Origin of the sequence: Marinobacter sp. SS21 (genome assembly GCF_028369065.1) — a bacterium.
Lineage (GTDB): Bacteria > Pseudomonadota > Gammaproteobacteria > Pseudomonadales > Oleiphilaceae > Marinobacter.
The window spans coordinates 1-57,671 of sequence record NZ_JAQNDA010000007.1; the positions used below are offsets into that span (position 1 = coordinate 1).

51 protein-coding genes (1 of these 51 running past the window's edge) are annotated in these 57,671 nt (G+C 60.1%); 12 read left to right on the forward strand and 39 right to left on the reverse strand.

Features of this window, described 5'->3' with window-relative positions; all coding sequences use genetic code 11:
* Positions 1-308 precede the first annotated feature (308 nt).
* The 4 genes from pssA to N6L25_RS10595 all read right to left on the reverse strand — a co-directional run bounded on the left by pssA (position 309) and on the right by N6L25_RS10595 (position 4,575).
* The gene (gene pssA / locus N6L25_RS10580; protein WP_271980015.1) at positions 309-1,139 is read right to left on the reverse strand and encodes a CDP-diacylglycerol--serine O-phosphatidyltransferase; all 831 of its coding nucleotides are present in this window, start codon (positions 1,137-1,139) and stop codon (positions 309-311) included.
* 139 nt (positions 1,140-1,278) lie between these two features.
* A complete protein-coding gene (ilvC, locus tag N6L25_RS10585; RefSeq protein ID WP_271980017.1) occupies positions 1,279-2,295 on the reverse strand; it encodes a ketol-acid reductoisomerase in 1,017 nt (338 codons plus the stop codon).
* A 64-nt stretch (positions 2,296-2,359) separates the two neighbouring features.
* On the reverse strand, positions 2,360-2,851 hold the full coding sequence (gene ilvN, locus N6L25_RS10590) for an acetolactate synthase small subunit (RefSeq protein WP_271980019.1): 492 nt from the start codon (positions 2,849-2,851) through the stop codon (positions 2,360-2,362).
* A gap of 5 nt (positions 2,852-2,856) precedes the next feature.
* On the reverse strand, positions 2,857-4,575 hold the full coding sequence (locus tag N6L25_RS10595) for an acetolactate synthase 3 large subunit (RefSeq protein WP_271980021.1): 1,719 nt from the start codon (positions 4,573-4,575) through the stop codon (positions 2,857-2,859).
* A 523-nt stretch (positions 4,576-5,098) separates the two neighbouring features.
* Between N6L25_RS10595 and N6L25_RS10600 the strand changes: the two genes are divergently transcribed.
* Positions 5,099-5,560, forward strand: a complete 462-nt coding sequence (locus N6L25_RS10600) for a DUF4124 domain-containing protein (protein WP_271980023.1) — start codon at positions 5,099-5,101, stop codon at positions 5,558-5,560.
* 82 nt (positions 5,561-5,642) lie between these two features.
* Here N6L25_RS10600 and clpB read toward each other — a convergent pair whose 3' ends face one another.
* The 3 genes from clpB to rluD form a co-directional block, all read right to left on the reverse strand.
* Entirely contained in the window at positions 5,643-8,219 is a 2,577-nt protein-coding gene (gene clpB, locus N6L25_RS10605) for an ATP-dependent chaperone ClpB (RefSeq protein ID WP_271980025.1), read from the reverse strand.
* A 167-nt stretch (positions 8,220-8,386) separates the two neighbouring features.
* A complete protein-coding gene (pgeF, locus tag N6L25_RS10610) occupies positions 8,387-9,154 on the reverse strand; it encodes a peptidoglycan editing factor PgeF (protein WP_271980027.1) in 768 nt (255 codons plus the stop codon).
* Positions 9,129-10,106, reverse strand: coding sequence for a 23S rRNA pseudouridine(1911/1915/1917) synthase RluD (rluD, locus tag N6L25_RS10615; protein WP_271980029.1), 978 nt, complete (start codon positions 10,104-10,106; stop codon positions 9,129-9,131). Before rluD ends, pgeF begins: the two co-directional genes overlap by 26 nt.
* 151 nt (positions 10,107-10,257) lie before the next feature.
* On the opposite strand from rluD, the gene N6L25_RS10620 reads away from it, so the two are divergent.
* Positions 10,258-11,097 (forward strand): outer membrane protein assembly factor BamD, encoded by an 840-nt coding sequence (locus tag N6L25_RS10620; protein ID WP_271980031.1) that lies wholly within the window; start codon positions 10,258-10,260, stop codon positions 11,095-11,097.
* 125 nt (positions 11,098-11,222) lie between these two features.
* On the opposite strand, the gene N6L25_RS10625 is transcribed toward N6L25_RS10620, so the two are convergent.
* Positions 11,223-12,887, reverse strand: a complete 1,665-nt coding sequence (locus N6L25_RS10625; protein WP_271980033.1) for an NAD+ synthase — start codon at positions 12,885-12,887, stop codon at positions 11,223-11,225.
* Positions 12,888-12,980: 93 nt separating this feature from the next.
* Between N6L25_RS10625 and N6L25_RS10630 the strand changes: the two genes are divergently transcribed.
* The 3 genes from N6L25_RS10630 (at position 12,981) to N6L25_RS10640 (ending at position 16,814) form a co-directional block, all read left to right on the forward strand.
* Positions 12,981-14,630 carry a sensor histidine kinase gene (locus N6L25_RS10630; RefSeq protein WP_271980035.1) on the forward strand — a complete coding sequence of 550 codons (1,650 nt, stop codon included), beginning with the start codon at positions 12,981-12,983 and terminating at the stop codon, positions 14,628-14,630.
* 99 nt (positions 14,631-14,729) lie between these two features.
* Positions 14,730-16,106 carry a sigma-54-dependent transcriptional regulator gene (locus tag N6L25_RS10635; protein WP_271980037.1) on the forward strand — a complete coding sequence of 459 codons (1,377 nt, stop codon included), beginning with the start codon at positions 14,730-14,732 and terminating at the stop codon, positions 16,104-16,106.
* A gap of 141 nt (positions 16,107-16,247) precedes the next feature.
* On the forward strand, positions 16,248-16,814 hold the full coding sequence (locus tag N6L25_RS10640) for a GspH/FimT family pseudopilin (RefSeq protein ID WP_271980039.1): 567 nt from the start codon (positions 16,248-16,250) through the stop codon (positions 16,812-16,814).
* A 153-nt stretch (positions 16,815-16,967) separates the two neighbouring features.
* Here N6L25_RS10640 and N6L25_RS10645 read toward each other — a convergent pair whose 3' ends face one another.
* The 13 genes from N6L25_RS10645 to murJ form a co-directional block, all read right to left on the reverse strand.
* Positions 16,968-17,414 (reverse strand): type IV pilin protein, encoded by a 447-nt coding sequence (locus N6L25_RS10645; RefSeq protein ID WP_271980041.1) that lies wholly within the window; start codon positions 17,412-17,414, stop codon positions 16,968-16,970.
* A gap of 15 nt (positions 17,415-17,429) precedes the next feature.
* The gene (locus tag N6L25_RS10650) at positions 17,430-20,717 is read right to left on the reverse strand and encodes a pilus assembly protein (RefSeq protein ID WP_271980043.1); all 3,288 of its coding nucleotides are present in this window, start codon (positions 20,715-20,717) and stop codon (positions 17,430-17,432) included.
* Entirely contained in the window at positions 20,710-21,108 is a 399-nt protein-coding gene (locus tag N6L25_RS10655; RefSeq protein ID WP_271980045.1) for a hypothetical protein, read from the reverse strand. Before N6L25_RS10655 ends, N6L25_RS10650 begins: the two co-directional genes overlap by 8 nt.
* A gap of 74 nt (positions 21,109-21,182) precedes the next feature.
* Positions 21,183-21,656 (reverse strand): pilus assembly PilX family protein, encoded by a 474-nt coding sequence (locus N6L25_RS10660; protein WP_271980047.1) that lies wholly within the window; start codon positions 21,654-21,656, stop codon positions 21,183-21,185.
* A 4-nt stretch (positions 21,657-21,660) separates the two neighbouring features.
* On the reverse strand, positions 21,661-22,695 hold the full coding sequence (locus N6L25_RS10665) for a PilW family protein (protein WP_271980049.1): 1,035 nt from the start codon (positions 22,693-22,695) through the stop codon (positions 21,661-21,663).
* A gap of 75 nt (positions 22,696-22,770) precedes the next feature.
* Complete coding sequence (gene pilV / locus N6L25_RS10670) at positions 22,771-23,334, reverse strand: type IV pilus modification protein PilV (protein ID WP_442915230.1); 564 nt, start codon at positions 23,332-23,334, stop codon at positions 22,771-22,773.
* Positions 23,318-23,902 (reverse strand): GspH/FimT family pseudopilin, encoded by a 585-nt coding sequence (locus N6L25_RS10675; protein ID WP_271980051.1) that lies wholly within the window; start codon positions 23,900-23,902, stop codon positions 23,318-23,320. The genes pilV and N6L25_RS10675 overlap by 17 nt, the downstream gene beginning before the upstream one ends.
* Before the next feature lie 647 nt (positions 23,903-24,549).
* Positions 24,550-25,503: a 4-hydroxy-3-methylbut-2-enyl diphosphate reductase gene (ispH, locus tag N6L25_RS10680; protein ID WP_271980053.1), complete on the reverse strand. Its 954-nt coding sequence runs from the start codon at positions 25,501-25,503 to the stop codon at positions 24,550-24,552.
* Positions 25,504-25,535: 32 nt separating this feature from the next.
* Entirely contained in the window at positions 25,536-25,988 is a 453-nt protein-coding gene (gene fkpB, locus N6L25_RS10685) for an FKBP-type peptidyl-prolyl cis-trans isomerase (protein ID WP_271980055.1), read from the reverse strand.
* The gene (gene lspA / locus N6L25_RS10690) at positions 25,985-26,500 is read right to left on the reverse strand and encodes a signal peptidase II (RefSeq protein ID WP_271980057.1); all 516 of its coding nucleotides are present in this window, start codon (positions 26,498-26,500) and stop codon (positions 25,985-25,987) included. The genes fkpB and lspA overlap by 4 nt, the downstream gene beginning before the upstream one ends.
* A gap of 11 nt (positions 26,501-26,511) precedes the next feature.
* Entirely contained in the window at positions 26,512-29,331 is a 2,820-nt protein-coding gene (ileS, locus tag N6L25_RS10695) for an isoleucine--tRNA ligase (RefSeq protein WP_271980059.1), read from the reverse strand.
* 102 nt (positions 29,332-29,433) lie between these two features.
* The gene (ribF, locus tag N6L25_RS10700) at positions 29,434-30,384 is read right to left on the reverse strand and encodes a bifunctional riboflavin kinase/FAD synthetase (protein ID WP_271980061.1); all 951 of its coding nucleotides are present in this window, start codon (positions 30,382-30,384) and stop codon (positions 29,434-29,436) included.
* Between the two features lie 146 nt (positions 30,385-30,530).
* Positions 30,531-32,111 (reverse strand): murein biosynthesis integral membrane protein MurJ, encoded by a 1,581-nt coding sequence (gene murJ / locus N6L25_RS10705; RefSeq protein WP_271980063.1) that lies wholly within the window; start codon positions 32,109-32,111, stop codon positions 30,531-30,533.
* Positions 32,112-32,452: 341 nt separating this feature from the next.
* Here murJ and rpsT point away from each other — a divergent pair, with 341 nt between their 5' ends.
* Entirely contained in the window at positions 32,453-32,719 is a 267-nt protein-coding gene (rpsT, locus tag N6L25_RS10710; RefSeq protein WP_271980065.1) for a 30S ribosomal protein S20, read from the forward strand.
* Positions 32,720-32,814: 95 nt separating this feature from the next.
* Here rpsT and proB read toward each other — a convergent pair whose 3' ends face one another.
* The 4 genes from proB to rplU form a co-directional block, all read right to left on the reverse strand.
* Positions 32,815-33,939, reverse strand: a complete 1,125-nt coding sequence (gene proB / locus N6L25_RS10715; RefSeq protein WP_271980067.1) for a glutamate 5-kinase — start codon at positions 33,937-33,939, stop codon at positions 32,815-32,817.
* Positions 33,940-33,950: 11 nt separating this feature from the next.
* Positions 33,951-35,150, reverse strand: coding sequence for an Obg family GTPase CgtA (gene cgtA / locus N6L25_RS10720; RefSeq protein ID WP_271980069.1), 1,200 nt, complete (start codon positions 35,148-35,150; stop codon positions 33,951-33,953).
* Positions 35,151-35,284: 134 nt separating this feature from the next.
* Positions 35,285-35,545 carry a 50S ribosomal protein L27 gene (gene rpmA, locus N6L25_RS10725; protein WP_271980071.1) on the reverse strand — a complete coding sequence of 87 codons (261 nt, stop codon included), beginning with the start codon at positions 35,543-35,545 and terminating at the stop codon, positions 35,285-35,287.
* A 36-nt stretch (positions 35,546-35,581) separates the two neighbouring features.
* Positions 35,582-35,893: a 50S ribosomal protein L21 gene (gene rplU / locus N6L25_RS10730; RefSeq protein ID WP_271980073.1), complete on the reverse strand. Its 312-nt coding sequence runs from the start codon at positions 35,891-35,893 to the stop codon at positions 35,582-35,584.
* Between the two features lie 217 nt (positions 35,894-36,110).
* Here rplU and ispB point away from each other — a divergent pair, with 217 nt between their 5' ends.
* Positions 36,111-37,079: an octaprenyl diphosphate synthase gene (ispB, locus tag N6L25_RS10735; protein ID WP_271980075.1), complete on the forward strand. Its 969-nt coding sequence runs from the start codon at positions 36,111-36,113 to the stop codon at positions 37,077-37,079.
* Positions 37,080-37,416: 337 nt separating this feature from the next.
* On the opposite strand, the gene N6L25_RS10740 is transcribed toward ispB, so the two are convergent.
* On the reverse strand, positions 37,417-38,424 hold the full coding sequence (locus N6L25_RS10740) for a glutathione S-transferase family protein (RefSeq protein WP_271980077.1): 1,008 nt from the start codon (positions 38,422-38,424) through the stop codon (positions 37,417-37,419).
* Positions 38,425-38,533: 109 nt separating this feature from the next.
* On the opposite strand from N6L25_RS10740, the gene N6L25_RS10745 reads away from it, so the two are divergent.
* Complete coding sequence (locus tag N6L25_RS10745) at positions 38,534-39,445, forward strand: LysR family transcriptional regulator (protein ID WP_271980079.1); 912 nt, start codon at positions 38,534-38,536, stop codon at positions 39,443-39,445.
* Positions 39,446-39,552: 107 nt separating this feature from the next.
* Positions 39,553-41,082, forward strand: a complete 1,530-nt coding sequence (locus N6L25_RS10750) for a WS/DGAT/MGAT family O-acyltransferase (protein ID WP_271980080.1) — start codon at positions 39,553-39,555, stop codon at positions 41,080-41,082.
* Positions 41,083-41,119: 37 nt separating this feature from the next.
* Here N6L25_RS10750 and N6L25_RS10755 read toward each other — a convergent pair whose 3' ends face one another.
* Positions 41,120-41,800, reverse strand: coding sequence for a DUF2057 domain-containing protein (locus N6L25_RS10755; RefSeq protein ID WP_271980082.1), 681 nt, complete (start codon positions 41,798-41,800; stop codon positions 41,120-41,122).
* Positions 41,801-42,065: 265 nt separating this feature from the next.
* On the opposite strand from N6L25_RS10755, the gene N6L25_RS10760 reads away from it, so the two are divergent.
* Positions 42,066-42,269 carry a DUF6316 family protein gene (locus tag N6L25_RS10760; RefSeq protein WP_271980084.1) on the forward strand — a complete coding sequence of 68 codons (204 nt, stop codon included), beginning with the start codon at positions 42,066-42,068 and terminating at the stop codon, positions 42,267-42,269.
* Positions 42,270-42,317: 48 nt separating this feature from the next.
* Here the strand turns inward: N6L25_RS10760 and N6L25_RS10765 are convergent, their stop codons facing one another.
* From N6L25_RS10765 to glyA, 8 genes are all read right to left on the reverse strand, one after another.
* Positions 42,318-42,845, reverse strand: coding sequence for a phosphatidylglycerophosphatase A family protein (locus N6L25_RS10765; RefSeq protein ID WP_271980086.1), 528 nt, complete (start codon positions 42,843-42,845; stop codon positions 42,318-42,320).
* Entirely contained in the window at positions 42,842-43,795 is a 954-nt protein-coding gene (gene thiL / locus N6L25_RS10770) for a thiamine-phosphate kinase (protein WP_271980088.1), read from the reverse strand. The genes N6L25_RS10765 and thiL overlap by 4 nt, the downstream gene beginning before the upstream one ends.
* 3 nt (positions 43,796-43,798) lie before the next feature.
* Positions 43,799-44,269, reverse strand: coding sequence for a transcription antitermination factor NusB (gene nusB, locus N6L25_RS10775; protein ID WP_271980090.1), 471 nt, complete (start codon positions 44,267-44,269; stop codon positions 43,799-43,801).
* Entirely contained in the window at positions 44,269-44,745 is a 477-nt protein-coding gene (ribH, locus tag N6L25_RS10780; protein WP_271980092.1) for a 6,7-dimethyl-8-ribityllumazine synthase, read from the reverse strand. Before ribH ends, nusB begins: the two co-directional genes overlap by 1 nt.
* Positions 44,746-44,791: 46 nt before the next feature.
* Positions 44,792-45,907: a bifunctional 3,4-dihydroxy-2-butanone-4-phosphate synthase/GTP cyclohydrolase II gene (gene ribBA / locus N6L25_RS10785; protein ID WP_271980095.1), complete on the reverse strand. Its 1,116-nt coding sequence runs from the start codon at positions 45,905-45,907 to the stop codon at positions 44,792-44,794.
* Positions 45,908-45,981: 74 nt separating this feature from the next.
* Positions 45,982-47,097 carry a bifunctional diaminohydroxyphosphoribosylaminopyrimidine deaminase/5-amino-6-(5-phosphoribosylamino)uracil reductase RibD gene (gene ribD, locus N6L25_RS10790; protein WP_271980097.1) on the reverse strand — a complete coding sequence of 372 codons (1,116 nt, stop codon included), beginning with the start codon at positions 47,095-47,097 and terminating at the stop codon, positions 45,982-45,984.
* Entirely contained in the window at positions 47,094-47,618 is a 525-nt protein-coding gene (nrdR, locus tag N6L25_RS10795) for a transcriptional regulator NrdR (protein WP_271980099.1), read from the reverse strand. Before nrdR ends, ribD begins: the two co-directional genes overlap by 4 nt.
* A gap of 63 nt (positions 47,619-47,681) precedes the next feature.
* Positions 47,682-48,938 carry a serine hydroxymethyltransferase gene (gene glyA / locus N6L25_RS10800; RefSeq protein WP_271980101.1) on the reverse strand — a complete coding sequence of 419 codons (1,257 nt, stop codon included), beginning with the start codon at positions 48,936-48,938 and terminating at the stop codon, positions 47,682-47,684.
* Positions 48,939-49,266: 328 nt separating this feature from the next.
* On the opposite strand from glyA, the gene ettA reads away from it, so the two are divergent.
* Both ettA and radA read left to right on the forward strand, forming a co-directional pair.
* Positions 49,267-50,928: an energy-dependent translational throttle protein EttA gene (ettA, locus tag N6L25_RS10805; protein ID WP_271980103.1), complete on the forward strand. Its 1,662-nt coding sequence runs from the start codon at positions 49,267-49,269 to the stop codon at positions 50,926-50,928.
* 165 nt (positions 50,929-51,093) lie between these two features.
* A complete protein-coding gene (gene radA, locus N6L25_RS10810) occupies positions 51,094-52,470 on the forward strand; it encodes a DNA repair protein RadA (protein ID WP_271980105.1) in 1,377 nt (458 codons plus the stop codon).
* On the opposite strand, the gene N6L25_RS10815 is transcribed toward radA, so the two are convergent.
* From N6L25_RS10815 to gltB, 4 genes are all read right to left on the reverse strand, one after another.
* Complete coding sequence (locus N6L25_RS10815; RefSeq protein WP_271980107.1) at positions 52,467-52,850, reverse strand: PilZ domain-containing protein; 384 nt, start codon at positions 52,848-52,850, stop codon at positions 52,467-52,469. The genes radA and N6L25_RS10815 overlap by 4 nt on opposite strands.
* An 86-nt stretch (positions 52,851-52,936) precedes the next feature.
* Positions 52,937-54,001: a uroporphyrinogen decarboxylase gene (gene hemE / locus N6L25_RS10820; protein WP_271980110.1), complete on the reverse strand. Its 1,065-nt coding sequence runs from the start codon at positions 53,999-54,001 to the stop codon at positions 52,937-52,939.
* A gap of 142 nt (positions 54,002-54,143) precedes the next feature.
* On the reverse strand, positions 54,144-55,562 hold the full coding sequence (locus N6L25_RS10825) for an FAD-dependent oxidoreductase (protein ID WP_271980112.1): 1,419 nt from the start codon (positions 55,560-55,562) through the stop codon (positions 54,144-54,146).
* A 120-nt stretch (positions 55,563-55,682) separates the two neighbouring features.
* Positions 55,683-57,671: the 3' portion of a glutamate synthase large subunit gene (gltB, locus tag N6L25_RS10830; protein ID WP_271980113.1), read on the reverse strand. 2,460 nt of this gene lie beyond the right edge of the window; 1,989 of the gene's 4,449 nt are visible here — the last part of the coding sequence; the start codon falls outside the window, past its right edge; it ends in the stop codon at positions 55,683-55,685.

Genomic DNA, 57,671 nt, shown 5'->3' on the forward strand with positions numbered 1-57,671 from the left:
ACCGCCGAAACCTCCCGGCTACCTCGTTCAAGGTGGCGCGCATTTTACCGTGCTGAGCCACCTTGTCAACCGCTATTTTGAAGAAAGTTGAAACTCAAAATCTTCAATAAAACCAAGCGGTTGTCTTTCGATTTCCGGCCCGCTTAAGTGGCGTGCCCCTCGAAAGAGATGCGCATTCTACAGACCTCAGCGGAGGTGTCAACGAGGTTTCGAAAATATTTCCATATTATTTCAATCCCCGTAAAAACCGCCGCTTTCACTGCCATATCCGGCCAATCCTTAGCCACCATTCTTAGTATAGCCCAGACCTAACGGGACGACCGCCGAGCACGACGAAGCAAAACCCGAACCGGGCCAGACAGAGCATAGACCAAGAACCCGCTGAACAGCACAGTGCCCGGGTCGAGCGCCACCACAACAAAGATCAGCACCACCAGCAGAATGGCCGCGAACGGTACCCGACCACGCAGATCGAGATCCTTAAAGCTGCGGTAAAGTACGTTACTCACCATCAACACCCCAGTACCGCCAACCACCACAATAGTGAGCGCCGTCAACCACCCCGCCGGCTCATAGGCATGAAAGCACCAAACCAGACCGGCCACACAGGCCGCTGCAGAGGGACTGGGCAAGCCAACGAAAAACTTCTTGTCCACGGAGCCGATCTGCGTGTTAAAGCGCGCCAATCGCAAGGCCGCGCCAGCAACATAGATAAACGTCACCGCCCAGCCAAACTGATCCAGGCTGTTAAGCGACCAGAAAAAGGCCACCAGGCCTGGCGCTACGCCAAAAGCCACCATATCGGCCAGACTGTCGTATTCCTCGCCAAACTTGCTTTGCGTGTTGGTCATTCTCGCCACACGCCCGTCCAGCCCATCAAGGATCATCGAAACAAAGATAGCAATAGCAGCGTTTTCAAACATGCCATTGGCCGCCGATACGATGGCGTAGAAACCCGAAAACAGGGAGGCGGTGGTCAACGCATTGGGCAGCAGGTAGATCCCCTTCCGCCGTACCGGCGCCCCGCCCACCAACTCTTCTTCGACCACTTCACCATCGGCATGCTCGTGTACCGGCTCATCGCACCCAGAGGCATCGGGCTTCAGTTCATGTTCAGACTTGTCGTTCTTGGTTGTCATTCCAGCCATCCTGAATGTATTTGGAGGGAAGTATAGCAGCCACTCCAGGCCACCCAACCCCTCATCCCAGAAGGAAATTTCCCCGCCCAACGAAAAACGCGGCCATCAAGGGCCGCGCTTTCCTGAACCGCCGTGAGGCTTAGTTCTTTTCCTTGTCCACGATCTTGTTGGACGCGATCCAAGGCATCATTGCACGCAGATTCTCACCAACCTGCTCGATCGGATGGGCCGCATTGTTACGACGGGCCGCCGTCATGGACGGGTAGTTGTGAGCGCCTTCGGAGATGAACATCTTGGCGTACTCACCACTCTGGATACGCTTCAGCGCATTCCGCATGGCAGCGCGTGACTCGTCGTTGATGACTTCAGGACCAGTGACGTACTCGCCATACTCCGCGTTGTTGGAGATGGAGTAGTTCATGTTGGCAATACCGCCCTCGTACATCAGGTCAACGATCAGCTTGAGCTCATGCAGACACTCGAAGTACGCCATTTCCGGCGCGTAACCCGCTTCGGTCAGGGTTTCGAATCCAGCCTTGACCAGTTCAACAGCACCGCCACACAGCACCGCCTGCTCGCCGAACAGGTCGGTTTCGGTCTCGTCTTTGAACGTAGTTTCGATGATACCGGTACGACCGCCACCAACACCGCTGGCATAAGACAGAGCGACGTTCTTGGCATTGCCGGACGCGTCCTGGAAGATGGCAATCAGATCAGGAATACCTCCACCCTTCACAAACTCAGAGCGCACGGTATGACCAGGCGCTTTCGGAGCGATCATGATGACGTCCAGATCCTTACGCGGCACGATCTGGTTGTAGTGGATGGCAAAACCGTGGGCGAAGGCCAGAGTGGCGCCTTCCTTCAGGTTCGGCTCGATCTCTTCCTTGTACAGCTGCGCCTGAAACTCATCCGGCGTCAGGATCATAATCACATCGGCAGCGGCAACAGCAGCGGGAACTTCGCTGACGTTCAGGCCATGGGCCTCAGCCTTGGCGATAGAAGACGAACCCGGGCGCAGACCCACAGTGACATCGACACCGGAATCTTTCAGGTTGCACGCGTGCGCGTGCCCCTGGGAACCGTAACCGATGACGGCTACTTTCTTACCCTGGATGATGGAAAGATCACAATCCTTATCGTAATAAACCTGCATGATAAACCTCTACTTTGTGTTGGCAATGCTGCCATGTTTCAACACTGAATCCTAAACCGGGAAGTCAGATGCTCAGAATTTTCTCGCCTCGGGCGATCCCGGACACCCCGGAGCGCACCACTTCCAGCACGCCCGCCGTACCGACCGCCTGGATAAAGCCATCCAGCTTGTCGCTATCCCCGGCCAACTGAACGGTGTACACCGAGCTGGTGACATCAACGATCTGACCACGGAAGATGTCCACGGTGCGCTTGATCTCCGCCCGCTGGGACCCGGTCGCCTTGAGCTTAATGAGCATCAGCTCACGCTCGATGTGAGAACCCTCGGTCAGATCCACCAGTTTAACCACCTCGATCAGCTTGTTGAGCTGCTTGGTAATCTGCTCGATGACTTTGTCCGATCCCGTCGTGGTGACGGTCAAGCGCGACAGGGTCTCATCCTCGGTGGGGGCAACCGTGAGGGTCTCAATGTTGTAGTTGCGCTGAGAAAACAGGCCGACCACCCGCGACAACGCGCCGGGTTCGTTCTCCAGCAGTACTGAAATAATACGACGCATGGTGATCAGACCCTCTCCGTTTTGCTGAGCCACATATCCTTCATCGAACCACGGGCCACCTGCATGGGGTAGACGTGCTCGAAGCGGTCAACGTAGATGTCCAGGAACACCAGCTTGTCCTTCATGGCCAAAGCCTCTTTCAGCTTGGGCTCCAGATCTTCTTTCTTGTCAATGCGAATCCCTACATGGCCGTAGGATTCAGCCAGCTTGATGAAGTCCGGCAGGGATTCCATGTAGGACTGGGAATGGCGCGACTCGTAGTTCATGTCCTGCCACTGCTTGACCATGCCCAACGCCTGATTGTTCAGATTGATGATCTTGACCGGAAGATCGTACTGCTTACAGGTAGACAGCTCCTGGATGTTCATCTGGATACTGCCCTCGCCGGTAATGCACAGCACTTCGTCATCCGGGAAGCTCAACTTGACGCCCATGGCCGCCGGCAGACCAAAGCCCATGGTGCCCAGACCTCCGGAGTTAATCCAGCGATTGGGTTTGTCAAACTTGTAATATTGGGCGGCGAACATCTGGTGCTGCCCTACATCAGAGGTCACGAAAGCTTTGCCGTCGGTGAGCCGCCACAACGCCTCGATCACCTCTTGCGGCTTGATGACGTCCGGATTGGTTTCGTAACGCATGCCGTGGAAGGCCCGCCACTCATCGATCTGCTTCCACCAGGCCGCCAGCGCCTCGGCATCCGGCGTTTCCTTGGCCTCTTTGACCAGGCTCAGCATTTCCTTCAGCACCGCGTCCACCGGACCAACAATGGGCACGTCGGCCTCTATGGTCTTGGAAATGGAGGCAGGGTCGATATCGATGTGAATAATCCGCGCCCCGGGACAGAATTTTTCGGTGGCGTTGGTGACCCGGTCGTCAAAGCGTGCACCGACACAGAGAATCAGGTCAGAGTGGTGCATCGCCATGTTGGACTCATAGGTGCCGTGCATGCCCAACCAGCCCAGGTGCTGCTTGTCGGTTGCCGGATAACAGCCAATTCCCATCAGCGTGTTGGTGATGGGGTAGCCCAACGTCCGCACCAGCTCGATCAGCTGTTCTGAAGCCTTACCCAGAATCACGCCGCCGCCCGCATAGATCATCGGCCGCTTGGCCGCCAGCAGCATATCGACTGCTTTTTTGATCTGGCCGGCATGGCCACGCACTGCTGGATTGTAGGAACGCAGCTTGACCTTCTTGGGGTACGAATATTCGTAACGCTCGTTCGGCGTGGTCATATCCTTGGGAATATCCACAACCACCGGTCCGGGACGGCCGGTCGAGGCGATGTAGTAGGCCTTGCGAATGACTTCGGGAATTTCTTCCGGGTGGCGAACACTCAGGTTGTGTTTCACAACCGGGCGGGAGACACCGATCATATCGGTCTCCTGAAAGGCATCTTCGCCGATCAGGCTCGATGCCACCTGGCCACACAACACCACCATGGGGATGGAATCCATAAATGCGGTGGCGATGCCAGTAATCGTGTTGGTGGCTCCAGGACCCGAGGTCACCAGTACGGTACCTGGTTTTCCGGTGGCACGGGCGTAACCATCGGCCATATGGACCGCAGCCTGCTCGTGTCGAACCAGAATATGCTTGACTTTGTCCTGCCTAAACAGCGCATCATAAATATGCAGCGCTGCACCACCTGGATAGCCGTAAATGTACTCGATCCCTTCATCCTGCAGGGAACGGATCAGCATGTCGGCGCCAGACAATAACTCCACGTTTTCTACCCTCTGCTACGAGTGAATGTTCCGGGGTTCGGCCCCGGTTGCCCGGATCTCCGGCATCTGAGCTTCTTGTGGAAGCCGAACCGGATGTTCCGCCACACCATTAGACGAGAGGTTGTCTCCTGGCCAACCGCGCTCCTGAGGGTTGCGGAGAGCGGCCAATCAACGGGTTGCACGAATGCAACAACCATTTGCGTCCACGACGCAAAGTGTTCAGTGTGGTAATTAACGGGGGATACTTGCTCGGGATTGCCTGCCGTATTGACCCCTGCCTTCAGGCAATCGGTAATTGTGACAGCGCGAAACTCCCTGTCAATAGCGCCAGCCAAGAGATTCCACCAGCAAGCGGAGCAAAGCTTTGCCATACTGTGTGTAATCTGTGAAGCAGGAAATTGCACAGCGCTCTGCAAAACCCGCACAATAGTCGGGCAATCATTATAAGGAGTCGCTTAAGACTCCAATACAAAGCGGGTTCCCTCAACTACCTGCGATCAATCAATAGATCACGAGTATAGGCATGAACAGCAGATCACTACTTCTGGCAGTTGTTGTTGCTATTGCGCCCGGCGCCGTCATCGGCGAATCCGTATACAAATGGACCGATGAAGACGGTATTACCCATTTTGGTGACCGCCAGCCTACCGGCACCCGAGCAGAAACCGTGAACATCCGAACCGGTGGCTCGACCAGCAGGGTTGAAAGTCAGAACCCTCAGGATCAGGTCGAAGAACTGGAAGGACGGCAGCAGGATGCTGCGGAACGCCGTCGCCTGGAGGCGGTTGAAGAGGCCCGCCAAAAACAGCGCATCGCCAACTGCGAAGCCGCCCAAAGTAACCTGAGAATCCTGAATTCCACCAGCCGGATTCGAGTCGATGAAGATGGCGAACAGCGCTACCTGGCGCCGGACGAGATCATCGAAAAGCGCAAATCCTTTGAGCAGATTGCGCAAGAAAATTGCGGTCCGGAATCAGGCGAATAACGCTCGCTGGCATAGCCGCACACCGCTATCCACCAAGCTACGCTTGCGCAACAAAGGGGGCTCCTGCCCCCTTCGAGCGGGCTTAAGCTTTGGTAAACTCCAGCTCATGCCCTGCCACGGATGCCTGAATGCTGTCGCCAGGGATAAACTCGCCCTTAAGCAGCTGCTGCGCCAGGGGGTTCTCGATCATTCTCTGGATGGCTCGCTTTAGCGGCCGCGCGCCGTACACCGGGTCGTAGCCCACTTCGGCCAGCAGATTCATCGCATCGTCCGACAGCCGCAGCGACATGTCCTGATCCTTCAGGCGCCGGTTGAGAAGATCGATCTGTACCTTTGCGATGCCATGAATCTGCTCGCTGCCCAAAGGATGGAACACCACCACCTCATCAACCCGATTGATGAACTCAGGCCGAAAATGGGTTCCGACCACCTCCATCACGGCCGACTTCATCGCCTCGTATTGCGCCTCCCCAGCCTTTTGCTGGATGATGTCGGAGCCCAGATTGGAGGTCATGACAATCACCGTGTTGCGGAAATCCACGGTGCGGCCCTGGCCATCGGTCAAGCGACCATCCTCAAGCACCTGCAACAGTATGTTGAACACGTCGGGATGGGCCTTCTCTACCTCATCGAGCAATAACACCGAATAGGGACGGCGGCGCACCGCCTCGGTTAGGTAACCGCCTTCCTCGTAGCCCACATAGCCGGGCGGAGCACCAATCAACCGGGCTACCGAATGCCTCTCCATGAACTCCGACATATCGATGCGCACCATGGCCTCTTCGGTATCAAACAGGAATGAGGCCAATGACTTACACAACTCGGTTTTGCCCACCCCGGTCGGCCCCAGAAACAGGAAGGAGCCGTTGGGGCGATTCGGATCGGACAGACCGGCGCGGGAACGCCGCACCGCGTTGGCTACCGCCTCCACCGCCTCGTCCTGACCAATCACCCGTGCGTGCAGCGCGTCTTCCATCCGCATCAACTTGTCGCGTTCACCTTCGAGCATCTTAGACACCGGAATGCCGGTCCACTTGGACACCACCTCGGCAATTTCCTCGTCCGTCACCCGGTTACGCAGCAACTTCATCTCCATCATTTCGGCCTGGCTCGCCATATCCAGCTGGCGCTCCAGCTCCGGAATGCGGCCGTACTGCAGCTCGGACATCTCCGCCAGGTTGCCGGCTCGGCGAGCATTCTCCAGATCGATTCGAGCCTGCTCCAGCTGGCTCTTGATCTTCTGGGAGCCTTGCAGCGCCGCCTTCTCGGTGTTCCACACCTCTTCCAGATCGGCGTACTCGCGCTCAATAGTGCCGATGACGCTCTTGAGTTCGTCCAGCCGTTTCTTGGACGCGGCGTCGGTTTCCTTCTTCAGCGCCTCCCGCTCGATTTTCAGCTGAATCAGGCGGCGCTCCAGTCGATCGAGGGCTTCCGGCTTGGAATCCATCTCCATGCGAATCTGGCTGGCGGCCTCGTCCACCAGATCGATGGCTTTGTCCGGCAATTGGCGGTCGGTGATGTAGCGATGGGACAGTTTGGCCGCAGCGATAATAGCGCCGTCGGTCACTTCGACCCCGTGATGCACCTCGTAACGCTCTTTGAGCCCCCGCAGAATCGCAATGGTGTCTTCCTCGTTAGGCTCGGACACCAGCACCTTCTGGAAACGCCGTTCCAGTGCGGCATCCTTCTCGATGTGTTCCCGGTATTCATCCAGAGTGGTGGCCCCAACGCAGTGCAATTCCCCCCGCGCCAGCGCCGGCTTGAGCATGTTACCGGCATCCATGGAGCCTTCGGCCTTACCTGCCCCGACCATGGTGTGCAGCTCGTCAATGAACAGGATAATCTGGCCCTCCTGCTTGGCCAGCTCATTCAACACCGCCTTGAGGCGCTCCTCGAACTCACCGCGGAACTTGGCACCGGCAATCAACGCACCCATGTCCAGCGACAGCACCTGCTTGCCCCGCAGGCCTTCCGGCACCTCACCGTTGACTATGCGCTGCGCCAACCCCTCAACGATGGCGGTTTTCCCCACCCCCGGCTCGCCAATCAGCACCGGGTTATTTTTACGTCGACGCTGCAACACCTGAATGGTGCGACGAATCTCGTCGTCGCGACCAATCACCGGATCCAGCTTGCCAGCCTCTGCCCGCTCGGTGAGATCAATGGTGTACTTGCCTAAGGCCTGGCGATTCTCCTCCGCAGACGCGTCGCTGACTGCCTCGCCGCCACGCACCTGCTTGATGGCGGCCTGCAGTGCCGCCTTATCGACACCCTGGGTTCGCAACAACTGGCCCAGCACGCCGCGATCTTCCAACGCTGCCAACAGCACTAACTCACTGGAGATAAATTGGTCGCCGTGCTGTTGCGCCAACTTGTCGGCAATGTTGAACAACCGACCAAGGTCATTGGACATGGACACGTCGCCGGCCGAGCCCTGAATCTCCGGCAGCTTGTCGATTTCCGTCACCACGGCCTGGCGAAGTCGCCCCGGCTCCACTCCGATCTGCTTCAGCAAGGGCTTGATCGAGCTGTTGTCCTGATCCAGCAGGGCCAGCATCAGGTGGAGCGGTTCGATGAAATTGTGATCCTTGCCGACCGCAAGAGACTGGGCATCAGCCAGTGCCATTTGCAACCGACTGGTGAGTTTGTCGATTCTCATGTTGTAGGAGTCCCCGATGTCTTCAATGCAGTCTGGTTAATGGAGGCGCCACGATTACCGGAGCCGAGCAAACTGCAGATGGCTTTGAAAGTATATGTAAGGACTGTGCCAAGGACTTCAAGCGGGAACCGAAGTAAAGCATCGGTGGATAGATCGGGGTCAACGATTCAGCGGCGGTCGAGCCAGATAAAGCTGGCCATCCGGCCCGTCACCCCGTCCCGTCGGTAGGAATAGAAACGGCTGGCATCGGCCACCGTACAGTCATTGCCGCCATACACCTGCACCACCCCCATTCGCTGCAGGCGCTGGCGAGCCAACTGGTAGATATTGGCCAGATAATGCCCTGGCCGGTCCGGGCTCGGCCGGAAAGCCAATTCAGCCTCACTGGCCTGCCGAGCAAAGGCGTCGCGAACCTCACCGCCAACCTCAAAATGCGCAGGGCCAATGGCGGGCCCCAGCCAAGCCAACAACCGCTCCGGCGGGCACGCCAGCGCGGTGATCGTGCGTTCCAGCACCCCCGCGCACAGCCCCCGCCAACCGGCATGGGCCGCCGCCACCCGGGTTCCACCCTGGTCACAGAACAACACCGGCAGGCAGTCGGCGGTCAGCACCGTGCAGGCCAGCCCAGGCTCGGAGGTTAGGCTGGCATCGGCATCGGGCACACCGTTGACTGGCAGGTGGACCACCTCGGTGCCATGGACCTGGTTCAGCCAGTAGAAGCGATCCGCGCCGATTCCCGCCCAGTGCGCCAGACGCCGACGATTTTCCTGTACGTGGGCAGCCTCATCCTGGACATGACTGCCCAAATTCAGGGACGCCCAGACAGTCTCGCTGACACCGCCCAGACGGGTGCTGCAGCCGGCCCGCACCCACTCCGGCGCGGGCCAGTCGGGCAGCAGCACCGTCAGCTCAGAAGTCACGTTGTTCCAACTCATCCCGGTGCACTCGCAACGCCGCCAGCAGCGCCACTATGTCCTCCGGTAGGGGCGTTTCCCAGCTCATGAGCTCGCCCGTGGCCGGGTGCTCCAGGGTCAGTTTACGGGCGTGCAGCGCCTGACGGTGGAATCCGCCAAGCCGGTCCCGCAGCTCCTCGGTGGTTCCTTTGGGGAGGCGGATGCGTCCGCTGTAGGCAGGATCACCCACCAGCGGATGCTTGATATGGCTCATATGAACCCGGATCTGGTGGGTACGACCGCTCTCGAGCTGGCACCGGACATGGGTATGGGCCACGAACCGCTCGATCAGGCGATAGTGGGTCACCGCTGGCTTGCCGGTCGCGACCACCGCCATTTTCTTGCGATCCCGGGGATGACGACCGATAGGCGCATCCACCGTGCCTCCGCCGGTCAACGTGCCCACGATAACCGCTTCGTACTCTCGCCCCATGGTGCGGGTTTGCAGCTGATCCACCAACGAGGTATGGGCAATCAGGCTGCGGGCCACCACCATGATGCCGGAGGTGTCCTTATCGAGGCGGTGGACGATCCCAGCCCGGGGTAATTTGTCCACTTCCGGTGCATGATGCAGCAAGGCGTTGACCAGGGTACCATCGGCATGGCCGGCGGCCGGATGAACCACCAGCCCCGCGGGCTTGTTGATCACCAGCAGATGCTCATCCTCGTAGACCACATCCAGCTCGATCGATTCCGCCTGCCAGGTGACCTGGGCTTCCGGCTCGGCATCCAGTTCGAGGCGGTCATTCAACATGACCTTGTCCCGCGGTTTGCAGGACGTCCCGTTCACCGTCAGCTCCCCGCTCTTGATCCAGCTTTGCAGCCGCGATCGCGAGTGCTCAGGCATCAACGCCGCCGCCGCTTGATCGAGACGGCGATCGCTGAGCTCGGGAGGAATTACATAGGATTCGGTGATGCGATTGTCAGAGGTCATTAAGGGCCCGGTCGGTTGAGTAAAAATTACGTTTCGGTCAGTTTTTTAAACGCCAGCGCAGCCAATACTGCACAAGCCGGGTCAACCCCGCTACAATGGCCGATCATTAATGGCCGATCACTCGGCTCCGATCATTATACGGGATTCCGGCATGAGATCAGTTTTTCGCGTCATTCTTCTCGCCAGCCTGGCCCTGGTGCTTAGCGGCTGCGCCAGCAAGTCACAGGAGGAAGTCCTGCCGGAGAAGAGCTACTACGAGAGTGCCCGGGAGGCGATGAATTCCGGCAACTTCAGCGAGGCGGAACGCAATCTCGACTTCCTGGAAACCTACTACCCGTTCGGTCGCTATGCCGAACAGGCACAGCTCGATTTGATCTATGCCCGCTACCAGAACCTGGATCTCGAGGGCGCCCGCGCTGCCGCCGACCGCTTTTTGCGCCTCAACCCCCAGAGCGAACACGCGGACTATGCCCTGTACCTGAGGGGCGTGGCCTCTTACAACCTGGACATCAGTCTGGCCGGGCGTTACTTCCCCATTGACGTCAGCGCCCGGGACCCCGGTGAGCAGCGCCAGGCCTTTCAGGATTTTTCGACCCTGCTTAACCGCTACCCTGACAGCGAGTACGCCGCCGATGCTCGCCAGCGCATGATCGCCATCCGCAACCGCATGGCCGATCTGGAACTGCAGTCCGCGCGCTATTACATCAAACGGGAAGCCTACCTGGCCGCCAACAACCGTGCGCGCTATGTGTTCGAAAACTTTTCCACGACGCCCGCCGCCGAAGAGGCGCTGATCATCCTGGCGGAGACCTATCAGTTCATGGGACTTGAGGGCGCGGCCAACGACGCCATCCAGCTGCTGGCCATCAATTTCCCGAAGAGCGAGGCCTTCACCGCGGACATGCAGTTCCAGCCCAGCCGGCTGAAGCCGCAAAATCGGTCGCTGCTGAACGTGGTGACTTTCGGGTTGTTTGGCGATGAGGAAGACTGAGGGCTGCCTGTAGGATGCGATGAGGCTGGGCCAAATCGCATCACATTCGTTCCCGTCGTGATGCGGTTCGCTGCGCTTACCGGCATCCTACACCGGGACAACAATACCGCACCTAAGACGAAGCCTTACTTGCCGATTTTCCATTTGTTGGTGATGGGGTAGCGCCGATCCTTGCCAAAGCCCCGCTCGGTGATTCTAACCCCAATCGGAGCCTGACGGCGCTTGTACTCGTTCAGGTCCACCAACCGCACCACCCGCTCCACGTCCGCACGACCATAGCCCTCGGCAATGATCGCCTCCGCGCTGTAGTCGCGCTCCACATAGAGATTGAGGATACGATCCAAAACATCGTACTCCGGCAGGCTGTCTTCATCTTTCTGGTCCGGCGCCAGCTCCGCGGACGGCGGCCGGGTGATCACCCGTTCCGGGATCACGGGAGATTGGGCATTGCGGTAATTGGCGAGCCGGTACACCAGTGTTTTCGGCACGTCCTTGAGCACATCGAAACCGCCGGCCATGTCGCCATAGAGCGTGGAGTAGCCCACCGCCATTTCGCTTTTATTGCCGGTCGTCAGCACCAGGGCGCCAAACTTGTTGGACAGCGACATCAACAGCACGCCCCGCAACCGGGCCTGGAGATTCTCTTCGGTGGTATCGGGCCGGGTTCCTTCGAACGGCTCGGCCAGGGCGGCCATGAAGGCATCGTACATCGGCTCGATCGAAAACACATCGTATTGCACGCCAAGGGCCCTGGCCTCGGCTTCGGCGTCTTCCAGGCTCATGCCCGAGGTGTAGCGGAACGGCATCATCACCGCTCGTACCCGGTCCGCGCCCAGCGCATCCACCGCCACCGCCAGCGTCACCGCCGAATCAATACCACCGGACAAGCCGAGCACCACCGATTTGAAACCGTTCTTGTTGACGTAATCCCTTACCCCCAGCACCAGCGCGCGATAGACGTTTTCCTCCAGCGAGGGCTCGGCGATAGCCGGCTGGGACACCGGCTGACAGTGGTGTTCGACCAGAAAATCCACCGGATACAGGCCTTCGACAAACTGCGGCGCCTCGACGGCCAGCTCGCCCGAGTGGTCGTACACCATGGAACCGCCGTCGAACACCAGCTCATCCTGACCGCCCACCAGATTGGTGTACACGATGCTGACCTGATTTTCCCGCGACTTACGTTCCAGCAACGCCTTACGACGGGCTTGTTTGTCGATATCGTACGGCGAGGCGTTCAGATTGAGGATCAATTTGGCACCAGCGGCAGCGGCATCCTCAACCGGCCCCTCGCTCCAGATGTCCTCACACACGGTAATCCCTACCGGTACCCCGCACAGCTGAACAACGCCAGTGTCCGAGCCGGCTGCAAAATAGCGCTTCTCGTCGAACACCTGATAGTTAGGGGGGAACCGCTTATGGTAGCGGTGGGTGATCTTGCCCTGTTCGATGACCAGGGCGGCGTTGTACAGCAGCCCTTGCAGGCGTAGGGGCGCACCGATGACAATGGCGGTGGGCAGATTGGCCTCCACCAGGGTGTCCAGCGCCTCCTGGATGCGAAGGTCCAGACTGGGGCGCAACAACAAGTCCTCCGGCGGGTAGCCGGTAAGGCACAACTCGGGGAAGACCACCACGTCGGCACGGTATTCGGCAGCGCCCTTAACAGCAGCTTCGATCACCAGCTGCGTATTACCCGGAATGTCCCCCACCAGAAAGTCCACTTGGGCCATTACCACCCGCAAATTAGGGACTGTGGAATCCGTGGAAACCGGATTGGAGGACGTTGCCATAGGTTGCTCCTGTAACTCATTGCCGCTAAAAGGCTATTATAAACCCGACCTGCTTCGGATTTCCTGCTTTTGGGTATAGGATCGCGCCACAACATGACTACCACTGTCGCGTCGCCAGCAGCGGCCACTACTGAGCCATACCAATGGGATCAGCGCCGCAAGCTGTTCCGTATCTACAACCACTACCGCGTTGCCATCAGCCTGTTGCTGGCCGGGCTGGTGTTTCTCGACCCGGCAGAGTTTGGCGCCGACTTCTACCTGCGAGACTATTATCAGGTGGGCGTGTTCAGCTACCTGTCGCTGAATGTCTTCATCGCCTTGCTGCTACTGGCCGGTTTCAAACCCCAAGCCCGCCATATCAGTTTGTCGATATTGATGGACATCCTGATCCTTCACGGCTTTCTGCTGTTTACATCGGGTATCGCCAGCGGATTGGCCAACCTGATTATCGTATCCGTGGCCGCCGGCAACATCCTCTCCCCTACGCGAATTGGCACGCTCTATGCAGCTCTGGCAGCGATTTGTTCGCTCGGTTTGGCCAGCTGGACCATTCTGGCCATGGACCTTCGGGTCGACGTGATCGTGCGCGCAGGCACCCTGGGCATACTGTATTTCGCCGCGGCGTTCCTGCTGCAGAACATTACCCGGCGAATGGCGCGGAGTGAAGCGCTGGCCAGCGATCGCGCCCAGAGCATTCAGGAACTGGAGCAGATCAACCAGCAGATCATTCAGCGCATGCGCACTGGCATCGTGGTGGTGGACCCTCAGGGCCACATCCGCCTGGCCAATGCCGCAGCCGAGGAACTGCTGTTCGGCCAGCCCAGCTCCGAGCACCCACCAAAGTCGTCCAAAGGCCGCACCCTGCCGGGACCGTTGCGGCAGCGGCTGGCGGATTGGCAGCAACACCCCCAGCAGCGCTGGGAACCGTTCCAGGCCACCGACACCTCTCCCATGCTGCAGGCGAACTTCACGCGACTGGATCACGAAGGGGGTGAACATATCCTGGTGTTCGTGGAAGACATCAGCAAGGTCACCCAACAGGCACAACAGATGAAACTGGCGTCCCTGGGACGCCTCACCGCCGGCATTGCCCATGAAATCCGCAACCCGTTGGGTGCCATCAGCCACGCCTCCCAGCTCATGGCCGAGTCCCACCACCTCGACGTCGGCGACCATAAAATGCTGGACATTATCCAACGCCACTCCCGGCGGGTGAACAGCATCATCGAAAACGTGCTGGAACTGTCTCGCCGACGGGCCGCCAACACCGACCTGGTGGCTGTCGACAGTTGGCTGGGGGAGATTCTGGAAGATTACCAACAGACCCGGGAGACTCAATTCGACGAGCGTGTCGACATTGAGCTTCAGCTCGAGCCGGATCTGCCACCGGCTCGCTTTGATCGCAGCCAGCTGGAGCAGGTTTTGGTTAATCTGTTCGACAACGGCTTGCGGTACAGTAAACAACACACCGGGCGGTCTACCCTCACCGTGCGTGCCGGCATCACCGACGACGGAGAACGCAGCTACATTGACATTCGCGATGCCGGTCCCGGCATTGCGGACGAAAATCGCAACTCAATCTTTGAGCCGTTCTTCACAACCGACAAAAGCGGAACGGGGCTGGGGCTTTATCTGGCCCGGGAACTGTGCGAGGCTAATCAGGCCCACCTGTCACTGCTGGAAGATGATCAACCGGGCTGTTGCTTTCGAATCACTTTCGCGCACCATGGCCGACTGATTTAGCCGCCCTTTGCCCAATCCAGCCAGCGACGCCAGCGTAATAGCATTAATCGTTACCATGAGTAGTAAATCGCAGTAACAAGAACGAAACGACAGGACCCCATGGCCAACCACACCGCACTGATCGTGGACGACGAACCCGACATCCGGGATTTGCTGGAAATCACCCTGACTCGGATGGGGATCACCACCTTGACTGCCGAAAATGTCGGCGCTGCCCGCAAGCTGCTTGGCGAGCATCAGCCCGAGCTTTGCCTTACCGATATGAACCTGCCCGATGGCAACGGCATCGAACTGGTGCAATGGATCCAGAGCAACTGCCCGCACACCCCGGTCGCCGTCATCACCGCCTATGGCAGCATGGATACCGCCATTGAGGCTCTCAAGGCTGGCGCCTTCGACTTCGTCTCCAAGCCGGTGGAGCTGCCCCGCTTACGGGAACTGGTCAGCAGTGCCCTCAAGCTCGCCGCGGTGGCCGAGGAACCCGACAAGCCTGTCGACGACCCCGGACTGCTGCTTGGCAACTCCAGCGAAATCAAACGGCTTCGTGGCCAGATCCGCAAGATGGCCCGCAGCCAAGCACCGGTGTTCATCAGCGGTGAATCCGGCAGCGGCAAGGAACTGGTTGCCCGCATGATTCACCTTCAGGGCCCCCGCAGCGAAGGTCCCTTTGTCGCGGTCAACTGCGGCGCCATCCCCGCCGAGCTGATGGAAAGCGAGTTTTTCGGTCACAAGAAGGGCAGTTTCACCGGCGCCGTGGATAACAAGGACGGGCTGTTCCGATCAGCGAACGGCGGCACTTTGTTTCTTGATGAAGTGGCGGACCTGCCATTGACCATGCAAGTCAAGCTGTTGCGAGCCATCCAGGAAAAGGCTGTCAGACCCGTCGGGGACACCCGGGAAGTCCCGGTGGACATCCGAATCCTGAGCGCCACCCACAAGGACCTGCCGGACATGCTCGCAGAAGGCATCTTTCGACAGGATCTGTTCTACCGTATCAACGTGATTGAATTGTCGGTACCGCCACTGAGACAGCGTAAAGATGACGTTGCCCTGCTGGCCGAGCATATCCTTGCGCGAATTTCGCGGGAGTATGAATGTCCTGCGGCCTGCCTGACCGACGACGCCCTGGCCAAACTGCAGGACTACGATTTTCCCGGTAACGTTCGGGAGCTGGAAAACATCCTCGAGCGCGCCTATACCCTGTGTGACAATGACCGCATCGGCCCGACCGATTTGCACCTCGGGCATTCGCCCCAATTCAGTAACATGACACCCGATCACGCCCTCGGCGAGGGCGACACTCCGGCCATTCCAGAGGGAGAGCTGGATCTGGAGCAATTCCTGGAGGAGGTGGAGAAACAGGCCATCGAGAAGGCACTGGCCGCGACGCGCTGGAACAAGACGGCAGCGGCCAAACGCTTGGGTATCAGCTTCCGGGCGTTACGGTACAAGCTGAAGAAACTCGGCATGGAGTGAGCAAATGCTCACGCCGAACAGCGGCAGGATCGCCTGGATGCCCCCCTGGCCACCGCCTATGCTAACCGCTTCGTGGCGAATGGATACGCCCGAACCCTGAGCCGTCACCTGTTCTACAATTAGCCCCCGAAGGATTCAAGGATGAAGAATTCGATTGCCCACACCGGCTTCACGCTGGTGGAATTACTGCTCGCACTCACCATACTGTCACTGGTTAGCACCGTCGCACTCGGCCATTGGTCTGGCTGGATGAACGACGTCCGTCATCGCACCCAAATCAATGCCTACGCCGAGCTGTTCAACTACGCTCGCTGGATGGCCGCCAGCCGGCGTCAACGGGTAACCTTATGCCCCCTGGACACAGACAACCGCTGTCGGGATGACTGGAACCTGCCAGTGTCGGTGTTCCCGGACCAAGACAACAACAAGGAACCCGACGGCAACCTAGTCTGGCGAGTATTCCCCGCTCCCATGGTGCCTTTTTCGGTACGCTCCCGCACCGGTGGTCGCGGCTATTTGCAGTTCTCGGCATCCGGCATGGTTTATGGCGCTTCGGGTGGATTGGTTCTGTGCCCTGATCGTGACATTGAAGGAGGCAAGATGAGCTACATGGCAGTCAATCGTGGGGGGCGCTTTCGCAGTGAACACGACGAGGATGACGACCGACACATCCGGTTGTCTTGGGGCGCGGATATCCATTGTGCGTGAGCCGGCAGGCATAACGTGACGATTGGTCAAAGTGACTTGCAGGATGCCGGTGAGCGGAGCGAACCGCATCAACAAACCGCTTGGCGATGCGGTTCGCTCCGTTCACCGGCATCCTACGTTGTTCGAATCTCCGGGAAACATCCCGCTCAGGCACTACCTCTCCCAGTTGGTTTCGTTAGCATCCGCAGTATCGCCATCGTTATTGCGGTCCCAACGCCGCACGCCGGTGGAGGTCAACTCCAGAATACCGTCACCGGCCTGCGCGTTTTTGGGGGTAGCTCGTACCGTGTAGGAGGTGGCATCCGCAGCCTGGATAGTCAGGTCATAGTACTTCTGTGAACCATCCAGCGGCGCCTCGTCTGGATAATTTGCGGGAGAACCGGTATCGGCCCCACCATCGGCCGCCCCGGCATAGGTGTTGTTGGTGGTGAAGTACCGTTCCATGGCGCTGGCCATTCCCATCAGTGCGCCCTGGGCATCCGAGCGGCGGGTGCGCTCCACCTGATCCTGATAGCTGGGGTAGGCCACGAAGGCCAGGATGCCGACAATCGCGACCACGATCATCAACTCGATCAGTGTAATCCCCGCACTTCTCGCCATTGATACCGTCACTCGTTATTCCTCATACCAGTAGGTTTCAACCACGCCAGTCAGGGTATCGACCGGGCGACACTCGGCGCCGACGCAAATCACGTCCTGGCCGTCCACACGCATCCGTTGGGGATCAGGCGGCAGGCCCAGAGTCCAGAGCTCAACTTCGCGATCGGTTGTGGTTAATGCGTCATCTTCGCCAACTCCGTCGTAATTCACCACTGGTTGGCCATCCTTGACATAAATATGATACAGGCGGGACTGCCCCGCTGCCGGCTGGCAGGCGTTGTTGTTGCCGGACGGCTCGTAGGTGGTAATGAACGTCTGGCCGTTGACTGTCTGGCTTGTGGACAGTACTTTTTCGCCGGCCCGAGTCAAGCGAACGTACCAACCATCGGCTGTGGCCAATGCAGTCTGGGAATCGGAGACCTCCTGGTCCGTTCCCTGTCCGATCAGATTCGCTGTCGTGTCGAACAGATCCGACTCGGTCAGCTTGGTATATGTAACCACTGCGTCTGCGCCTTCCCCTTCCATCGGAGCTTCGGTGACGTCGGCGATACGCAGCATGTAGATACGGTCATCGACAATGTTGTCCAGCGGGTGCGCCTGCCAACCGGAGCCGATCACCAGCCCCAGGTAGCGAGTTCCACCCAGCTTGAGTCCGAACAGATCCGGGGCATGGTAGAAACGCCGGTTGTCATCGGCGGTATCGCCGGCCAGGTCCGCAATCACACCCGCGGTCACCAGGCTGGATGCGGCGTTGCCATTGGTGATGTCAAATCGCCAGATTTGCCCCCCCATGTCGCCGACATAGACCTGATCGGCGAGCCGGTCGCCATTGATGTCCAATACCTTGGGTGCCGATGGAATGCTGTAATCCATATCCGCCAGCTCCAGGTTGGCGCCGCTATCGGTCGGTCCGGCCCACCACAGCAAGCCGCCAGTACTGGCATCGACCATGTAGAGGGCACGGCCAACGGAGTCGGCGCTACGAACGCCCGCAGTGTCCTGCTGGGTGTCGTAACCGCCCGCAAAGATCAAAACATCTTTTACCGCATTACCGATCTTGGCTTGGGTTTTGACCGGTTTGGACCAGGTTTCGCCCAGCTCGGTGAAATCGCCGGCCCCGCCCTCAATCTTCCACAACAGCGAGGGACTGGTTCGGGTGGTGACATCCAGGGCATAGTAGTTTCGACCACCCCGGCGCATGCCGCCATAGATGTATACGTGGTCGCCGTCATCCGCGACGATCTGGTTATCGAAATTATCGTCGTGGCTCCAACTGATGACGGAGCCGTCCATACCATATACGCGAGTGGTCTCGTCATCACTGTTGGTCAGCAGCGTGGCCTGGTTGCTCAGCAGCTCCGAAGGTATGAAGGAAAAGTAACTGCTGCCGTCACTCCCATTAATGGCATGGAGGTAGCCCTGGTTGTCGCCAAAAAACACGGTGGTATCCGGGCTCGCGGACGTGCCACCGAAGATCACCAGATGGGGAATCGAGTGCAGCGGATCGGCGATGTATTTGCGGGCGTCGGTGGTGGAAGTGTCTTCATCTTCATCCTCCACATCCACACCGCGGGTCCAGTTAATCAGTTTTTCGTGATCGGCGTCGCTCATGGTGGCATCACCGAACATGGTTTTGGTGAGGTTCGCCTTGTTCGCAACGTCGACCGCGTTTGCCGAGGCGGTAAGATCGGTGCTGGCGCCCGAATAGTAGGTGTAAACTTTCCGGGTGGTGTTATTGTCCGGCTGTTCATTGGCGGCGCCGCCCTGGGCCACGTTTGAGCCATCGGCGCTGTCGCTCCAGAAGCTCTGAGCGGTGGACCGGAAGAAACCGGTGCTGGGGTCGACGGCGCTGGCATCGTTGACGTCATAAACAATGCCATCGGAACCCAGGCGATAACGCTTCAGGTTGCCTTCCCAGCGCGGGGAGATGTCCGGTTGAAACACCGAAAAGTACAGAGCGTCCAGGTGATTCAGGCGGTTGAAGGTGTTCACCGCGACCCCGGGCGCAACGAAGGTGGTGTTGACCGCCAGGACAGCACGAACGATGTCCTTGAAAGCGGTTTCCAGCGACTCGGTGTCATCGGCCAGATAGTAGGAGCCGCCACCATTGGACGCGGTGTTGGAAAGCAGGGTCTGATCGGTCTGGAAACCCACTGTATAGGTGGACACCGGCACGTTGTTGTCGAAACCGGCATCCAGCCCGGTGTCGTAGAAATAATCGGCGATTTCATCCAGGCAGTTGTCCGAACAGTTGCCCACTACCGATTGCATTGCGGTCCGGGTAGCACTGTCTTCCGCCTCATCGTAATCATCCCCACTTCTGTAACCGTCGTAGGTGGGCTCGCCATCCGTCAGCAGAATGATGCTGTTGGACTGGCACTCATATTCCATTGGGCTAATGTACTCGCCGCCCTCATCCACCGTGCCACTGACGGGACTGGTATCGAGAAATGGTGCATCGCCAGCAAAATACTTTCCTGCACCAAACAGGGTTTCCGCCAGTGGTGTCCAGGTCTCCGCCGTCAACCCGTCCACTGCAGTCTTGAAGGCGTCCCGATTGTCGTCAACGTTGGCAATCGGGACCAACACCCGACCGCCCTCACGTTGGTCACCATCGGTGTTGAACGCCATCAATCCGACATTCACCCCCACCAGACTGTCCGCCAGTTTGGTGGCGACATCCTGAACGATCTCCAGGCGGGTACTGGTGGTGGACTCGCGATGGTTGAAATACCAGTTGAGGTAATTGGCCGAGTAGAAATCCGCGCGGTCGATGTTATCCCAGTCGATTTCCTGGTTCTCACTACCCCACTGGTTGCTGTGATTGCGGGCATACTTGTTCGAGGATGCATCCGTTTCGCCGTGCACACCCCGGTCGGATTCGCATTCGACAATGCTGGTAGCTTCATCCAGATCACCGTCATTGAGATCCCGCCAACGGAACTTGTTGCCCTGCTCTCGCCAATGGGCCATACGGTAATTCAGCACTTCGCCGGCAGTCGCCAGGCGGTCGAGGATGTCGTCACACTTGTTGTCGGTCTTTGGGATCCCGATGGCCCAGCCGTTATCTTCGTAGTAGATGAAATCGTCCGAAATGTCGCCGTCGTAGGTCACCGATGCGTCAAAAGTGGACGTGGTGGTCACCTCGGCCCCCATACTTCCGGAGTTATCCAGAATAAACAGGATGTTTGGCTGGATGGACGAGGTCGAGGTGTTGAAAAAAATTTCGGTATCGTCCGCTTGGCCCGAAGCAGCCATACACGCCAGGAGGCCGACAGCCACTTTTCCGTATAACTTAGTCATCACGCCCATCCTCCTGCGCTACATTAAAAAAACGCACTTTTTCCACCAGCCTGGTCGCCGTGTCATAGTAAATAGTCGCGGCCTGACCACTCAGCTCCTGCACGCGCCATAAATCGATCGGTTGGGCGCCGAGGTAAAACTGCAGCTCGCGCGCAGGCAACAGACGGGTACCGCCAAGGCACGCCGTTGTCGTTCCGGGACAGGCGTTGACCTGAACCACCTCACCGCTGGCCGAAAACACCACTTCGACCCGGCTGCTCTCTATGGCATCCTGTTCCTGAACCATGTGAATGGGCGCCACTTTCAATGAAATCGGCTCCAAGCCAACAGCCGGTGACGTTACGCCGATGGCCGCGAACACGATTACTAAGTTCCAAGTTCTGTTATTCATATCGCCCCCTCTCCGCAGAGGATATGTTGGCCAATGTCATCTGTTGCTGAACGGATAATCGAGCGTCAGCAACTTCAGTAATATTCAATGCCCTTATTCACCGTGGCCGAGGCCCCGGTCGCCGGAATTTGAGAAGTTCCCCGAAGCTCAAAACGGTAACCCTTGAGCAAGGTTGTACTTTCATTGGCATCCATGGAACTGCCGCTGGAAATGATAATTTCCCCCAGGTACTCCGCCTCATACGCAGACTGCTGGTCGCCCCCGCCGATGCTGTAGGAGGAGGAAGAACTGGTGCTGTCCGCCGCCGACATGGCTTCACTCAGGGCACTCAGATCGCCACCAATAAGGGTGTTGGTCAACACGCCGACTGCACTTTCGGCACCCTGGAAGGCGCGATTTGAATTCTGGGCGTTGGCCGCCATGCGCTCCTGCAGCAGGGAGGAATTCATACCGGCGACGCCCAACATGGTCACCACCAGTAACACGATCAGACTCACCACCAATACCGCGCCGCGTTCAGTTTTTCTGTTTCCGGATCGAGTGGTCATGGCATTAATTCCTGTTCCGCAGGTTAATGGCGGTTTCAAAGGTTCGGCGCAGCCTGAAGTCTTCCGGGTGGGTGACCGTGGCCCCCGCTGCACTGGCCGGCTCAATGGTCTGCCCTGGCAGGATATAATCAAATTGGTCCGCCGTATCCTGAACCCGTTCGGCATCGCTCACCAGTAAGCCGAGCTTGACCGCCACCACGTTGCTCATGTCCAGACCCGCCGTATCGGCGGTGACGTAGCGGATATTGTCGGTGGCCAAACGCTCGCCAAACAGCAACTGCAGGCTCTCCACCCCTTCCACCAACTCCTCGATGGTGAAGGTGCTGGCGGCACTGTTGGCCAGGTTGTCGCTCTGGCGGTAGAGTGCAAACACCGGGTTGCCATTGATATCGTCCCGGCCGGTATCCGCCACGAAGTAAACGGTTGAGGTAAAGGACATGATCTGCGCGCTGGTGTCGTACAGCTGACTCAGCCGATTGCCTTCATTGACATCGTTGGCGTGCGCCCAAGTGCCACTTTCCGGATCACTGGTGATCCGGAACAGGTCTGCATTCTCGCAGTCGGAAATCAACACCACATCGTTCTGTTGGAACAGGGCCAGATCTCCGGCCACCTGAACATTGGCGTTAGTGGCATGCATGTTGCCGGTTACCGTAATAGGCACGGTATTGCCGCGCTGAATCGCCAGCACGTCACTGCCCACAACCGCATTAGCCTCAATGGCGGTGCCATCAAACTCGGTGCCATCGGCCCAAGTGGCGTCCGCCACTTCCCAACCGCGAATGGTGGTCAGCCCAAAGTCCAGCGTCGGCGGATTATCGGCGATGATGTTCATCGCTATCGTGGATGGATCCGCACAACCCTGAAAACCAGCCATACGAACTTCGCGTGTCACGATGTCGGCGGCAATCCGGCCCGTCTCCTGGATCCGGGCGAGGGAGGCGCTCAACCGGGAAGAGCGGTTGGAGTCCAGATACACGGTGATGACGCCGATGACCAGTATGGCGCTCAAGGCCAACGCCACCATCAGTTCCACCATTGTCAAACCACGAGCCCCGGCGGGGAGGGTCAAACGTTCCTTAAACCTGTTGCTCATCATTGCCATGGAGCCCCTTTACAAGCTGAATTGCACACTGAATTGCTGAGTGCCCGCCGTGTTGGCGCCGGCCGCTTCGCTCCACTGAATTTCCTGCCAGCTAACGGTAATGGTGAACAGGTTGCCCGCTCCACGAGTGATGGTCCCCACGCCCTGCGGCAGCAAGGCAATGGTTCCAGTTCCCTGGATCTGGCGTGTCCATTCGGCTTTATCCAGTGTCACCTGGTCGTTCGCCGAGCAGCCGGTCGTTTGCGAGGCGCAGCCTGGCAGGGTAGTGGTGGCATCCACCGCGCTGGTGTCGTAATCGTCGTAGTCGCCAGCAACGGCTTCAACTCTGTTAACACGCATCCGGTCCGCCATGTTGTAGGCGAGCATACTGGCCTGGGTACGCAGATAGGCGCTCTGGTTGTTACGAAGACCGTCAATCATCAAACCCGCCAAACCCAGCAGGCCCACCGCCAGAATGACGAGCGTGACCAGAATTTCAATCATCGACAACCCCTGTTGGCGTCGACCTATCCGGCTTGCTGGACGGCCACGGCTAGCGGCCCTTGTAGAATGGAAATCATGGGCAAGTGACATTGGCACCTCCACCGTGCAAGTTAACAATGCCGTCACCGTTTTCGTCGGTGGCCAGGCGGGTTTGACCTGAAATCATCACCACCACCGCCCTGGCTTCGCCGGCGCCCCGACCATCGCAGACGACAAAGGTGCCGCTGGCTAACGGTTGGCCATTGCCGGAAAACTGAAAGGAATCCACATTGCCGCCACCGGACTGTGCCTGAAGACTGTTGCCCCCGGACATCGCACCAAATACCTTCAGCACCGCATCACCATCGCCGGCATCCAACGTTTCATCGCCGTCCATATCGAGCATGGCGATCCAGCCGCCTTCCCAGTTGTTGGTTGCGATGCAACTGGTGTTGTCATTGGACGGGCACAGGGTAATCGTTGCATTGGGCCGTTTTGCCGCTTCGCTGCGGGCGAACCCCAAATGGCTGGTGAGTTCGTTGGTCTGAGACACAATCCGGCTCTCCTGAATCGTGCGATCAAACATAGGCATGGCCAACACCGCCAACATACCAACCACCAATAGCGTCAGCATTAACTCGATGATTGTAAATCCGGAACTGCGATTCAACACGGACATATTCCACTTCCATTGCCAGTTACAGGAAATGTAACGATGCCGCCATCGGACATCTACGGCGTCTCGATAAACGGCAGCAAAGACAGGATAGGCGGTCAAAGAGCAGCTAGCTACGTGACCGAAGTCACAGACCGGAACCACGGTGTGCGGACTATTACGAACGAAAGGAAAAGCGACTCCGAGACAGAGGAGCGCAGAGCACGGACCAAAGGGCGGGCGATGCCGGGAAAACATCGCCGCCTCAACCGGCAATGCCTGAAATTCAGAGAGTCAGGACCGCCAGCAACATTATCAGGGTTAGATAAGATCTTAGGGAGCCTCTGATTAACTCCGAATCACCTCTGGCATTCAGAGCCATTCACAGTCAAGGCGCGACTTTTTAGTTATGTCTGGACTTGGCAGTAATGTCTGGACCTTGCAAAAAGGCGCAACGCCGAGTGTGGATGGCTCTGAACGCCCCGCAGGGCGTGCTCTGAAGGCTGCACCTGCGGCGTTGCGGCTCTTGCCAAGGCCAAGTTCTTTATCAAAACAGGGCCATTGGCGGCGAACCGCGTCTTGCATCTACAGCCTTCAGATCGCGCAGAGGCAATTCGGAGTTAATCAGAGGCTCCCTAGGGCTAGAAAAGTTAGCCGAGTCAGGAATGGCGCTACGACACCTCCACCGCATCGATCCGCAATTCCTTCGGCATGGAAAACACGATGTTCTCCTCGCGCCCGGCGATTTCCTCGGGGACATCGCCGCCGAGCTCCTGCAGCCGTTTGACCACGTCGTTGACCAGCACTTCCGGGGCGGAGGCACCGGCGGTTACGCCCACCGCCTGTTTGCCCTTGAGCCAATCCGGGTCGATCTGTCGAGCTTCATCAATCAGATAGGCCGGGGTGCCCATGCGTTCGGCCAGCTCCCGCAACCGGTTGGAGTTGGAGCTGTTGGGAGAGCCCACCACCAGCATCAGGTCGCAATCACCGGCCAGCTGCTTGACGGCATCCTGGCGGTTTTGGGTCGCGTAGCAGATGTCGTCCTTACGCGGCCCCTGAATCTCGGGGAAGCGGGCGCGCAAGGCGTCAATCACCTTGGCGGTGTCGTCCATGGACAGGGTAGTCTGAGTCACATAAGACAGACGGGAAGGATCATTCACCGCCAGCTTTGCCACATCCGCCTCGTCCTCTACCAGGTAGATGTCGCCGCCGTTGCGATGGTCGTACTGGCCCATGGTGCCTTCCACTTCCGGGTGACCGTGGTGGCCAATCAGCACGCACTCGCGGCCGTCCCGGCTGTAGCGCATGACCTCCATATGCACCTTGGTGACCAGCGGGCAGGTGGCGTCGAACACCCTGAGACCGCGGCGGGCAGCTTCGTTCTGCACCGCCTGGGACACGCCGTGGGCGCTGAAGATCACCAGGTGATCATCGGGCACCTCGTCCAACTCATCGACAAAGACCGCACCCCGATTGCGCAGATTGTTCACCACAAACTTGTTGTGAACCACCTCATGGCGCACGTAGATGGGTGCGCCGAACACATCCAGCGCCCGGTTCACGATCTCGATGGCGCGGTCAACACCGGCACAGAAACCGCGGGGATTGGCGAGTCGAATCTGCATGCTGAAGTCCTGACTGGGTGCGTAAATCGAATTTAGTGAGTCGGCGCGGCTGGCTCGACATCGATGATCTCGACATCAAAAGTCAGTGTACGCCCGGCCAGCGGGTGGTTAAAGTCCACCGTGACCTCATCGCCTTCCACCTTGCTGATCACCCCCGGCAGCTCCGTCTGGCGGGCGTCGGCAAAGGAAATCATCACCCCCGGCTCCAGCACCATATCGGCTGCGAAGTCCGAGCGCTTGAACAGCTGCACGTTGTTGGGGTTGTGTTGGCCGAAGCCCTTTTCCGGAGGTACCTGGTAACTGGCCTGCTCGCCGGCCTTCATGCCCATCAGGTAGGCCTCGAAGTTCTCCGGCAGGTTTTCATCGCCGATTTCGAGGCTGGCAGGCTCCTTGTCAAAGGTGGAATCAATCACCTGACCGTCGGAAAATTTCAGCGCAAAATGCAGGGTGACCCGGGTCCCCTGGTCCACTGGCAGTTCGTTCATCGGGAATCGCTACTCCTTCCGGATGGTTCCGCTGGCTTGCGGAACATATCGAGAATCATCATGCCGGCACCCAGGGTAATGGCGGTGTCGGCCAGGTTGAACGCGGGAAAATGGTAGTCCTGCCAGTAGAAATGCAGGAAATCGACGACATAGCCGTGAACCACCCGGTCGTACACGTTACCCAAAGCGCCTCCAAGAATGAGCGCGATGGCAACAGCGGTCCAGGTTTCGTGGGCTTTCAGGGATCTCATCCAGATCACCAGCAGCACACTGACCACCGCCGCCAGGGCGACAAAGAACCAGCGCTGCCAGCCGGCGGCATCCGCCAGCAGGCTGAAGGCGGCGCCGGTATTGTGAAGCAGCGTCAGGTTAAACAACGGCATCACCGGCACCGGATTGGCGTAAGTCAGCATGGCACTGGCCAGCGCTTTGGTACCCAAGTCAAGAGCAATCACCAGTACCGCCAGCCAAAGCCAACGAAGCTGGGAACCCGTCGTATCGCGATCAGTCATAGCGGCGTCCATCAGGCAAACGAGCGGGCTTCGCCCTGCCCTTCCACGTTACTGACACAACGGCCGCACAGGTCACTGTGCTGCGGGTTCTGGCCCACGTCCGCCCGATGGTGCCAGCAACGTTCGCACTTGCTATGAGCGGTCGGTGTCACCTTGACCATCAGCCCTTCGTGGTTGGTCTGCTCGGCGTCACCCGCCTCTGAAACCGGCTTGACGGTGGCTTCGGAGGTGATCAGCACAAACCGCAGTTCCTCGCCCAGGGACTTAAGATCCTGCGCCAGTTGCCCCTCGCAGTACAGCGTCACTTCGGCGCTGAGGGAGCCCTTGATGTCACCGCGACCACGTGCGGCCTCCAGACACTTGTTGACCGCCTCCTTGACGCCATAAAGCTCGTCCCAGTACTCGCGCCCAAGCTGGACGTCCTGCGGCAGTTCGGCCAGGTCTTGGTACCAGGTCTCGTAGAACACGGTATCGCCACGCTCACCCGGCAGGTGCTGCCAGATCTCATCGGCGGTGAAGCTGAGAATGGGGGCAATCCAGCGCACCAGCGCCTCGGCCACATGGTACATGGCGGTCTGGCAGGAGCGACGGGCCAGGCTGTCGGCCTGGGTGGTGTACTGACGGTCCTTGATGATGTCGAGGTAGAAGCCGCCCAGGGTCGCCTCGCAGAAGTTGTAGACCTTCTGATAGATGCGCAGGAAGGCGTAGTTCTCGTAGTCCTCGATCAGCTCCTGCTGCAGCCGCAGGGCACGGTCCAGCATCCAGCGATCCAGCGCCAGCATGTCCTCCGGCGTCACCGAATGCTGCGCCGGCTCGAAGCCGCTCAGGTTGCTGAGCAGGAAACGGGCGGTGTTGCGGATGCGCCGGTAGCCATCGGCGGTTTGACGAAGGATGTCCTTGGACACGGTCATCTCGCCGCTGTAGTCGGTGGCGGCAACCCACAGCCGCAGGATATCGGCCCCCAGTTCGTTCATCACTTCCTGAGGCGCGATCACGTTGCCCAGGGACTTGGACATCTTGCGCCCCTGGCCATCGACGGTGAAACCGTGGGTCAGTACCTGGCGGTAAGGCGCAACACCGTTGATGGCGATGGAGGTTTTCAATGACGACTGGAACCAGCCACGGTGCTGGTCGGAGCCTTCCAGATACAGATCCGCAGGAAACTGGCCCAGCTCGACACGGGGACGCAGCACGGAATCGTGGGTCACACCGGAATCAAACCAGACGTCCAGAGTATCCAGCACCTTCTCGTATTGGTCCGCATCCGTGCCCAGCACTTCGCTGGCGTCCAGATCGTACCAGGCGTCGATACCGTCCAGCTCGACCTTGCGAGCGACCGCTTCGATCAGCTCCGCGGTGTCCGGGTGCAGCTCCTGGGTTTCCTTGTGGATGAACAACGTAATGGGCACGCCCCAAGTGCGCTGGCGGGAGATACACCAGTCCGGGGATTGCTGGAACATCGCCTCAATGCGGTTCTGACCCCAGGCCGGCACCCAGCGTACGCCCTTGATCGCTTCCAGCGCGTCGGCACGGAGATGCTGTTGCTCCATGCTGATAAACCATTGCGGCGTGGCACGGTAGATCAGTGGGGTCTTGGTCCGCCAGCAATGGGGGTAACTGTGAGAGAACTTCTCGGTATAGACCAGCTTGCCTTCACGCTTGAGCGCCTCACTGACCGGGGCGTCCGCCTTATAGACATGTAGTCCGGAAAACTCACCGGCACCAGGCGTGTAGGTGCCATCGGCCTGGACCAGATTCAGCGTGCCAATGCCGTACTGCTGGCCAACCACAAAGTCTTCCATACCATGGTCAGGCGCGGTGTGTACCGCACCGGTACCGGCGTCCGTGGAGACATGCTCACCCATGACCACCGGCACCTGTTTCTCAAAGACCGGGTGTTTCAGCGGCAGGTTTTCCAGCGCCGAGCCTTGGCAGGTGGCCAAAACCTCATAATTCTCCAGGGACCAGCGCGCCATGATGCCCTCGACCATGGCAGCCGCCAGGATCAGCAACTCCGCGCCCGCACCGGCATCCACCTGCACCAGCGCGTATTCCAGATCGGCGTTCAGCGCCACGGCCTGGTTGGCCGGGATGGTCCAGGGCGTGGTGGTCCAGATCACCACCGATACTTCACCTTCCCCCTGATCGGCCCCAAACACCGCCAAGGCACTGGCCCGGTCGACGGCCGTGAAGCGCACGTCGATCTGGGTGGAGGTCTTGTCCTGGTATTCCACCTCGGCCTCAGCCAGGGCGGACTGGCCCACCACACTCCAGTAAACCGGTTTGTAGCCACGCACCAGGTGACCCTTGGCGACGATCTTGCCCAGCGCCCGGACGATACCCGCTTCCACCTTCGGATCCATGGTCAGGTAAGGCTTATCCCACTGTCCCATGACCCCCAGGCGAATGAAGTCGGCTTTCTGGCCGGCAACCTGCTCGGCGGCATAGTCGCGACAGGCCTGACGGAAGGTCTTGTAATCCACCTTGACCCCGGCCTTGCCGATGTTCTGTTCGACCTTGTGTTCAATGGGCAAGCCATGACAGTCCCATCCCGGCACGTAAGGCGCGTCGAAGCCCATAAAGCTGCGGGACTTGACGATCATATCCTTGAGAATCTTGTTGACCGCATGCCCGATGTGGATGTTGCCGTTGGCGTAGGGAGGGCCATCGTGCAGGATGAACTTGTCGCGACCGGCGCGCTGCTGGCGGAGGTTGCCGTAGACATCCAGGTCCTGCCAGCGCTGGAGCATATCGGGCTCGCGCTTGGCCAGGTTACCGCGCATCGGAAAGGCGGTTTCAGGCAGATTCAGGGTATGCTTGTAGTCGCTCATGGTTACCTGTGGATCGTTACCGGTAAAGGGTTAACTGTGGCTATGCTTTGGTGTTGCGCACTCATGTGGATTGACGAACAACAGCGCCGACCAGGGCAGCCATCACTGCCCCGCCAGCCACTGACGGGCGTCGTTGAAGTCCTGTGCGATCTGGGCCTGCAAGGCCGCAACGGAGTCAAACTTTACTTCATCCCGCAATGGGTGGCGGAAGGTGACCCGAATACGCTGACCATATAGTGTGCCAGCAAAGTCGAACAGGTGCACTTCCAGGGCCGGCTGGCGACCGTCCACCGTGGGCCGCAGGCCGATGTTGGCAACGCCGTCACAGCGGCAGCCATCCGGAAGCTCCGCCTGCACCACATACACGCCGCGCAACGGCGGCAGGCGCGAAAGCAGGATATTGGCCGTGGGCGCGCCGATCTGTCGGCCCAGTTGGCGACCATAGACCACCCTGCCGTCGATGGCATAGGGCCGCCCCAGAAGGCGTGCGGCATGATCGAGTCGATTGCCGGCGAGGGCCGTTCGAACAGCGGTGCTACTGACCCGCTCGCCGGCAACAGTCACCGTCAACGTGTTCTCAACGGTGAACCCCCGCTGGCCACCGACCTGCTGCAGCAGGTCGAAATCTCCGGCCCGGTCACAACCGAAACGGAAATCGTCGCCCACCACCAGGTGGCGTACGTTCAGCCCGTCAATCAGCACGTCCTCGATGAAGCCCATGCCCGAGTAACTGCGAAACTGGTCGTCGAACCGCAGGCACAGCACCAGATCCATGCCGGCATCAATCAACGCCTGATACTTCTGCCGGAAGCCGGTCAGCCGGGGCGGCGCTTCGTGGCCCTGAAAGAACTCACGCGGCTGGGGCTCAAACACCAGTGCCACTCCAGGTACGCCCAGCCGTTGGGCCTGCGCGCGCACCTGATCAATGATGGTTCGATGCCCGAGGTGAACGCCGTCGAAGTTGCCAATTGTCGCCACACACCCCTTGGCCAAGGGAGAGGTCGCCTGCTTTGACAGCGCCTGCAGGTTGGCCAGCCCTCGTATCAGCCGCATGTAATGCGCACCCCTAAGTCTCAGTCTGTATGAGTGTCGGTCTGTATTGTCTGTCGTGTCGGCATCGCCGACGCAGCCACCCTGCCTGGACAGACCGAACGAGCCAGCGGCCTTTGCCGGCTGGCGAGAAAACGAGCGATTATACCCTACCTGTGGCGGAAATGTCTTACCCGCACCCCCGCCAGCACCAGCACCACGAAATACACGGCAACACCAGCGACCACCACGACAGCCATTGCCCAAGCCCGCTCAAGCCCGCTCATCGACAACCAGGCGGCGACCGGCTGGTTCAGGTAGACAATGATCGCCGCCAGGGCGCCATTGGCCAGCAACAACTGCCCCCCAAATCGCAGCCATCCCGGCTGGCTTTGCCAGGCCCCCGCTTTTTTCAGCCCCCGCCAGAGCAGCACCGTGTTCAGCCAGGCCGACAGGGACGTCGCCAGGGCAAGCCCGACATGGGCCAACGGCAAGATCAGCGCCAGGTTAAACACCATGTTCGCCACCATGGCAATCACGCCAATTTTTACCGGCGTCCGGGTATCCTGGCGGGCGAAAAACCCCGGCGCCAGCACCTTGATCAACATGAAGGCCAGCAAGCCCGCCGAATAGGCGCGCAAACTACCCGCCGACATAGCAACGTCGCGGTCGGTGACTTCGCCATAATGAAACAGGGTAGCAATCAGCGGCTCCGCCAGCAGCGCCAGCGCCAGCGCCGCCGGTACGCCGATCAGCAGTATCGAGCGCACCGCCCAGTCCAGCGTGGCGGCAAACTGGGCGGGCGAATCGGCGGCGTGCTTGCGGGACAGGCTGGGCAGGATAACAGTGGCGATTGCGACACCAAAAACCCCCAGCGGCAGCTCCGACAGCCGATCCGAGTAGTACAGCCAGGACACGCTACCGGTTTGCAGCAGCGACGCCAGCACGGTATCCAGCAACAGGTTAATCTGGCTCACCGACACTCCGAACAGGGCCGGCGCCATCAAGCGCAATACCCGCCGGACCCCCTCATGCCGGTAGTCCACACGCGGGCGCGGTAACAGCCCCAACCGCATCAGAAACGGCAATTGGAAAAACAGCTGCAGCGCGCCGGCAATAAACACCCCCCAAGCCAGGGCCAGCACCGGCGTTTCCATTACCGGCGATAAAAACACCGCAGCCCCGATCATGGCCAAATTCAGCAGCACCGGGGTGAAGGCCGGCACCGCGAAGCGGTCATAACTGTTGAGGATGGCGCCGGCGAATGCCGTCAGTGAAATCAGCAGCAGGTACGGAAAGGTGATTCGCAGCATGGTGCTGGCAAGCTCAAACTTGACTGGCTCGTCAAGGAACCCCGGCGCAAACACGGCCGTCAGGGCCGGCGCACCCAGCACCGCCGCCAGAGTTACCCCCAGCAGCACCAGCCCCAGCGATCCGGACACCGCGTTGACCAAGCGGCGAACCTCGGACATCGACTCCTGCGCCCGGTAGGAGGACAGCACCGGCACGAAGGCCTGGGAAAAAGCCCCTTCGGCAAACAACCGGCGCAGAAAGTTGGGAATTTTGAAAGCCACAAAAAACGCATCGGCGTCCGCTCCGGCGCCAAAATATCGGGCGATCACCATATCCCGCACCAGCCCCAACACCCGGGAGAGCATGGTCATCGCGCCCACCACGCCCGACGATCGCAACAGGCCCGGAGCCTTGTCGGGCGGCTTGGGGGAATCGGAACGCTTTACACTGGAGGTCATCGAGATCCGCTCTGCTCAAGGGGGTCCGGCTTCGCATCCGAAACGCGGAAAACCCCAACAAGGAAGTACCTACGACTCCCAGCCCTTCCCGCCTCCGGACATAACGACCGGCGAGTTTACCACACAGGCCCGGATCCGCCTCACGAAGATACACTCGACGAATCCGGCAACCACCGCGGAGGCGTGCCCGGCTGATTCGCAGTTACGCAACGGCTCCCTTGACTTTTCCGGGCATTGGCGGCATAGTTCCGCGTCATTTATTTCGACGCGCTGGTGTTTTGGCGCGCACGCAATTTTCAGATCGTTTCAACAACGAAAGTCAGAATTTCAGGAGTTACACGGTGGCAAATTCCCCACAAGCCAAAAAGCGCGCACGTCAGAACGAAAAGAACCGCAAGCATAACGCCAGCCTGCGTTCCATGGCGCGCACCTATCTCAAGAAAGTCAGCGCCCAGATTGAAGCGGGCAGCTACGAAGGTGCTCAGGAAGCCCTGAAGCAGGCCCAGCCGATCATCGACAGCATGGTCAACAAGGGCATCTTCGCCAAGAACAAGATTGCTCGTCACAAGAGCCGCCTGAACGCCAAGATCAAGGCCCTGAAAGCCTAAGCTTCGGCATTCCACAAAAAAACCGGCTCAGGCCGGTTTTTTTGTGTCTTAAATTTTTGCAGCCGAAACCCTTTTGCCAAAACAAGGCAATCCGATCAGACAATCACCATATTATCCCGGTGGATCATCTCCTCATCGGAAATGTAGCCCAACACCTCAGCGATCCGATCACTGGAACGCCCGGCAATGGCCCGCGCCTCATCGGCATCATAATTGATCAACCCTCGCGCCACTTCGACCCCCGCCTCGCTGACACAGGACACCATTTCGCCGCGACGGAACTGGCCGGACACACTACGCACCCCCACCGGCAACAGACTCCGGCCGCCGCGACAAAGCACCCGCACAGCACCATCGTCCAGGGTCAACTGGCCACGCGTCTTCAGATGACTGGCCAGCCATTGCTTGCGCGCCGCAATGCGCCCCTGCTCGGGCAGCAATAACGTACCGAGCGCCTCTCCGCTGCTCAAACGAGCAATAACCCGATCGATCCGACCACCCACGATCACCGTGAACGCACCGGAGCGGGCCGCCAGCCGTGCTGCACGCACCTTGGTCTGCATGCCGCCACGACCCAACGCACCGGAGCCGCCCGCCGCCATGGCGTCCAACTCGGCATCGCCAGCCTTACGCTCCAGCACCAGCCGGGCATCGGGATGCTTGCGCGGATCACGATCAAACAACCCAAGCTGATCGGTAAGAATGATCAGGCCGTCCGCCTCAATCAGATTGGCGACCAGGGCACCCAGGGTATCGTTATCACCAAACCGAATTTCATCGGTGACCACCGTGTCGTTCTCGTTAACGATCGGTACCACGCCAAAATCCAGTAGGGTGCGCAGGGTACTGCGGGCATTGAGGTAGCGCTTGCGGTCCGAAAGATCATCATGAGTCAACAGAATCTGCGCCGCGTGCCGCTCATGGCGCCGGAACTGGGCCTGCCAGGTCTGCACCAAGCCCATCTGACCAACTGCCGCTGCCGCCTGCAACTCATGCAGCTGTTCCGGCCGCGCGGTCCAGCCCAATCGGCTCATGCCCTCCGCCACCGAGCCGGAAGACACCACCACCACTTCAACCCCCTGGGCGATCAGGGCGGCAATCTGGTCCACCCAACAACCCAGGGCGTCCACGTCCAGCCCCCGGCCGTCGTTGGTCAACAAGGCACTGCCGATTTTCACCACCAGGCGCCGGGCCCTGGACAACTGTGAGCGCTCACTCATAAGACTGCTACTTACTCCGGTGCATACACCACCTCGACGTCATAATCATCATCGTCGAAGTCGTCGTCATCATCATCATCGTTTTTACGATCCGCACGCCGCGCCTCACGGTCAGCCTCGATCCGCGCCCGCGCCTCTTCATCCATCTGCGCCCGACGGGCACGCTCCTGCTCGGCGACTTCCGGATTCTGCGCCTCAAGCTCGGCACGCTCTTCGATCCAACGCATTACCGCCTGAGTCAACGGCTTGGTGCCCTCGCCACTGAGTGCAGAGATGCGAAACACCGGCCCATTCCAGCCCAACTCGTCGACGATGGCCTGACAGTGGGCGTCACGATCTTCCTCGGCCACCATATCCACCTTGTTCAGCACCAACCAGCGATCGCGCCCAGCCAGCGTTTCACTGAACTTCTCCAACTCAGAGGCGATGGCCCGCACACTGCCTGCCGGCGAAGAGCCGTCGTAGGGCGCCACATCCACCAGATGCAACAGCAAACGGGTGCGCACCAGGTGCTTGAGAAAACGAATACCCAGCCCCGCCCCCTCTGCAGCCCCTTCAATCAACCCCGGAATGTCAGCAATCACAAAGCTCTGGTGAGCCTGCACGCTGACCACACCCAGATTGGGCACCAGGGTGGTAAAGGGGTAATCCGCCACTTTCGGGCGCGCCGCAGAGACCGCGCGGATAAAGGTCGACTTACCGGCATTGGGCATGCCCAATAGCCCGACATCCGCCAGCACCTTGAGCTCCAACCGCAGGTTACGCGCCTCGCCCTCCGAGCCCTTGGTGGTTTGCCGCGGCGCCCGGTTGACCGACGACTTGAAGCGGGTATTACCCAGCCCATGGAAACCGCCCTGAGCCACCTTCAGGCGTTCGCCCTCGCGAGTGAGATCGCCCAACACTTCGTGGGTGTCCATATCAACCACGGTGGTGCCCACCGGCACCGGCAGCACCAGGTCTTCGCCCTTGCTACCGGAACAGTTACGCCCAGCACCCGGCTCGCCACCCTGCGCCTTGAACTTACGCTGGAAGCGGTAGTCGATCAGGGTATTCAGGGCGCTGTCGGCCTCCAGATATACCGAGCCACCATCGCCACCGTCACCGCCATCGGGACCGCCCTTGGGCACGTACTTCTCACGGCGAAAACTGAGGCAACCGTGACCACCCTTACCGGCTTCGACAATGATGGTAGCTTCGTCTACAAATTTCATCACTCAACCCTTGCGCGCTGGCGCATAAACTAAAAAGCCCCGCAGCCTCTAAGAAGCTTTGCGGGGCTCCGAATGGCCGATAACGATGTTATCAGAGCCACTCACGGTTCGACAGAACCGGAGATCGCCGCGGCTTAGGCAGCCGGAACGATGCTCACAAATTTACGGTTCTGCGGACCCTTGGTCTCGAATTTGACCTGGCCATCTGCTTTCGCAAACAGGGTATGGTCCTTACCCAGGCCTACGTTAGCGCCGGCGTGGAAACGGGTACCACGCTGCCGAACGATGATGTTGCCTGCAGAAACAGTCTGACCACCGAAGCGCTTGACGCCAAGTCGTTTCGACTCGGAATCGCGACCGTTACGGGTACTACCTGCTGCCTTTTTATGAGCCATTGCTAGCCTCCTGTTACCGGGGAACGTTTAAGGGACTTAGCCCTTAATGCCCGTGATCTTGACTTCAGTAAACCACTGACGGTGGCCCTGACGCTTCATGTGATGCTTACGACGGCGGAACTTGATGATCTGAACCTTGTCGTGACGACCATGGCTAACCACCTCTGCGGTCACCTTGGCACCATCAACCACCGGCGCACCTACCTGAATCTTGTCGCCGTCGGCAACCAGCAGCACGCGATCGAACTCAACGCTGCCACCAGTTTCCACTTCCAGCTTTTCCAGCTTCAGGGTTTCGCCTTCTTTAACGCGGTGCTGCTTGCCACCGCTAACAATTACTGCGTACATGGATGATCTCCGCTAGTGACCCATCCCTGCTCTTATCCACCTGGTTCTAAGGGAAGCGCTTTGGCAACCCTATAGCAGGGAGCGCAGGTTGGGATGAGTTTGGGCGCGCAATTGTACGAAAAGCCATCGTGCAATACAAGGGAAGTTGACACTGAACAGGGCAATACCTAGCATGGCGGCGTCCTGCCTCTTTTTTTAACTGACCGGAACCAGCCGCATGACAGCGCAGCGTATCTATGACACCGTCGCGGATGACTTCACTCGCGTCAATGACCTCATCATTCGCCGACTCACCTCCGACGTGCCGCTGGTCGAGAAGATCGCCCAGTACATTATCGAGAGTGGCGGCAAACGCCTGCGACCGCTGCTGGTACTGCTGTCGGCAAAAGCATTGAACTACGACCGCGACGACCATCTAAAGCTGGCGGCGGTGATCGAGTTCCTGCACACCGCAACGCTGCTCCACGATGACGTGGTGGACACCTCCGACCTGCGTCGCGGCCGCTCCACAGCCAATGCCAAATGGGGCAACGCGCCCAGCGTCCTGGTCGGCGACTTCCTGTACGCCCGCGCGTTCGAGATGATGGTGGAGCTGAAAAGCCTGCCCATCATGGACGTCCTCTCTCACGCCACCGCGGTGATTGCCGAGGGCGAAGTCCTGCAATTGATGAACGTCAAGAATCCGGATGTCAGCGAAGAGCAGTACATGACAGTCATTCATAACAAGACTGCCATGCTGTTCGAGGCCGCGTCCCATAGCGGCGCGCTGCTGTGCGGAGCCAGCGATGACCAGGAATCCGCCCTGCGGGATTACGGCAAACACCTCGGTTTGGCGTTCCAGCTGGTTGACGACGTACTCGACTATCGCGGCGACGCCGACGCCATGGGCAAGAACGTGGGCGACGACCTCGCCGAGGGCAAACCAACCCTGCCACTGATTTACGCCATGGCCCACAGCACCGAAGCAGGACGCACCCTGATCCGCCAGGCCATTCGCAAGGGCGGCCTCGACGACCTGCCAAGAATACTTGAGCTTGTGGAGCAGTCCGGCGCCCTGGAGTACACCATGAACCGCGCCCGCACCGAGGCAGAGACCGCCCGCAACCTGCTGGCCGGGCTCGAACCTTCGCCTTACAAGGAAGCCCTCGAGCTATTGACCGAACTGGCGGTAGCCCGGGTTAACTGATCGCCAGAGCCCTTAGGGCTACCCCGTAGGATGCGCTGAGGCAGCGCCGATGCGCATCGCTTCGCTCAGCGCATCCTACGATCGCAAGCAAGGCCGACACTCGGGACAGCGTCAACTCGCTTTCGCAAAATCAGGACCCAGGGCGCGACGGCCATGCAGCTTGAGCCTTCGCCTTACTAAGGAGACGCTAGCGCTGTTGACCGAACCGGCGGTAGCCCGGGTTAACTGATCGCCAGAACCCTTGCCCCCCCGTAGGATGCGCTGAGGCAGCGCCGATGCGCATCACTTCGTTCAGCGCATCCTACGATCGCAAGCAAGGCCGAGTCTCAAGACAACGTCAACTCGCCTTCGCAAAATCCGGGCCCAGGGCACGACGGCCATGCAGGGAGGTGAAATCCAGCGTCGGACCCACCGGCACAATCTGGGTCGGGTTGATGGTGCGCTGGCTGACGTAGTAGTGACGTTTGATCTGATCGATATCCACTGTTTCGGCAACGCCCGGCACCTGATATAAATCCCGCAGGTACTCCGATAGGTACGGGTAGTCCGCAATCCGCTGGCGGTTGCACTTGAAGTGGCTGTAATACACCGCGTCGAAGCGGATCAACGTGGTGAACAGCCGCCAGTCCGCTTCCGTCAAGCGATTAGCCACCAGGTATCGCTGCCCTGCCAGGCGCCGATCGAGCCAGTCGAGGGTGTCGAACAGCTGATCGTAGACTGCCTCATACTCCGCCTGCTCGGTGGCAAAGCCCGCCCGATAAACACCATTATTCACCGCGGTATAGACCCGCTCGTTCACCGCTTCGATGTCTTGGTGCAGCTCGTCGGGGTAAAAATCCAGCTCCGAACGCACGCCCGGCAACTGATCAAAGGCACTGTTCAGCATGCGAATGATTTCTGACGATTCGTTACTGACAATCGTTTGCTGCCGCTTATCCCACAACACCGGCACGGTGACACGACCGGTGTAGTCCGACGCCACCCGGGTGTAGATCTGGTGGAGGTAGCGAGCATCGTAGAGGTGATCGCGATGACGAGCATCACCGGGAACAAACTCCCATCCGCTCTCGACCATGTATGGATGCACCACCGACACGGTCACATGTTCCTCCAGACCCTTGAGCCTGCGAAAGATCAGCGTTCGATGTGCCCAGGGGCACGCCATCGACACGTACAGGTGATAGCGCCCGGACTCGGCCTTGAACCCGGCCTGCCCGGTCGGGCCAGCACCACCATCGGCGGTCACCCAATGCCGGAAACGCGAGGCTTCCCGCTCAAATTTGCCACCGGTTTTTCCGGTGTCGTACCAGCGGTCCTGCCATTTACCATCGACCAACAGCCCCATACTGCCTCCATCTCTCAATTTTCGCGATACAAGTTAGAGACAGGGTAACCAGCATCCTGCTAGGCTCTCAAACGAGCAGTTTTGGCCAACTCCATCAGAAAAACTGAATATGCATACAGATATCACCATCGACGCACTGAAAGTACTCGATGCCATTGACCGAAAAGGCAGTTTTGCCGGAGCGGCCAACGAGCTGTTCCGCGTGCCCTCGGCCATCAGCTACACGGTACAAAAACTGGAAGAGGACCTGAACGTCAGCATTTTCGACCGCAGCGGTCATCGCGCCACCTTAACCCCTGCGGGGCGCTATCTGCTGGAGGAGGGTCGCAGCCTGCTGGAAGCGGCCGAAGCGCTCGCCCACACCACGCGACAGGTGGCCCAGGGCTGGGAGACCCGCCTGAAGATTGCCTTCAACACCCTGCTGCCAGTGGAAGCGCTGTTCCCGGCCATTCAGCAATTTCACCAGCTCGGGGTGCCGGTGGAGATCCAGTTGATGGAGGAGGTATTCGCCGGCGCCTGGGACGCCCTTCAGAGCCGGCGCGCCGATCTGGCGGTTGGGGCCGACACCGTCAGCAAACCCGCCGGGCAGTTCACCACCCGCAAGCTTGGCAAGATGCCCTTTGTCTATGCGGTTGCCCCCGATCACCCGCTGACCAAGATTCCCCGGCCGCTGCGCGAAGCGGATATCGAACACCACCCCGCCGCCGTGGCAGCCGACAGTTCCCGCCACCTGCCCGCCGGCAGTGCCGGCATCTTTCGCCGCCAGCGCACCCTGACGTTCACCAATTTGGCGCAAAAAATTGCCGCCCAGGAGGCCGGCCTCGGTGTCGGTTGGCTACCCAGAGCCCGCATACAACAACAGCTTGAGGATGGACGCCTGGTGGCTCTTGAGGTGGAGGACACCCGACAGGACGTAGACCTGTTGCTGGCCCGCCACGCCGAAGATAAAGGCAAGGCGCTGATGTGGTTCTGGGACCGGCTATCCCAGGACGAGAGCCTGTCGCACTGGGTCAACGGCTGAGCAATCGCTATGTCGGCATCAACGCCGCGAACACGGCGATAGAGTCAACACGATCACCACCTAGCCCCGTTTATAATGCAGCACAATCAACACAACAGGAGCTTACGATGAAGCAGCTTTCCGAGCTGGACGCTTCGTTTCTTTACCTGGAATCGGATACCGCCCCCATGCACATCGGCGGCGTCTACCTGTTCGATGCCCGGGACCGCGACGAGCCATTGGCGTTCAGCACTTTTGTCGCTTACTTGCGAAGCCGCCTTCACGTTGTGCCGCTGTTCCGACAGAAACTCAAGGAGGTCCCGCTCCGGCTGGGCCTGCCCTACTGGATTGACGACGCGGATTTCAGCATCGAACGCCACCTGGCCTACGTCAACCTGGGCGAGCACGGCCAGCTCGCCAATCTGGAAGGACTGGCGTCAAAGATCCTGGAGGAGCCCCTGAAGCGAGACCGGCCGCTATGGCACATCACCTTCGTCGATGGCTTTCGCCTGGATGCCAATGACCCGGACAGTGCCGGCTTCGCCCTGATCGTAAAACTGCACCACGCCGCCATCGACGCTTTCAGCGGTGAGGAGATCATTGGCAAGCTGCTGGAATACTCGCCGGACGCCAGCCCGATCGCCGCGCCCCAGCCCTGGGAACCCCAGCCGGCGCCATCCGAGGAACGGGTGTTCCTGCAGGCCGGGGTCAACCTGTTCCGCACGCCGTTCAAAGTCGCCAGCCTACTGGCCAGTGCCGCCGAAGCCACCGCCCGGGGGCTGGTACAGAAGCAGCTGTACAAATTGCCGCTGCCACTGCCGCTGTTTTCGGCGCCTCACAGCCCGTTTAACCGGCAAATCACCGCCAACCGGAAGATTGTATCAACGTCGATTTCACTGCCCCGCCTGAAGGCCATCAAGGCCAACCTGGGCGCGGTGACACTGAATGACGTGGTGCTGGGCCTGTGCGCGGAAACCCTGCGCCGATACATGGAGGCCTGCGATGCCGATGTCAGCCGCTCACTGGTGGCCATGACCCCGATATCGGTACGTTCCAAGAGTCTGCGGCGAGCCACCGGCAACCAGATGTCTGCCATGCTGCTGGATCTGGCGACCAACGAACCCAACCCGGCCCGGCGAATCCGTAAGATTCACTGGAATGCGGTAGCGTCAGAGCCGTATCAGGAAGCCATCGCCGCAGACCGGCTGACCGAACTGGTACCTTCCACCATGCTGGCGCTGTCTGCCCGGCTGTATTCCGAGCTTCAGATCGCCCAGCGTTATCATCCGGTGTTCAACGTCCCGATCACCAACGTTCCCGGCCCCCAGGAGCCCATGTACCTGCAAGGTGCGCGGCTGGTTCGCCAAAACAACACGGCGCCGCTGTTCGACAGCATGGGACTGGTGGTCGTTGCGGTCAGTTACCAGGGCTCCCTGACCATCAACTTCACCCTGTGCCCGGACGTGGTGCCCGAGGGTGAATCGTTGGCGCAGCTGGTTCAGGAGAGCCTGGGCAGCATCGAGCAGGCCGCGGCCGAGTTGCCACCGGAAAGCGGCGAGCAGACCCTGGCCACCGACACTCACACCAGCCTGATGGACAACACACTGACCCTTATGGAAGGGGCATTGCGTAAAACGGTGCAACGCTTCAGGAGCTGACCTATCAGCCCCCGAAGCGACTCAGGAACCTAGCGCCTCAGTCAAAAGCCCAGCGCAGAAACTCACGCTTCTCCTCGGCGCTGGCGCGCTCCCACAGCACTTTCAGGCCATCCAGGGCGTTGAGATCCGCGCCGGATGCCAGGGGAGCTGGCACCGGCTGACCGACCGTGGTAGCGGACACAACCACCGGTGCCGGCATCGGCTCATAGCGGCGAGATTGACCCACGACGTCACCGGCGGCATCGACCACCTGAACCTGAAGGTTTTCCACCATGGCCTCGGCCTCCTGCCGATTGCGCGGCTCAGGCAGGCTGAAGCGATAACCTTGCCCCGCTGCCGCCTCAAACGTCACCTGATGCGGCTCAGACTCCACCACATCGACCCTGGCTTCGTCGTTCTCCACCGCACGCCCCTTGGCCCAGATGGTCTTGTAGCGGAACACCACGGTGTTGGCGCCCGGCAGCAGGGAATAGTTTAGCGCCAGGTCATCCATCAGATAGGTCTTGACCTCGCGCCCATTCACCGCCGTCACCTGAATCTGGCCCGGCGCCTGCAGTTCGGCCACTTGCGAGGCCTCCAGCGAGCCTCCGTCCCAGGTCTGGATACTTTTCAGCGTGCTACTGCAACCTGCCAGCAGCATCAGGGCGGAAAGGGCCAATACGGCGCGAAGGTGACGGGGCTGCGCCCTGCCAACCGCAAAACGGCTAGATCGTTGCATGTGGAAGCCTCTGTAATGTGAAGAGTTTTGATTCAACCGACAGATCCCGAGGAGGCATTCTGACGAGTGCGGTAGCTGAGCGCAAGGTGCTCCCCGCCGACTTTCCAGCACCTTTCAAACCCGGAAATGACGAAGTCTTGGCGCTGCACGCAAAAACTGTAAAAAAGTGTTGAATTGAGATTAAATTGATTTAATTTTAAACAGACTAGAAGACAAATCAGCGCAGCCCGCATAACAGCAAAGCCAGCAGGGCGCAGGAGGTCTCATGGAGAATCAACACCGGTCCGGTGAAGCGGGACCTGTTCCATTTCGCAGCAGCCGGTTTTTCTGCGTGGGGAGCAAGTGGTACTTCACCACCCGAGAGGGTTTTGACAGCGGCCCGTTTGCTTCACGCCAGCGCGCCGAAATTGGCCTGAATCGGTTTCTGAACGTAGTGCGACTGCTGCCGGAAGAACCGCAGCTCCACTAAACCCGCATCAGCAGAGGCTGCCGCACCCAGGGATCTCTGGACCGCCCCCTATAGCAGTGTCGGCAACCCCCACCTCTGGGCCAGGTACAGGCAACCCAAGGCCATAACGCCGGCCAACACGTCATCGAACATGATCCCGAGCCCTCCGGGCATGCGCCGGTCAAACCAGCTGATGGGCCAGGGCTTGATCACGTCAAAGAAGCGGAACAGCAAAAAACCCAGCAACACCCCACCGATTGATCCCGGAATGAGCCCCAGCGCGATCCACATACCGACAAACTCGTCCCACACGATGCCGCCATGATCATGCACCTTGAGGTCTTCAGCGGTCCGGCCACACAGCCAGATACCGACCACAAACGCGATCAGCACCACCAGCCAATAGGCCAGCGGCGGCAACCAGAAAAACAGCCCCCACAGAGGAATGGCCGCCAAACTGCCCCAGGTCCCTGGCGCCCAACGAATGGCGCCGCTGCCCAAACCGAACGCCAGCAGGTGGACTGGATCCCTTAGGAAACCGGGCGGTAACATGTTGCTGGCCCGGTCCGCCCGAGGCTTGGAAGGCAGTTCACTCATGAAGTTTCTCCAAAATGGTCAAAACCGCTGGCCTGCGGGCGAGACTTGGGGGCGTGCCGCAACCTTAGCCCCGGAGTGTCAGATATTTCTCCGATGATGGTCAACGTCGCCCGGGCGGACTCTGGCAAGCGTTCCCACTTTACCGGGGGAATCGTCACACAAAGTTCATAATCGTCCCCGGCATACAGCGCCAGGGCGATCGCCCCCTCCCCCGCCTGACGGCGCAACGCTCCGGACAGCGGCAGGCGCCGTGCATCCACCTCGGCGCCTACCCCGGATGCCGCCAAAATGTGCCCCAGATCGGCCACCAGGCCGTCGGACACGTCCACTGCGGCGCTGGCCTGACCTCGTAGCTGGCGCCCCAGGGCGAGCCTGGGTTCGGGACGATGATAGCGCTGTAGCAGATAGCGGGCATCCGGTGCAGGCTCCGCCTCGCCCAACAAGGTCAGGGCGGCGCCTGCGTCGCCCAGGGTGCCGGATACGCACACCAGATCGCCACCGCTTGCGCCGGAACGCAGCAGGGCCTGCCCATGGGGCACGGCGCCATGCACCTGAAGGGTAACGGTGAGAGGGCCGCGAGTGGTGTCGCCTCCGGCCAACGCCAGTCCGAACGACGCCGCCGCCCGGCCCAGGCCGTCAGCAAAGCCCTGCAGCCAGTCGCATTGCGCCTCCGGCAGGGTCAGAGCCAGGGTGAAACACAGCGGATCGGCGCCCATGGCGGCGAGGTCGCTGGTAGCAGCCGCCAGGCTGCGCCAGGCCAAGTGTGCCGGATCGTAATTGACCGGGAAGTGCACCCCCTCGACCATGGTATCGATGGAGAAGGCCAGTTCTGTCCCCGGCGCCAGTTGCTGGATGGCACAGTCGTCCCCCGGCCCCAACGAAACTGCCGCCGACCGGGTATCTCCAGCCAGCGGCAGAAAGTAGCGACGAATCAGGTCAAATTCGCCCATCGGTTACCGTGATCGGGTTTCCGCCAGACGCAAACGGCCACTCAACTTGTCGAGAATGCCGTTGACGAACTTGTGGCCATCGGTACCGCCAAAGCGTTTTGCCATTTCGATGCCCTCATTGATCACCACCTTGTAGGGCACATCGATCCGGTGCTTCAACTCGTAGGCGCCAAGACGGACAATCGCCAGTTCAATGGCATCCACCTCGGCCACGGGACGGTCGAGGAAGGGCTCCAGCAGCTTGTCCAGCTCAACCTGCTCGCGATGGACGCCTCTGAGCAAATCCCGAAAATACGCGGTATCGACCTTGGTCATGTCGTTGTCGACCATGAACTCGGCTTCGATATCGGCGATCGGGCTCTTGCTGAAGTGGCGATGGTAAAGGGCCTGCAAGGCCAACGCCCGAGCCCGGCGGCGGTCACCGGCCTTCGGTTTGCCGGGGGCGGGCGAATGTTGGTCGTCTGAGCCCGCCATCACTCACCCAGCTTCTTGAACAGGCTAACCATTTCGAGCGCCGTCACGGCGGCTTCTGCGCCCTTGTTACCGGCCTTGGTGCCGGAACGCTCGATGGCCTGCTCAATGGAGTCAACCGTAAGCACACCGAAGGTTACCGGCACATCGGTTTCCAGGCTGACGGCACCGAGACCGCTGGAGGCTTCTCCGGCGACATAGTCGAAATGCGGGGTGCCACCGCGGATGACGGCGCCCAGAGCGATGATGGCATCATAGTTTCCGGTTTCCGCCACCCGCTTGACCGCCAGCGGCATTTCATAGGCGCCAGGCACGCGCACAATGGTGATGTCGCCGGCCGGGATGCCGTGACGGCGCAGAGTATCAATCGCACCCTCCACCAGGCTTTCCACCACAAAGCCATTAAAGCGGCCAACCACCAGGGCATAGCGGCCGGAACACTCAGTAAAATCGCCTTCCAGAGTCTTGATTTCTGCCATCTTCGGCTCCTGTCTTGGCCCGCCAGCGCGGCGTGGCCGGATTTGTTCAGTTGTTGGTATAGGGTACGTATTCGACCACTTCCAGATCGAAACCGGAAATGGCTGAGAATTTGATCGGGGCACTCAACAAGCGCATTTTGCCCACGCCGATATCCCGCAAGATCTGGGAACCGGTGCCCACGGTGAAATAGACACCGGAGCTGCCACGGGAAGCCGAGGACCCGCCTTCGTCGAAATAGTCGTGAATACGATCTTCCAGGTCGTAGCTGTCGGCGGCACTGTTCAACAATACCACCACGCCGTTGCCAGACTCCGCCACCGCCTTGAGGGCATGGTGCAGCGGCCAGCTGCGGGACCCTTCACGGCGGGCGCCGAGCAGATCGCGCAGAGTATCGGTGATGTGGACCCGCACCAACGCGGGCTCATCGGCCGTGATGTCGCCTTTCACCATGGCCAGATGGGTCGCACCCTGAATGCTATCGTGGTAGGTGCGAAGATTGAATACGCCAAACTCCGTATCGAGATCGTATTGTTCGACGCACTCGATGGTGCGCTCGTTCAGGGTCCGGTAATGGATCAGGTCGGCGATGGTGCCGATTTTCAGCCCGTGAGTTTCGGCGAACAGCTCCAGATCTTCCCGCCGAGCCATGGAGCCATCATCGTTCATGATCTCACAGATCACACCGGCCGGCTCACAGCCCGCCAGCGCCGCCAGATCGCAAGAGGCCTCGGTGTGACCGGCGCGACTCAGGACGCCACCCGGGTCCGACATCAAGGGAAAAATGTGCCCCGGCTGGACCAGGTCGGTGGCCTTGGCGTCGCGCGCCACCGCAGCCTGGACGGTACGGGCCCGGTCAGCGGCGGAGATGCCGGTGGTCACGCCCTCCGCGGCTTCGATCGACAGGGTGAACTTGGTGCCAAAGCCGGACGCATTCTTCTGCACCATCAGAGGCAATCCGAGCTGCTCGCAGCGCTGGCGGGTCATCGGCATGCAGATCAGGCCCCGCCCAAAGCGGGCCATGAAGTTGATGGCCTCGGCGTCGCAATGTTCCGCCGCCATCACCAGATCGCCTTCGTTCTCTCGATCCTCGTCATCCATGAGGATGACCATTTTGCCCTGACGGATGTCTTCGATGATGTCTTCAATGCTGTTCAGTGCCATACGGTTTTGCACCCTTGCACCCTGAGCGCCACGCAGAAACGGTGGACCAATCAGGTCATGAATTTAAGACGAAATTATCGGGGGACCAGAATCAGCCGTTGATCCGCACCGACCTGGCGACGGTCCTGTACCCGCCATTGTACTTTATCCGCCATTGATTCCAGTGGCAGATGAGCCGTCGGCCGCCCGGTGCTGCCGAGGAATACCGGCGCCTGATAGAGCCAAAGCTCATCCACCAGCCGTTCCTGAATAAAGGTGCCGGCCAAGGTTGGGCCTGCTTCCACCAACAGATCGTTAATGCCCAGCTCACCGAGGGCATCCAGGGTTTCCCCCAGGTCGATGCCGTTATCCTTCCAGGCCACGCCGTTGACACTTACGCCCAACGCAGCCAGGTCCTGAGCCGACGCTGTCGCCAGGGCCTCACAGGAGCAGAACAGGCGCACATCGCCGCCCCGGAGAATCTTGGCACTCGCCGGGGTTCGCGCATCGCGATCGGCAATCACTCGCAGCGGTTGGCGCGCCGGCTCGGTGGCATCGCCAATGTCACCCAGTTCACTGCGACGAACCGTCAGCGACGGATCGTCCGCAAGCACGGTGCCCACGCCGGTCAGAATCGCATCACTGATGGCGCGCAGGCGCTGGACATCACGACGGGCTTCGGGACCGGTAATCCATTGACTCTCGCCGGACGCCATGGCGGTGCGACCATCAAGACTGGCGGCCATTTTCACCCGAACGAACGGGCGGCCTGATCGCATCCGCTTCAGAAAGCCCGGATTGAGTTTCGCAGCCTCGTCCGCCAGCAACCCCACCGTGACCCGGATTCCCGCGTCCCGCAGCATCGCTAATCCACGCCCCGAAACCGCCGGATTGGGATCCTCCGTTGCCGCAATCACATGCGCGACGCCGGCGTCGATCAATGCCCGGGCGCAGGGCGGCGTGCGCCCAAAATGACTGCAGGGCTCCAGAGTGACATAAGCGGTGGCGCCCCGCGCGGCAAGACCGGCCTGACTCAGCGCATGAACTTCGGCGTGGGCCTCGCCTGCCCGCTCGTGCCAGCCTTCGCCCAGAATTTTTCCATCTTTGGCAATGACACAGCCAACCCGTGGATTGGGGTGCGTGGAATAGCGCCCCCGCCAGGCCAATCGAACGGCCCGTCCCATCAACTCAATGTCACGCGAATCGATCATGCCTTGCCTTTGGTCGACGACGGCTTACCGGCCAGGACCTTGACCACATCCACAGGATCCGCGGCATCGCCATTGCCGGCCAATCGCTCAATTTCTTCCTTGAATTCGTTGATGTCCTGAAAGCTTCGATAAACGGAAGCGAAGCGCACGTAAGCGACCTTGTCCAGCTGGCGCAGCTCGGTCATCACTTCCTCGCCAAGCTGCATGGACTTCACTTCCCGCTCTCCGGTCGCGCGCAACCGGAATTTGATCCGGTTCAGTGCCGCCTCGATCTCCTCGATGCTGACCGGCCGCTTCTCCAGCGCCTTCATGATGCCGGAACGAAGCTTGTCCTCATCAAACGGCTGCCGAGTACCGTCCTGCTTGACCACCCGCGGCATCACCAGCTCGGCGCTTTCGAACGTGGTAAAGCGCTCACGACAGGACAGGCATTCCCTTCTGCGGCGCACCTGATCACCTTCCGCGACCAACCGCGAGTCGATCACCTTGGTATCGGCTTCACCACAGAATGGACAATGCATTATTCTCAGCTCCCTCAGACAGGCAAACGGGCGGAGGTTGACAGCGCCCGTTAGCTACTCCATTTAACCGGCGTAGACCGGAAAACGCGCGCACAGCGCTTCGACCTGCTCGCGCACCCGGGTGATGACCGCGTCGTCTTCCAGGTTGTCCAGGATATCGCACATCCAGCCGGCCAGCTCGCGGCACTCGACTTCGCCAAAGCCACGGGTGGTGACCGCCGGGGTGCCGACCCGCAGGCCAGAGGTGACGAACGGCGAACGCGGATCGTTGGGCACGGCATTCTTGTTCACGGTGATGTGGGCACGACCGAGTGCGGCATCGGCGTCTTTACCGGTAATGTCCTGCTTGATCAGGCTCACCAGGAACAGATGGTTGGTGGTGCCACCGGAAACCACGTCATAGCCGCGGGCCACAAACACCTCCGCCATGGCCTTGGCGTTCTTCACCACCTGCTGCTGATAGGCCTTGAATTCGTCGCTCATGGCCTCCTTGAAGCACACCGCCTTGGCCGCGACTACGTGCATCAGCGGGCCGCCCTGGCCGCCGGGGAACACCGCGGAATTCAGTTTCTTCTGGATGCCTTCATCATCACAGGCGAGGATCAGGCCACCACGGGGACCACGCAGGGTCTTGTGGGTGGTGGTGGTCACGACGTGGGCATGGGGCATCGGGTCCGGATAGACACCGGCCGCGACCAGGCCCGCCACGTGCGCCATATCGACAAACAGGTAAGCACCAACTTTGTCGGCGATTTCACGGAAACGGGCGAAATCCAGGGCCTGGGAGTAAGCGGAAAAGCCGGCAATGATCATCTTGGGCTGGTGTTCGACCGCCAGTGCTTCCACCTCGTCGTAATCGATCAGGCCGGTTTCCGGGTTCAGACCGTACTGTACCGCGTTGTAGATCTTGCCGGAGAAGTTGACACTGGCGCCGTGGGTCAGGTGACCGCCATGGGCCAGGCTCATGCCCAGCACGGTGTCACCGGGGTTGACCAGGGCCATGAACACCGCGGAATTGGCCTGCGAGCCAGAGTGCGGCTGAACGTTGGCGTAGGCGGCTCCGAACAGTTCCTTGGCGCGGTCGATGGCCAGCTGCTCCACCACATCCACGTGCTCACAACCACCGTAATAACGCTTGCCGGGATAGCCTTCGGCGTACTTGTTGGTCAGATCGCTGCCCTGGGCTTCCATCACCCGTGGGCTGGTATAGTTCTCTGACGCAATCAGCTCGATGTGAGCTTCCTGACGCTTGCTCTCCGCCTGCATGGCGTTCCAGATCTCGTCGTCAAAACCGGCGATTTTCATTTCACGATTAAACATGGATGCGCTGCCTCTGTGTGCTGCGTCTGCCCTGCAGACAATTTTAAAAAGCGGGTCGGGAACCGCAAACACGAGCGACTGAGGCACCGGTTTCAGCTCCCTGGAAAAAGGGCCGCTATTCTATCGCATTCCGCCCCCTAAAATCACCTTTTCGCCGCGCGCGATCAGCCGACACTGCGGGAGTTTCACCGATTGCCTTCACAGGTCGCTTTCGCTACCTTACAACCCTGATTTCAGTCCCGGAGCCAGAACGGCCGCATTCCCTTCCAGTTTTGGAACATGCCCGTGTCAACCGACCGGCTCCACAACCCAGAGGAAACCGCCAGTTATGGCTCAGTACGTATACACCATGAATCGCGTTGGCAAAGTCGTTCCGCCCAAGCGCGAGATCCTCAAAGACATCTCCCTCAGCTTCTTCCCGGGTGCAAAAATCGGCGTGCTCGGCCTGAACGGCGCCGGTAAATCGACCCTGCTTAGAATCATGGCCGGCGTAGACCAGGACTTCATTGGCGAGGCCCGCCCGCAGCCCGGCATCAACGTGGGCTACCTACCCCAGGAGCCGGAACTGGACGACAGCAAGACCGTGAAGGAAATTGTTGACGAGGCGGTTGCCGGAGTTCACGAGGCGCTGGCGGAACTGGATAAGGTCTATGCCGCCTACGCCGAGCCCGACGCGGATTTTGATGCCCTGGCCAAGAAGCAGGGGGAACTGGAAGCCTACATCCAGACCACCGACGGCCACGACATCGAGCGCAAGATGGAAGTCGCCGCCGACGCCCTGCGCCTGCCCGCCTGGGATCAGCCCGTGAAACACCTGTCCGGCGGTGAACGCCGCCGTGTCGCGCTGTGCCGACTGCTGCTCTCCGGCCCGGACATGCTGCTGCTGGACGAGCCCACCAACCATCTGGACGCCGAGTCCGTCGCCTGGCTGGAGCGCTTCCTGCACGACTACGAAGGCACCGTCGTTGCCATCACCCACGACCGCTACTTCCTCGACAACGTTGCCGGCTGGATCCTGGAATTGGACCGCGGCCAGGGCATTCCCTACGAAGGCAACTACAGCCAGTGGCTGGAAACCAAGGAAAAGCGTCTGGAAATCGAAGCCAAGCAGGAGGCAGCCCACCAGAAGGCCATCAAGCATGAACTTGAGTGGGTTCGCAGCAACGCCAAGGGCCGTCAATCCAAGAGCAAGGCCCGTCTGGCCCGCTTCGAGGAGATGAGTTCGCAAGAGTTCCAGAAACGCAATGAAACCAACGAACTCTATATCCCGCCCGGACCGCGCCTGGGCGACAACGTCATTGAGGTGGACGGCATCCGCAAATCCTTCGACGACCGCCTGCTTTATGAAGACGTGTCCTTCCGGGTACCGCCCGGGGCGATTGTCGGCATCATCGGCGGCAACGGCGCCGGCAAGTCCACGCTGTTCCGGATGATCGCCAGCAAGGACCAGCCGGATGCCGGCAGCATTACCGTCGGGGACACCGTCGAACTGGCCTATGTCGATCAGATGCGCGACCTGGACGGCAGCAAGACCGTCTGGGAAGAACTCAGCGACGGCCTGGACATTATCAAGGTAGGCAACTACGAAACCCCTTCCCGCGCTTACGTCGGCCGCTTCAACTTCAAGGGCACCGATCAGCAGAAACGGGTTGGCGACCTCTCCGGCGGCGAACGCAACCGACTGCATCTGGCCAAGCTGCTGAAAGAAGGCGGCAACGTGCTGATGCTGGATGAGCCCACCAACGACCTGGACGTGGAAACCTTGCGCGCGCTGGAGGAAGCCCTGCTGAACTTCCCCGGCGCCGCCCTGGTGATCTCCCACGACCGCTGGTTCCTGGACCGGGTGGCGACCCACATCCTGGCGTTCGAAGATGACGGCGACGTGGTCTACTTCGAGGGCAACTTCAGCGAATACGACGAAGACCTCAAGAAGCGCAAGGGCGACTCTGCGATGGTGCCCAAGCGTATGAAGTACAAGAAACTGGCCTGATCCGGCCGATCCACAAGCCATCCCGTAGGATGCGCTGAACGAGGTGACGTGCATCACCTGCCCGCGCACGGCAGGCAACTGGTGCGCTTCGGCTGCGCCTCAGCACATCCTACGTGGTGATGCATCACCAACCACTCAAGCACCTTCGCAACCCGAGTCCCAGCTATGGCCAAAACCAAGACCGCCTACGTCTGCACCGAGTGCGGCGCCGACTACTCGAAATGGATGGGCCAGTGCACCGCGTGCCAGGCCTGGAACACGGTCAGTGAGGTCCGCGGCGTATCCGGCAACGGCAAGACCAATCGCGGCGCCCGCTTTGACGGCTTCGCCGGTAGCCTGGCGGAAGTGCAGACCCTGGATTCGGTCAGCCTCAGCGAACAAAGCCGGATCAGCTCTGGCCTGCAGGAGCTGGATCGGGTACTGGGCGGCGGCCTGGTGGAAGGCTCCGCCATCCTGATGGGCGGTCACCCCGGCGCCGGCAAGAGCACTCTGCTGCTGCAGACGGTGTGCCACCTGGCTGCCCAGGTCCCGGCCCTGTATGTCACCGGTGAGGAATCGTTGCAGCAGGTGGCCATGCGGGCCAAGCGACTGGGACTGGCCACCGGCGACCTGAAAATCCTGTCGGAGACCAGCGTCGAACGCATCGTCCAGGTAGTGGAACGGGAACAGCCCCGTATCCTGGTAGTGGACAGTATTCAGGTCATGCACGTTGGCGACATCGAGTCGGCACCAGGCAGCGTATCCCAAGTCCGCGAGAGCGCCGCCTTCCTGACCCGCATGGCCAAACAGACCGGCACCATCCTGTTCCTGGTGGGTCATGTCACCAAGGATGGCAGCCTGGCCGGCCCCAAGGTGCTGGAACACATGATCGACTGCTCCATTTTGCTGGAAGGTTCCAACGACAGTCGCTATCGCACCCTACGGGGCATCAAGAACCGTTTCGGCGCGGTGAATGAGCTGGGGGTGTTCGCCATGATGGAACAGGGCCTGAAGGAGGTCAAAAACCCCAGCGCCATCTTCCTCAACCGGGGCGAGGATGCGGCTCCGGGCAGCGTGGTAATGGTGGTATGGGAAGGCACCCGACCGATGTTGATCGAGATTCAGGCGTTGGTGGACATGGCCCAGGGCGGCTACCCTCGTCGCGTCGCGGTGGGGCTTGATCAAAACCGGCTATCGATGCTGTTGGCGGTATTGCATCGGCATGGCGGCCTGCACGTCGGCGACCAGGATGTGTTCATCAACGTGGTGGGCGGGGTCAAGGTCAATGAAACCAGTGCCGACCTGGCACTGCTGGCGTCGGTGGTATCGTCCTTCCGGGACCGGGCCCTGCCCCAGGACCTGGTGATCTTTGGCGAAGTTGGCCTGTCCGGTGAAATTCGCCCGGTACCCAGCGGTCAGGAACGGGTGTACGAGGCATCGAAGCACGGCTTTACCCGGGCACTGGTGCCGAAAGCCAATGTGCCGCGCAAGCCACTGGATAACATGAAGGTGATTCCGGTAAGCAAACTCAGTGACGCGCTGGCGGCACTGGAAGATCTCTAGCCACCACCGCCAGACTCAATGAGGTGGCTGAGTTCTCGCTCCAGCAGAGCCTGATCTCCCAGGTTCAACTCCACCAGGCGCTTAAGATGGCTGGCGCTGTCCAGGTCAATGTACTGGCACTTGAAGCCCAGCCGGTCCGCCTCCACATGCCGCAGCTCCACTGCCATCACGATGCCGGTCTGCCGGTCATCAAGGTGAATCACCACCTCACAGGGGTCGTTCAACGGCACATCCCAATTGTCGGGCAATTCGAGCAGCAAACCCCGCAGGGAAATATCATGAACCTCGGTGCGCCATACCCGATCCTGCCAGTGCACATCGCAGGGGGCATCGAACAAGATCCGGTGAAAGCGGCGTTTTTCATTGATGAGACTGGACAAGCTGCGGCTCCTGGCGAAATCAGTCACGGTACCCTGTGACTATAGCCGGCCGAACCGCAGCCTTCCACACCGCGCGATAGGAGCGGTTAGCGATGAAACTCGGCACTCAACTCCACCACCGCCTCGATGAACGCACCGGCATGGGCGGGATCGACATCCGGGGTAATGCCATGGCCGAGATTGAAGATATGGCCGCTGCCCTGACCAAAGCGGGCCAGAATGTCCGCCACTTCCTGGCGAATCCGTGCCGGCGGCGCATACAGCATGGCCGGGTCCATGTTGCCCTGGAGGGCAACCCGGTCGCCAACCCGGGCGCGGGCCTGAGCAATGTCGGTGGTCCAGTCCAGCCCCAAGGCATCAGCTCCGGTGTCCGCCATGGCCTCAAGCCATTGCCCGCCGTTCTTGGTGAACAGAATCACCGGAATGCGGCGACCGTCGTGCTCACGAATCAGGCCGTCGACAATCCTGGCCATATAGGCCAGCGAAAACTCCTGGTAGGCCCAGCTGCTCAAGGCACCGCCCCAGGTATCAAAGATCTGCACCGCCTGCGCCCCGGCCAGGATCTGACCGTTCAAGTAGCTGGTGACCGCCACGGCGAGCTTTTCCAGCAACTGGTGCATGACCGCCGGCTCGGAGTACATCAGTTTCTTGGCTTCCCGGAAATCCCTGGAGGAGCCGCCTTCCACCATGTAGGTGGCCAGCGTCCAGGGACTGCCGGAGAACCCGATCAGCGGCACCCGGCCTCCGAGCGCAGCCCGAATGGTGGACACCGCGTTCATCACGTAATCCAGATCAACCTCGGCGTTGAGCTCTGGCAAGGCGGCGACGTCGGCAGCGGTCCGCACCGTCTGCCGGAACTTGGGGCCTTCCCCGGTTTCAAAATACAGCCCCAACCCCATGGCATCGGGGATGGTGAGAATGTCGGAGAACAGGATCGCCGCATCCAGGGGGTAGCGCTCAAGGGGCTGCAAGGTCACTTCGCAGGCCAGTTCGGTGTTCTTGCACAGACTGAGAAAATCCCCCGCCTTGGCCCGGGTCGCCCGGTATTCCGGTAAATAACGCCCGGCCTGACGCATCATCCAGACTGGCGTGCGGTCTACCGGTTGACGCAGCAGGGCACGAAGGAAACGGTCATTTTTCAACTCAGTCATAGGACAACCCTGGAGATAAAAGTGAGGCCTGCAATGATAGCGATTCTGGCGCAAGAAAAAAGGGCGGAACACCAGCTGGCGCTTCGCCCTTTTGCTACTGCCTGGGGACAGAATTCAATTCTGCCCCCTTAGTCAAGCGCCGTCACACGTCGAGGTAATCGAGAATGCCCTCGGCGGCCTGCCGCCCTTCCCAGATAGCGGTCACCACCAGGTCTGAGCCTCGCACCATGTCACCACCGGCAAAGATCTTCGGATTGCTGGTCTGGAAGGCGAACTCAGCCTGCTCAAGCGCGGTAACGCGACCGGAATCGTCGGTGCCAATGTTTAACTCGTCGAACCAGTCCGCCGGACTGGGACGGAAGCCAAAGGCCACCAGCACGGCGTCTGCGGGAATCACCTCTTCACTACCCGGAACCACTTCCGGACGGCGGCGGCCGTTGTCATCCGGCTCACCCAGGCGAGTCTGCACAACCTTCACACCCTCCACCCGGTCTTCACCGATGATGGCAATGGGCTGGCGATTGAACAGGAACTTCACGCCCTCTTCCTTGGCGTTGGCCACCTCGCGGCGGGAACCCGGCATGTTTTCCTCATCCCGACGGTAAGCGCAGGTTACGCTGGCGGCCTGCTGGCGAACGGACGTACGGTTACAGTCCATCGCGGTATCGCCACCGCCCAGCACCACCACCCGCTTGCCTTTCATGTCGATAAATTCTTCGGCGGACTTCTCGAAACCGAGCCGACGATTGACGTTGGACACCAGGAACGGCAGCGCGTCATACACGCCCGGCAGATCCTCGCCCGGGAAACCGCCTTTCATGTAGGTGTAGGTGCCCATACCCATGAACACCGCATCGTACTCCTCGATGATGTCCTGGAGCATGACGTCCTTGCCCACTTCGGTGCCCAGCCGGAATTCCACCCCCATCTCCTCGAAGACGTGGCGACGACGGCTCATCACCGATTTCTCCAGCTTGAACTCGGGGATACCGAAGGTCAGCAGGCCGCCGATTTCCGGGTAGCGGTCAAACACCACGGGCTTGACCCCGTTGCGGACCAGGATGTCGGCACAGCCGAGTCCCGCCGGGCCGGCACCGATGACGGCGACTTTCTTGTCGGTCCAAGTCACCTTGGACAGGTCGGGCTTCCAGCCGAGCGCAAAGGCGGTGTCGGTGATGTACTTCTCCACCGAGCCGATGGTGACGGCACCAAAGCCGTCGTTGAGCGTGCAGGCGCCCTCACACAGTCGATCCTGCGGGCAAACCCGGCCGCACACCTCCGGCAACGAGTTGGTCTGATGGCACAGGTCGGCAGCCTTGAGCACATTGCCCTCGGAGACCAGCTTCAGCCAGTTGGGGATATAGTTGTGAACCGGACATTTCCACTCGCAATAGGGGTTGCCACACTCCAGGCAGCGATGCGCCTGGTTGGCCGCCTCTTCCGGCTTGAACGGCTCGTAGATCTCGCCAAACTCTTTCTTGCGCTTCTTGGCGGGAACTTTGGTCGGGTCGATTCGCCCAACTTCTACAAACTGGAAGTCGTTACTCAAACGTTCTTTCATCTGAATGCTCTCATCAGCTCAATTTCGAAGCGAGCCGTCAGCTAAATCTAGCGCCCTCGGCTCGAATGCCCGGGAAGCGCCCGGCAACGCCGGCGCTTCCACCCTCACGGTAAGCCGTCCTTATTCCGGACGTGCGCGGGTATTGGCCAACAGGCTCCGCAGGTTGGCAGCCTTGGGCTTCACCAGCCAGAAACGGCCAATGTAGTCATCGAAATTGTCAAGAATATGCTCGGCCCAGGCGCTGTGGGTCTCGGCCACGTGTTCCCGGATCACGCTTCGCAGGTGATTCCGGTACGGTTCCATGTCTTCGCTGGCAATACGCTGGATTTCCACGAGCTCGTGGTTGTACTTGTCCACGAAGGTATTGTCCTGGTCGAGTACGTAGGCAAAGCCACCGGTCATGCCGGCGCCAAAGTTGTGACCGGTTGCACCCAGCACCGTGATCAGACCTCCGGTCATATACTCACAGCAATGGTCACCGGCACCTTCGACCACCGCATGGGCGCCGGAGTTCCGCACGCCGAAGCGTTCTCCCGCCGTGCCGGCAGCAAACAGCTTACCGCCGGTGGCACCGTACAGGCAGGTGTTACCAACGATGGACGTCTCCTGGGTCTTGAAGCCGCTGTCCTTGGGCGGACGCACCACCAGCGTACCGCCGGTCATACCTTTACCCACGTAGTCGTTGGCGTCGCCTTCCAGGTTGAGGTTAAGGCCGCCCACGTTCCAGACACCGAAGCTCTGGCCGGCAGTACCGGTGAGTTCGAGCGTGATGGGCGCATCCACCATGCCCTGGTTGCCGTGCTGAGCGGCAATTTCACCGGACAAACGGGCCCCAATGGAGCGGTCACAGTTGGTGACCTTGTAAGACCAGGTACCGCCTTGCCGGTTGGCAATGGCCTCGGCCATGTCCTCAACCATCTGTTCCGCCAGCTTGCCCTCATCGAACGGCACATTGCGCTCAACCTGGCAGGTATGCGGCTTGTCCGCGGGGATCAGATCGTTGGACAACAGCGATGACAGGTCAAGTTTCTGCTGACGCGGGGTGTCGCCTGGCAGACGCTCCAGCAGGTCAACCCGACCCACCAGTTCTTCCAGGCTACGAACGCCCAGCTTCGCCAGCCACTCGCGGGTTTCCTCCGCCACGAAGCGGAAGAAATTCATGGCCATTTCGACCGTGCCCTTGAAGTGCTCTTCCCGCAGATGATCGTTCTGAGTCGCCACGCCGGTGGCGCAGTTGTTCAGATGGCAGATGCGCAGGTACTTACAGCCCAGCGCCACCATCGGCGTGGTGCCGAAGCCGAAGCTTTCCGCCCCGAGGATAGCCGCCTTGACCACGTCCAGACCAGTCTTGATACCACCGTCGGTCTGCAGACGGATTTTGCCTCGCAGGTCATTTGCCCGCAGCGCCTGCTGGGTCTCACTCAGACCCAGCTCCCAGGGGGAACCGGCATAGCGGATCGAGGTTAGCGGACTCGCCGCGGTACCACCATCGTAACCGGATACGGTAATCAGGTCGGCGTAGGCCTTGGCCACGCCCGCCGCGATGGTGCCGACGCCCGGCTCGGACACCAGCTTGACCGACACCAGCGCTTCCGGATTGACCTGCTTGAGATCGAAAATCAGCTGCGCCAGGTCCTCAATCGAGTAGATGTCGTGGTGCGGCGGCGGCGAAATCAACGTCACCCCCGGCACCGAGTACCGCAGCCGGGCGATCAGGTCGTTCACCTTGCCGCCAGGCAGCTGACCACCCTCACCGGGCTTGGCGCCCTGGGCAACCTTGATCTGCATGACCTCGGCACTGCGCAGGTACTCGGCGGTGACACCGAAACGGCCAGAGGCCACCTGCTTGATCTTGGAGCGACGCTCGGTGCCGTAGCGGGCAGCATCTTCACCACCCTCGCCGGAGTTGGAACGGCCACCCAACGTGTTCATCGCCACGGCCAACGCTTCGTGGGCTTCTGGTGACAGCGCGCCGAGGGACATCGCCGCGGAGTCGAAACGCGGGAATATGGCTTCCACCGGCTCCACTTCTGACAACTCAATAGCCTGCACATCCTGGCGGAACGTCAACAAGTCGCGCAGCGTGGCCACCGGACGCTGATTTACCAG

Bases quoted from the DNA above. Each gene is read 5' to 3' on its own strand.
- pssA (WP_271980015.1), bottom strand. From the start codon at position 1,139: ATGACAACCAAGAACGACAAGTCTGAACATGAACTGAAGCCCGATGCC.
- ilvC (WP_271980017.1), bottom strand. From the start codon at position 2,295: ATGCAGGTTTATTACGATAAGGATTGTGATCTTTCCATCATCCAGGGT.
- ilvN (WP_271980019.1), bottom strand. From the start codon at position 2,851: ATGCGTCGTATTATTTCAGTACTGCTGGAGAACGAACCCGGCGCGTTG.
- N6L25_RS10600 (WP_271980023.1), top strand. From the start codon at position 5,099: ATGAACAGCAGATCACTACTTCTGGCAGTTGTTGTTGCTATTGCGCCC.
- clpB (WP_271980025.1), bottom strand. From the start codon at position 8,219: ATGAGAATCGACAAACTCACCAGTCGGTTGCAAATGGCACTGGCTGAT.
- pgeF (WP_271980027.1), bottom strand. From the start codon at position 9,154: ATGAGTTGGAACAACGTGACTTCTGAGCTGACGGTGCTGCTGCCCGAC.
- rluD (WP_271980029.1), bottom strand. From the start codon at position 10,106: ATGACCTCTGACAATCGCATCACCGAATCCTATGTAATTCCTCCCGAG.
- N6L25_RS10620 (WP_271980031.1), top strand. From the start codon at position 10,258: ATGAGATCAGTTTTTCGCGTCATTCTTCTCGCCAGCCTGGCCCTGGTG.
- N6L25_RS10625 (WP_271980033.1), bottom strand. From the start codon at position 12,887: ATGGCAACGTCCTCCAATCCGGTTTCCACGGATTCCACAGTCCCTAAT.
- N6L25_RS10630 (WP_271980035.1), top strand. From the start codon at position 12,981: ATGACTACCACTGTCGCGTCGCCAGCAGCGGCCACTACTGAGCCATAC.
- N6L25_RS10635 (WP_271980037.1), top strand. From the start codon at position 14,730: ATGGCCAACCACACCGCACTGATCGTGGACGACGAACCCGACATCCGG.
- N6L25_RS10640 (WP_271980039.1), top strand. From the start codon at position 16,248: ATGAAGAATTCGATTGCCCACACCGGCTTCACGCTGGTGGAATTACTG.
- N6L25_RS10645 (WP_271980041.1), bottom strand. From the start codon at position 17,414: ATGGCGAGAAGTGCGGGGATTACACTGATCGAGTTGATGATCGTGGTC.
- N6L25_RS10650 (WP_271980043.1), bottom strand. From the start codon at position 20,717: ATGACTAAGTTATACGGAAAAGTGGCTGTCGGCCTCCTGGCGTGTATG.
- N6L25_RS10655 (WP_271980045.1), bottom strand. From the start codon at position 21,108: ATGAATAACAGAACTTGGAACTTAGTAATCGTGTTCGCGGCCATCGGC.
- N6L25_RS10660 (WP_271980047.1), bottom strand. From the start codon at position 21,656: ATGACCACTCGATCCGGAAACAGAAAAACTGAACGCGGCGCGGTATTG.
- N6L25_RS10665 (WP_271980049.1), bottom strand. From the start codon at position 22,695: ATGGTGGAACTGATGGTGGCGTTGGCCTTGAGCGCCATACTGGTCATC.
- pilV (WP_442915230.1), bottom strand. From the start codon at position 23,334: ATGTCACTTGCCCATGATTTCCATTCTACAAGGGCCGCTAGCCGTGGC.
- N6L25_RS10675 (WP_271980051.1), bottom strand. From the start codon at position 23,902: ATGTCCGTGTTGAATCGCAGTTCCGGATTTACAATCATCGAGTTAATG.
- ispH (WP_271980053.1), bottom strand. From the start codon at position 25,503: ATGCAGATTCGACTCGCCAATCCCCGCGGTTTCTGTGCCGGTGTTGAC.
- fkpB (WP_271980055.1), bottom strand. From the start codon at position 25,988: ATGAACGAACTGCCAGTGGACCAGGGGACCCGGGTCACCCTGCATTTT.
- lspA (WP_271980057.1), bottom strand. From the start codon at position 26,500: ATGACTGATCGCGATACGACGGGTTCCCAGCTTCGTTGGCTTTGGCTG.
- ileS (WP_271980059.1), bottom strand. From the start codon at position 29,331: ATGAGCGACTACAAGCATACCCTGAATCTGCCTGAAACCGCCTTTCCG.
- ribF (WP_271980061.1), bottom strand. From the start codon at position 30,384: ATGCGGCTGATACGAGGGCTGGCCAACCTGCAGGCGCTGTCAAAGCAG.
- murJ (WP_271980063.1), bottom strand. From the start codon at position 32,111: ATGACCTCCAGTGTAAAGCGTTCCGATTCCCCCAAGCCGCCCGACAAG.
- proB (WP_271980067.1), bottom strand. From the start codon at position 33,939: ATGAGTGAGCGCTCACAGTTGTCCAGGGCCCGGCGCCTGGTGGTGAAA.
- cgtA (WP_271980069.1), bottom strand. From the start codon at position 35,150: ATGAAATTTGTAGACGAAGCTACCATCATTGTCGAAGCCGGTAAGGGT.
- rpmA (WP_271980071.1), bottom strand. From the start codon at position 35,545: ATGGCTCATAAAAAGGCAGCAGGTAGTACCCGTAACGGTCGCGATTCC.
- rplU (WP_271980073.1), bottom strand. From the start codon at position 35,893: ATGTACGCAGTAATTGTTAGCGGTGGCAAGCAGCACCGCGTTAAAGAA.
- ispB (WP_271980075.1), top strand. From the start codon at position 36,111: ATGACAGCGCAGCGTATCTATGACACCGTCGCGGATGACTTCACTCGC.
- N6L25_RS10740 (WP_271980077.1), bottom strand. From the start codon at position 38,424: ATGGGGCTGTTGGTCGATGGTAAATGGCAGGACCGCTGGTACGACACC.
- N6L25_RS10745 (WP_271980079.1), top strand. From the start codon at position 38,534: ATGCATACAGATATCACCATCGACGCACTGAAAGTACTCGATGCCATT.
- N6L25_RS10750 (WP_271980080.1), top strand. From the start codon at position 39,553: ATGAAGCAGCTTTCCGAGCTGGACGCTTCGTTTCTTTACCTGGAATCG.
- N6L25_RS10755 (WP_271980082.1), bottom strand. From the start codon at position 41,800: ATGCAACGATCTAGCCGTTTTGCGGTTGGCAGGGCGCAGCCCCGTCAC.
- N6L25_RS10760 (WP_271980084.1), top strand. From the start codon at position 42,066: ATGGAGAATCAACACCGGTCCGGTGAAGCGGGACCTGTTCCATTTCGC.
- N6L25_RS10765 (WP_271980086.1), bottom strand. From the start codon at position 42,845: ATGAGTGAACTGCCTTCCAAGCCTCGGGCGGACCGGGCCAGCAACATG.
- thiL (WP_271980088.1), bottom strand. From the start codon at position 43,795: ATGGGCGAATTTGACCTGATTCGTCGCTACTTTCTGCCGCTGGCTGGA.
- nusB (WP_271980090.1), bottom strand. From the start codon at position 44,269: ATGGCGGGCTCAGACGACCAACATTCGCCCGCCCCCGGCAAACCGAAG.
- ribH (WP_271980092.1), bottom strand. From the start codon at position 44,745: ATGGCAGAAATCAAGACTCTGGAAGGCGATTTTACTGAGTGTTCCGGC.
- ribBA (WP_271980095.1), bottom strand. From the start codon at position 45,907: ATGGCACTGAACAGCATTGAAGACATCATCGAAGACATCCGTCAGGGC.
- ribD (WP_271980097.1), bottom strand. From the start codon at position 47,097: ATGATCGATTCGCGTGACATTGAGTTGATGGGACGGGCCGTTCGATTG.
- nrdR (WP_271980099.1), bottom strand. From the start codon at position 47,618: ATGCATTGTCCATTCTGTGGTGAAGCCGATACCAAGGTGATCGACTCG.
- glyA (WP_271980101.1), bottom strand. From the start codon at position 48,938: ATGTTTAATCGTGAAATGAAAATCGCCGGTTTTGACGACGAGATCTGG.
- ettA (WP_271980103.1), top strand. From the start codon at position 49,267: ATGGCTCAGTACGTATACACCATGAATCGCGTTGGCAAAGTCGTTCCG.
- radA (WP_271980105.1), top strand. From the start codon at position 51,094: ATGGCCAAAACCAAGACCGCCTACGTCTGCACCGAGTGCGGCGCCGAC.
- hemE (WP_271980110.1), bottom strand. From the start codon at position 54,001: ATGACTGAGTTGAAAAATGACCGTTTCCTTCGTGCCCTGCTGCGTCAA.
- N6L25_RS10825 (WP_271980112.1), bottom strand. From the start codon at position 55,562: ATGAAAGAACGTTTGAGTAACGACTTCCAGTTTGTAGAAGTTGGGCGA.